The organism is Streptomyces sp. NPDC051963 (genome assembly GCF_044593495.1).
Taxonomy (GTDB): domain Bacteria; phylum Actinomycetota; class Actinomycetes; order Streptomycetales; family Streptomycetaceae; genus Streptomyces.
The window spans coordinates 407,548-465,218 of record NZ_JBIUCC010000002.1; the positions used below are offsets into that span (position 1 = coordinate 407,548).

General features: G+C 69.1%; 33 protein-coding genes and 3 tRNA genes (1 of these 36 running past the window's edge). 19 read left to right on the plus strand and 17 right to left on the minus strand.

Going from position 1 to position 57,671, the window contains the following annotated elements; translation table 11 throughout:
- Positions 1–118: 118 nt before the first annotated feature.
- The 5 genes from ACIHFB_RS08355 (at position 119) to ACIHFB_RS08375 (ending at position 7,184) form a co-directional block, all read left to right on the plus strand.
- On the plus strand, positions 119–1,054 hold the full coding sequence (locus tag ACIHFB_RS08355) for a sirohydrochlorin chelatase (RefSeq protein WP_400125965.1): 936 nt from the start codon (positions 119–121) through the stop codon (positions 1,052–1,054).
- A gap of 61 nt (positions 1,055–1,115) precedes the next feature.
- Positions 1,116–2,369, plus strand: coding sequence for a deoxyguanosinetriphosphate triphosphohydrolase (locus ACIHFB_RS08360; RefSeq protein ID WP_365278706.1), 1,254 nt, complete (start codon positions 1,116–1,118; stop codon positions 2,367–2,369).
- 115 nt (positions 2,370–2,484) lie between these two features.
- The gene (locus ACIHFB_RS08365) at positions 2,485–3,747 is read left to right on the plus strand and encodes an NAD(P)/FAD-dependent oxidoreductase (RefSeq protein WP_400125967.1); all 1,263 of its coding nucleotides are present in this window, start codon (positions 2,485–2,487) and stop codon (positions 3,745–3,747) included.
- 29 nt (positions 3,748–3,776) lie between these two features.
- The gene (gene dnaG / locus ACIHFB_RS08370; RefSeq protein ID WP_400125969.1) at positions 3,777–5,675 is read left to right on the plus strand and encodes a DNA primase; all 1,899 of its coding nucleotides are present in this window, start codon (positions 3,777–3,779) and stop codon (positions 5,673–5,675) included.
- Positions 5,676–5,903: 228 nt separating this feature from the next.
- Positions 5,904–7,184, plus strand: a complete 1,281-nt coding sequence (locus ACIHFB_RS08375; protein ID WP_365278697.1) for an RNA polymerase sigma factor — start codon at positions 5,904–5,906, stop codon at positions 7,182–7,184.
- Between the two features lie 126 nt (positions 7,185–7,310).
- On the opposite strand, the gene ACIHFB_RS08380 is transcribed toward ACIHFB_RS08375, so the two are convergent.
- The 4 genes from ACIHFB_RS08380 to ACIHFB_RS08395 all read right to left on the minus strand — a co-directional run bounded on the left by ACIHFB_RS08380 (position 7,311) and on the right by ACIHFB_RS08395 (position 12,966).
- Entirely contained in the window at positions 7,311–9,239 is a 1,929-nt protein-coding gene (locus ACIHFB_RS08380; protein ID WP_365278694.1) for an ABC transporter ATP-binding protein, read from the minus strand.
- Positions 9,239–10,972, minus strand: a complete 1,734-nt coding sequence (locus ACIHFB_RS08385) for an ABC transporter ATP-binding protein (RefSeq protein ID WP_365278691.1) — start codon at positions 10,970–10,972, stop codon at positions 9,239–9,241. Before ACIHFB_RS08385 ends, ACIHFB_RS08380 begins: the two co-directional genes overlap by 1 nt.
- Before the next feature lie 171 nt (positions 10,973–11,143).
- On the minus strand, positions 11,144–12,598 hold the full coding sequence (locus tag ACIHFB_RS08390; protein WP_365278689.1) for an FGGY family carbohydrate kinase: 1,455 nt from the start codon (positions 12,596–12,598) through the stop codon (positions 11,144–11,146).
- Between the two features lie 74 nt (positions 12,599–12,672).
- Positions 12,673–12,966: a YtxH domain-containing protein gene (locus ACIHFB_RS08395; RefSeq protein ID WP_365278687.1), complete on the minus strand. Its 294-nt coding sequence runs from the start codon at positions 12,964–12,966 to the stop codon at positions 12,673–12,675.
- A 131-nt stretch (positions 12,967–13,097) separates the two neighbouring features.
- Between ACIHFB_RS08395 and ACIHFB_RS08400 the strand changes: the two genes are divergently transcribed.
- The 5 genes from ACIHFB_RS08400 (at position 13,098) to ACIHFB_RS08420 (ending at position 14,462) form a co-directional block, all read left to right on the plus strand.
- A tRNA-Asn gene (locus ACIHFB_RS08400) sits at positions 13,098–13,170 on the plus strand.
- Positions 13,171–13,176: 6 nt separating this feature from the next.
- Positions 13,177–13,249, plus strand: a tRNA-Asn gene (locus ACIHFB_RS08405).
- Positions 13,250–13,416: 167 nt separating this feature from the next.
- Positions 13,417–13,490, plus strand: a tRNA-Ile gene (locus tag ACIHFB_RS08410).
- 334 nt (positions 13,491–13,824) lie between these two features.
- A complete protein-coding gene (locus ACIHFB_RS08415; protein WP_400125973.1) occupies positions 13,825–14,058 on the plus strand; it encodes a type II toxin-antitoxin system VapB family antitoxin in 234 nt (77 codons plus the stop codon).
- The gene (locus ACIHFB_RS08420; RefSeq protein ID WP_400125974.1) at positions 14,055–14,462 is read left to right on the plus strand and encodes a PIN domain nuclease; all 408 of its coding nucleotides are present in this window, start codon (positions 14,055–14,057) and stop codon (positions 14,460–14,462) included. Before ACIHFB_RS08415 ends, ACIHFB_RS08420 begins: the two co-directional genes overlap by 4 nt.
- A 59-nt stretch (positions 14,463–14,521) precedes the next feature.
- Here ACIHFB_RS08420 and ACIHFB_RS08425 read toward each other — a convergent pair whose 3' ends face one another.
- From ACIHFB_RS08425 to pglW, 6 genes are read right to left on the minus strand one after another with little or no spacing between them, the layout of a single operon-like run.
- Positions 14,522–16,654: a DEAD/DEAH box helicase gene (locus ACIHFB_RS08425; RefSeq protein WP_400125976.1), complete on the minus strand. Its 2,133-nt coding sequence runs from the start codon at positions 16,652–16,654 to the stop codon at positions 14,522–14,524.
- Positions 16,651–17,979 (minus strand): BREX system ATP-binding protein BrxD, encoded by a 1,329-nt coding sequence (brxD, locus tag ACIHFB_RS08430; RefSeq protein WP_400125978.1) that lies wholly within the window; start codon positions 17,977–17,979, stop codon positions 16,651–16,653. The genes ACIHFB_RS08425 and brxD overlap by 4 nt, the downstream gene beginning before the upstream one ends.
- Positions 17,976–20,741, minus strand: coding sequence for a BREX-2 system phosphatase PglZ (gene pglZ / locus ACIHFB_RS08435; protein WP_400125980.1), 2,766 nt, complete (start codon positions 20,739–20,741; stop codon positions 17,976–17,978). The genes brxD and pglZ overlap by 4 nt, the downstream gene beginning before the upstream one ends.
- Positions 20,741–24,655, minus strand: a complete 3,915-nt coding sequence (locus tag ACIHFB_RS08440; RefSeq protein ID WP_400125981.1) for a PglY protein — start codon at positions 24,653–24,655, stop codon at positions 20,741–20,743. Before ACIHFB_RS08440 ends, pglZ begins: the two co-directional genes overlap by 1 nt.
- The gene (gene pglX / locus ACIHFB_RS08445) at positions 24,648–28,385 is read right to left on the minus strand and encodes a BREX-2 system adenine-specific DNA-methyltransferase PglX (protein ID WP_400125983.1); all 3,738 of its coding nucleotides are present in this window, start codon (positions 28,383–28,385) and stop codon (positions 24,648–24,650) included. The genes ACIHFB_RS08440 and pglX overlap by 8 nt, the downstream gene beginning before the upstream one ends.
- Before the next feature lie 5 nt (positions 28,386–28,390).
- On the minus strand, positions 28,391–32,836 hold the full coding sequence (gene pglW / locus ACIHFB_RS08450) for a BREX system serine/threonine kinase PglW (protein WP_400125985.1): 4,446 nt from the start codon (positions 32,834–32,836) through the stop codon (positions 28,391–28,393).
- Between the two features lie 244 nt (positions 32,837–33,080).
- Between pglW and ACIHFB_RS08455 the strand changes: the two genes are divergently transcribed.
- The 4 genes from ACIHFB_RS08455 (at position 33,081) to ACIHFB_RS08470 (ending at position 37,853) form a co-directional block, all read left to right on the plus strand.
- Complete coding sequence (locus tag ACIHFB_RS08455) at positions 33,081–34,037, plus strand: hypothetical protein (protein ID WP_400125986.1); 957 nt, start codon at positions 33,081–33,083, stop codon at positions 34,035–34,037.
- A gap of 41 nt (positions 34,038–34,078) precedes the next feature.
- Positions 34,079–34,636 (plus strand): hypothetical protein, encoded by a 558-nt coding sequence (locus ACIHFB_RS08460; protein WP_400125988.1) that lies wholly within the window; start codon positions 34,079–34,081, stop codon positions 34,634–34,636.
- 233 nt (positions 34,637–34,869) lie between these two features.
- Positions 34,870–36,564: a dolichyl-phosphate-mannose--protein mannosyltransferase gene (locus ACIHFB_RS08465; protein WP_400126753.1), complete on the plus strand. Its 1,695-nt coding sequence runs from the start codon at positions 34,870–34,872 to the stop codon at positions 36,562–36,564.
- 161 nt (positions 36,565–36,725) lie between these two features.
- Positions 36,726–37,853 carry a hypothetical protein gene (locus ACIHFB_RS08470; RefSeq protein WP_365278681.1) on the plus strand — a complete coding sequence of 376 codons (1,128 nt, stop codon included), beginning with the start codon at positions 36,726–36,728 and terminating at the stop codon, positions 37,851–37,853.
- A gap of 33 nt (positions 37,854–37,886) precedes the next feature.
- Here ACIHFB_RS08470 and ACIHFB_RS08475 read toward each other — a convergent pair whose 3' ends face one another.
- From ACIHFB_RS08475 to ACIHFB_RS08495, 5 genes are all read right to left on the minus strand, one after another.
- Complete coding sequence (locus ACIHFB_RS08475; RefSeq protein ID WP_400126754.1) at positions 37,887–39,275, minus strand: GAF domain-containing sensor histidine kinase; 1,389 nt, start codon at positions 39,273–39,275, stop codon at positions 37,887–37,889.
- Positions 39,272–40,309: a rod shape-determining protein gene (locus tag ACIHFB_RS08480; RefSeq protein WP_365278676.1), complete on the minus strand. Its 1,038-nt coding sequence runs from the start codon at positions 40,307–40,309 to the stop codon at positions 39,272–39,274. The genes ACIHFB_RS08475 and ACIHFB_RS08480 overlap by 4 nt, the downstream gene beginning before the upstream one ends.
- A gap of 224 nt (positions 40,310–40,533) precedes the next feature.
- Positions 40,534–41,955, minus strand: a complete 1,422-nt coding sequence (locus ACIHFB_RS08485; RefSeq protein ID WP_365278673.1) for a carboxyl transferase domain-containing protein — start codon at positions 41,953–41,955, stop codon at positions 40,534–40,536.
- Positions 41,948–43,405, minus strand: coding sequence for an acyl-CoA synthetase (locus ACIHFB_RS08490; RefSeq protein WP_400125991.1), 1,458 nt, complete (start codon positions 43,403–43,405; stop codon positions 41,948–41,950). The genes ACIHFB_RS08485 and ACIHFB_RS08490 overlap by 8 nt, the downstream gene beginning before the upstream one ends.
- Positions 43,406–43,472: 67 nt before the next feature.
- Positions 43,473–44,852, minus strand: coding sequence for an SLC13 family permease (locus ACIHFB_RS08495; protein WP_400125992.1), 1,380 nt, complete (start codon positions 44,850–44,852; stop codon positions 43,473–43,475).
- Between the two features lie 300 nt (positions 44,853–45,152).
- Here ACIHFB_RS08495 and ACIHFB_RS08500 point away from each other — a divergent pair, with 300 nt between their 5' ends.
- The gene (locus tag ACIHFB_RS08500) at positions 45,153–45,860 is read left to right on the plus strand and encodes a FadR/GntR family transcriptional regulator (protein WP_365278664.1); all 708 of its coding nucleotides are present in this window, start codon (positions 45,153–45,155) and stop codon (positions 45,858–45,860) included.
- A 52-nt stretch (positions 45,861–45,912) separates the two neighbouring features.
- Here the strand turns inward: ACIHFB_RS08500 and ACIHFB_RS08505 are convergent, their stop codons facing one another.
- Complete coding sequence (locus ACIHFB_RS08505; protein ID WP_365278661.1) at positions 45,913–47,154, minus strand: serine hydrolase domain-containing protein; 1,242 nt, start codon at positions 47,152–47,154, stop codon at positions 45,913–45,915.
- A gap of 188 nt (positions 47,155–47,342) precedes the next feature.
- Here ACIHFB_RS08505 and ACIHFB_RS08510 point away from each other — a divergent pair, with 188 nt between their 5' ends.
- The 4 genes from ACIHFB_RS08510 to ACIHFB_RS08525 all read left to right on the plus strand — a co-directional run bounded on the left by ACIHFB_RS08510 (position 47,343) and on the right by ACIHFB_RS08525 (position 53,608).
- A complete protein-coding gene (locus ACIHFB_RS08510; RefSeq protein ID WP_400125995.1) occupies positions 47,343–48,869 on the plus strand; it encodes a serine/threonine-protein kinase in 1,527 nt (508 codons plus the stop codon).
- Positions 48,870–49,039: 170 nt separating this feature from the next.
- Positions 49,040–51,367, plus strand: coding sequence for a glycosyltransferase (locus ACIHFB_RS08515; protein ID WP_400125997.1), 2,328 nt, complete (start codon positions 49,040–49,042; stop codon positions 51,365–51,367).
- Positions 51,364–52,590 (plus strand): acyltransferase family protein, encoded by a 1,227-nt coding sequence (locus tag ACIHFB_RS08520; protein WP_400125999.1) that lies wholly within the window; start codon positions 51,364–51,366, stop codon positions 52,588–52,590. Before ACIHFB_RS08515 ends, ACIHFB_RS08520 begins: the two co-directional genes overlap by 4 nt.
- Before the next feature lie 124 nt (positions 52,591–52,714).
- Entirely contained in the window at positions 52,715–53,608 is an 894-nt protein-coding gene (locus ACIHFB_RS08525) for a RimK family alpha-L-glutamate ligase (protein WP_400126001.1), read from the plus strand.
- Positions 53,609–53,825: 217 nt separating this feature from the next.
- On the opposite strand, the gene ACIHFB_RS08530 is transcribed toward ACIHFB_RS08525, so the two are convergent.
- Positions 53,826–57,671, minus strand: the 3' portion of a protein-coding gene (locus ACIHFB_RS08530; protein WP_400126003.1) for an FG-GAP-like repeat-containing protein. Its footprint extends 855 nt past the window's final position; the window shows 3,846 of its 4,701 coding nt (coding positions 856–4,701); its start codon lies off the right edge, out of view; its stop codon occupies positions 53,826–53,828.

Genomic DNA, 57,671 nt, shown 5'->3' on the forward strand with positions numbered 1-57,671 from the left:
CGACGAAGCCGCAGGTCACGACTGCTCACACACCCCCTGCACCCCACCGTGAACCCCCCGAAAAGACCCGTGATGCCCGTGCAACGGGGCGGCAACGTCCCGCCGCCACCATCGGTTCATGACGGCGTCGAAACCACCTCACGACGAGTCCACGACCCTCGACAGTACGGCGCACATCATGAACCGGATCACCAGCCAGCTCGCAGGCCAGCTCAGCCGCGTCTCGCTCGACGGCAGACGGCGCCCCGAGCCGCCGGCGCCAGGGCCGGTGCCGGAAGTGGCGCCTGCCGGGCGGACGACGCCACCTCCGGCACCGGCCCTGGTCCTCGTGGCCCACGGCAGCCGCGACCCGCGCACGCTGCGCACGGTCACCGCCCTGGTCGAGCGCGTCCGTGAGCTGCGCCCCGGCCTGTCCGTGCACCTGGGCCACATCGAGCTGAACGAGCCCCTGCTCCCCGACGCGCTCGCCTCCCTCGACACCGGCGAAGCGATCCTGGTGCCGCTCCTCCTCAGCCGCGGCTACCACGTCAAGCGCGACATCCCGGACATGGCCGCCGCGGCCCCGGCCCGCACCCGCGTGGCCCCCGCACTGGGTCCGCACCCCCTTCTCGTAGAGGCCCTGTACGACCGCCTGGTGGAGGCGGGCTGGCACAAGGGAGCGGACGAGGACGCGCGAGGAGTGGTCCTGGCCGCGGCAGGCTCCCGGGATCCGGAGTCGGCACTGGACACCAGTCGCACGGCCCGGCTCCTCGCCGACCGTCTGGGCGTACCGGTGATCCCCGCCTATGCCTCGGCCGCGAAGCCCACCGTGCAGGAGGCGGTACGAGCCCTGACCGCGAGAGGCTGCCACCGAGTAGCCGTGGCAAGCTACTTCACGGCCCCGGGCTACTTCGCAACGCAGTGCGCAGAGGCGGCCCCCTGGATAGCCTCGGCCCCTCTCGGCACCCACCCCGCGATAGCTCGCCTACTCCTCCACAGGTACGACCAGGTAGCCCACCCAAGGGGCGCGGGGAACTGCGCGACCAGCCACAAGCAACCCGCACTCGCCACCTGACAGAACCCGGCAGACGCAAAGGCGCACTCCCTTTGTCACCCCCTGCCCGTACTGTCGAGGCATGTCGTACGACCTGCCGTCAACCGAACGCTGGGCAACCGAGCCCGACAAACGCCCCGGCCGCACCGCCTTCCAGCGCGACCGCGCCCGCATCCTCCACTCCTCCGCCCTGCGAAGGCTCGCCGGTAAAACCCAGGTCGTCACCCCGGGCACACGCAGCCAGATCTGGGACGCCAGCCCACGAACGCGCCTCACGCACTCCCTCGAATGCGCCCAAGTCGGCCGCGAACTCGGCGCGGCCCTCGGCTGCGACCCCGATCTCGTGGAAGCCGCCTGTCTCTCCCACGACATGGGCCACCCCCCGTTCGGCCACAACGGCGAACAGGCGCTCAACGAATTCGCGGAGGACTGCGGCGGCTTCGAAGGCAACGCGCAGTCGCTGAGGCTCCTCACCCGCATCGAGCCCAAACGCTTCACGCCGGAGGGCTCCGTCGGCCTCAACCTCACCAGGGCCGCCCTCGACGCGGCCACCAAGTACCCCTGGCCCCGAGGAGGGCACCCCGTCGACCCCAAGTCCCCGAAGTTCGGCGTCTACGAGGACGACCGCCCCGTCTTCGACTGGTTCCGCAAGGAGGCCCCCGGCGCCCGCATCTGCTTCGAGGCCCAGGTCATGGACTGGTCCGACGACGTGGCCTACTCGGTGCACGACGTCGAGGACGGTCTGCACGCCGGCCACATCGACCCCAACTGCCTGCACGCCGAACCGGAACGACAGGCGGTCTTCGCGGTCGCCATCGGCCGCTATGTTCCCGCGGACACCGACCCCGCCGAACTCGCCGAGGCCCTCGACCGTCTCCTGGACGAGGAGTGGTGGCCGCACGGCTATGACGGCACGGCGGTGGCACAGGCCCGCCTCAAGGACGCCACCAGCCAGCTCATCGGCCGCTTCTGCCTCGGCGCCGAGGCCGCCACGCGCGCGGCGTACGGCACCGGCCGCCTCACGAGATACGCCGCCGAACTCGTCGTACCGCGCGAGGTCCGCCTCGAATGTGCCGTGCTCAAGGCGGTCGCCGACCGGTACGTCATGCAGCGCGCCGAACAGGAACGACTCCGCGCCGACCAGCGCATCGTCGTCGCGGAACTCGCCGACGCGCTCACCGTCCGCGCGCCCGACGGCCTCGACCCCCAGTTCCGCGCCCTGTTCGACCGGGCGCCCGACGACCGCGCCCGCAAACGCGTGATCGTCGACCAGATCGCGTCACTCACGGACGCGTCCGCGCGTTCGTTGCACGAGAGGCTCACGGGTCGCCAGTGAGGTGAAACAAGCCCGAATGTGACCCTCCGTGGCCTGATCGGGCCACTCCCTCTTCCCCCATCACGCTGCGTGCGGGACGCTCACATGTGGCGGCACCATTACGAGGAGGCATCAAGTGGTCGACGCGGATCAGACATTCGTCATCGTCGGAGGTGGACTGGCCGGCGCCAAGGCGGCCGAGACACTCCGCGCGGAGGGCTTTCACGGCCGCGTGATACTGATCTGCGACGAACGCGATCACCCGTACGAGCGCCCGCCGCTCTCCAAGGGTTATCTCCTCGGCAAGGAAGAGCGCGACAGCGTCTTCGTGCACGAGCCCGCCTGGTACGCCCGCAATGACATCGAGCTGCACCTCGGCCTCCCCGTCGTCGCCCTCGACCGCAGGTCGAAGACCGTCCGCCTCGGCGACGGCACCGTCGTCCGCTACGACAAGCTGCTCCTCGCGACCGGCGCCGAGCCCCGCCGTCTGGACATCCCCGGCACGGACCTCGTGGGCGTGCACCACCTGCGCCGCCTCGCCCACGCCGAGCGCCTCAAGGGAGTCCTGGCCTCCCTGGGCCGTGACAACGGCCACCTCGTCATCGCCGGCGGTGGCTGGATCGGTCTGGAGGTCGCGGCGGCGGCCCGCGAGTACGGCGCCGAAGTCACCGTCGTGGAGCCGGAACCGACCCCGCTGCACGGCGTCCTCGGCCCCGAACTCGGCAACCTCTTCGCCGAACTGCACCGTGAGCACGGCGTCCGCTTCCACTTCGGCGCCCGGCTGACGGAGATCACCGGCCAGGACGGCATGGTCCTCGCCGCCCGCACCGACGACGGCGAGGAGCACCTGGCGCACGACGTCCTCGCGGCGATCGGCGCGGCCCCCCGCGTCGGCCTCGCCGAGGCGGCCGGCCTGGAGCTCGTCGACCGCGCCCACGGCGGCGGCATCGCGGTGGACGCCCAGCTGCGCACCTCCGACCCCGACATCCACGCCGCCGGCGACGTCGCCGCCTTCCACCACGTCCTCTTCGACACCCGGCTGCGCGTCGAGCACTGGGCCAACGCCCTGAACGGCGGCCCGGCAGCCGCCCGCGCGATGCTCGGACGGGACGTCACCTACGACCGCGTGCCCTATTTCTTCTCCGACCAGTACGACCTGGGCATGGAGTACTCCGGCTGGGCGCCCCCGGGCTCCTACGACGAAGTGGTGATCCGGGGCGACGCCGGGAAGCGTGAATTCATCGCGTTCTGGATGAAGGACGACCGCGTGCTCGCCGGGATGAACGTGAATGTGTGGGACGTCACAGAGCCGATTCAGCGGCTGATCCGGTCCAGGGCCCGGGTAGACACCGAGGCACTGGCGGATCCACACGTTCCACTCGAAAACCTCGTCCCTTGAGTGTCGGCGCACCACCGTAGAATCACCTCGTGGCAGGACGGATCAACGACGAGGACGTAAAGGCGGTACGGGACGCGGTCCCGATCGACGCCGTCGTGTCCGAGTACCTCCAGCTGCGCAACGCCGGCGGCGGAAACCTCAAGGGTCTCTGCCCCTTCCACGACGAGAAGTCACCGTCCTTCCAGGTCAGCCCGAGCAAGGGGCTCTTCCACTGCTTCGGCTGCCAGGAGGGCGGCGACACCATCACGTTCGTGATGAAGGTCGACCACCTCACCTTCTCGGAGTCCGTCGAGCGCCTCGCCGGCCAGGCCGGCATCGCCCTGCGGTACGAGGAGGGTGGGTACAACCCCTCCCACCAGCGCGGCGAGCGCATCCGCCTGGTCGAGGCCCACAAGATCGCCGCCCAGTGGTACATGGAACAACTGGCCACCGGCCCCGAGGCCGACACCGGCCGCAAGTTCCTCGCCGAGCGCGGCTTCGACCAGTCGGCCGCCGAGCACTTCTCCGTCGGCTACAGCCCCCAGGGCTGGGACCACCTCACCCGCTACCTCCGCGGCAAGGGCTTCACCGACAAGGAGCTGCTCCTGTCCGGCCTCTCCCAGGAGGGCCGCCGGGGCCCCATCGACCGCTTCCGCGGCCGTCTGATGTGGCCGATCCGCGACATCGGCGGCGAAGTGGTGGGCTTCGGCGCCCGCAAGCTGTACGAGTCGGACAACGGCCCCAAGTACCTCAACACCCCCGACACGGCGATCTACAGGAAGTCCCAGGTGCTGTACGGCATCGACCTCGCGAAGAAGGACATCGCGAAGTCCAGCCGCGCGGTCGTGGTCGAGGGCTACACCGACGTCATGGCCTGCCACCTCGCCGGAGTCACCACCGCCATCGCCACCTGCGGCACGGCCTTCGGCGGCGACCACATCAAGATCCTGCGCCGGCTGCTGATGGACAACGGAAGCGCCCGCGTGATCTTCACCTTCGACGGCGACGCGGCCGGCCAGAAGGCGGCCCTGCGCGCGTTCGAGGACGACCAGAAGTTCGCCGCCGAGACGTACATCGCCATCGCGCCGGACAACATGGACCCCTGCGAGCTGCGCCTCGCGAAGGGCGACGAGGCGGTCGCGGACCTGGTCGAACCCCGCACCCCGCTCTTCGAGTTCGCGCTCCGCCAGATCGTCGTCCGCTACGACCTCGACACCCCCGCGGGCCGCGCCGCCGCGCTGGACGAGGCGGCCCCGATCGTCGCCCGCATCAAGAACAGCGGCGCCCAGCACGAGGTCGCCGTCCAGCTCGCCGGCATGCTCGGCATCCTCGACACCCAGTTCGTGGTCAAGCGGGTCGCCCAGCTGGCGCGTTGGGCGAGGGACCGCGGCGGCAAGGGCCCGGCACCGAGCCGGCAGCAGCCCATGCAGACGTACGACGCGGTCCGCGCCCCCTCCGGCCCGGCCCTGAACCTCCGCAACCCGGTGTACGCCACCGAGCGCGAGCTGCTGAAACTGGCCCTCCAGCGCCCGGAGTTGGTCTCCCCGGCCTTCGACGCATACGGCGTCGACGAGTTCACCGCCCCGCCGTATGCAGCCGTACGCCAGACCGTCATGGACGCGGGCGGCGCGGAGTACGGCGTATCGGACCCCCAGGAGTACCTGGTCCGCGTCCGAGAGGCGGCTCCGGACGACGGGGTCCGCGCGATGGTGACGGAGCTGGCGGTGGAGGCGATCATGCGCCGCACGGTCGACGAGGTGTACGCCGGCGACCAGCTCGTCATGGTCCGCCGCCGTGCCGTGGACCGCCGCATCCAGGAAATCCAGGGCACCCTCACCCGCCTCACCAGCGGCGGAGACCCGGCCCAACTGGCCGCCGTACAGAACGAGTTGTGGACACTCCAGCAGTACGGCCAGGCGCTGCGGGAGCAGGGGGCGGCGGCGCTCTAGCCCTCCGGGGTGCGCGGGGCCGGTTCGTCGGCGGGCGAACGGGAACCCGAGACAGTGGGCGCCGGGCAGGTCCCCACAGGGAAACCGAACCCGCGGATCGTCCCAGATCAGGGCGCGAACAAGCACCCGAGTTCTCCGTGAGGGTAACCACGCGGTCACGGACCGGACTCAAAAAGTCACCGCACGCCCCTCGTGGCGGCGATGTGTCGTACTCCACACTGGGTTCCGGTGCCTGAGTCCTCGGAGCGCGGCCGATCCGTCCCCAACGGATCCCACACCCCCGCGGTTCCGCTCATCGCGTACGGGACGGACAGTGGCGTGGCCGCCGACTCCGCCCCCGAAGCAGCGCTGCCGCACACCTCAGCAGCGATCATCCTGGAGGTCGCCCCCGTGCAGACCCAGACCCTGACCCAGACCGACATCACCGACGGCACGGAACCGGAAGCGGAGGCCGAGGTGCTCATCGCGGTACCCCCGCAGGGCCGCGCCGTGCACCACCCCGAGACGGCGGAGCCGGACACGCCGGCCGAGCCCGAAGAGCCGCCGGCCGAGGCCCCCGAACCCGTGGAGCTGCCGCGCAGCCGCGCCGACACCGGCGGCCCGTCCTCGGACCTGTTCCGCCAGTACCTCCGCGAGATCGGCCGCATCCCGCTGCTCACCGCGGCCGAGGAGGTCGAACTCGCCCGTCGCGTCGAGGCCGGTCTGTTCGCCGAGGAGAAGCTCGGCAGCGCCTCCGACCTGGACAGCCAGCTCGCCCTCGACCTCGACAAACTCGTCGTCATGGGCCGGATGGCCAAACGCCGGCTCATCGAGGCGAACCTGCGGCTCGTGGTGTCCGTGGCGAAACGGTACGTGGGCCGCGGACTGACCATGCTGGACCTCGTCCAGGAGGGAAACCTCGGACTGATCCGCGCCGTCGAGAAGTTCGACTACGCCCGCGGCTACAAGTTCTCCACGTACGCCACCTGGTGGATCCGCCAGGCCATGTCCCGCGCCCTCGCCGACCAGGCCCGCACGATCCGAGTCCCGGTCCACGTGGTCGAGTTGATCAACCGCGTCGTCCGCGTGCAGCGCCGGATGCTCCAGGAGCGGGGCTACGAACCGACCCCGGAAGAGGTCGCCGCCCACCTCGACCTCGCCCCCGAGCGGGTCAGCGAAGTCCTGCGCCTCGCCCAGGAACCCGTCTCCCTGCACGCCCCCGTCGGCGAGGAGGACGACGTCGCCCTCGGCGATCTCATCGAGGACGGCGATGCCGCCAGCCCCGTCGAATCCGCCGCGTTCCTCCTGCTCAAGGAGCACCTGGAGGCCGTGCTGTCGACGCTCGGCGAGCGGGAGCGGAAGGTCGTACAACTCCGCTACGGCCTGGTGGACGGCCGCCCCCGCACCCTGGAGGAGATAGGCCGCATCTTCGGCGTGACCCGGGAGCGGATCCGCCAGATCGAGTCCAAGACCCTGAACAAACTCCGCGACCACGCCTTCGCCGACCAGCTGAGGGGCTACCTGGACTGACGCAGCGTGGGGGCCGGTCGCGCAGTTCCCCGCGCCCCTTGGGGCGGCACGGGTGGGCGCAGCGGCACCCCGCCACGCCGGGCTGCGCCATGCCCCCCCGCCCCAGCCCCAACGCCGGGCACCGGCTCAGTCCACCTCAGCCACCGCCTGCGCGAACTGCGCCTTGTACAGCCGCGCATACGCACCGTCCGCCGCCAGCAGATCGGTGTGCGCGCCCTGTTCCACGATCGCGCCGTTCTCCATGACCAGAATCGTGTCGGCGTCCCGGATCGTCGACAACCGGTGCGCGATGACGAACGACGTACGCCCGTGCGCCAGTTTCGCCATCGCCTTCTGGATCAGCACCTCCGTACGGGTGTCGACCGAGCTGGTGGCCTCGTCCAGGACCAGGATCACCGGATCGGACAGGAACGCCCGGGCGATGGTGATCAGCTGCTTCTCACCGGCGCTGACCCCGGCCCCCTCGTCGTCGATCACGGTGTCGTACCCGTCCGGCAGCGTACGGACGAAACGGTCCGCGTGCGCCGCCCGGGCCGCCTCCTCGATCTCCCCGCGGGTGACCTCGCGGGAGGCGCCGTACGCGATGTTCTCGGCGATGGTCCCGCCGAACAGCCAGGTGTCCTGGAGCACCATGCCGATCCCGGCGCGCAGCTCGTCCCGTGACATGCGCGCGATGTCGACGCCGTCGAGGGTGATGCGCCCGCCGGAGACGTCGTAGAACCGCATCAGCAGGTTGACCAGCGTGGTCTTGCCCGCACCCGTCGGTCCGACGATCGCGACCGTGTGCCCGGGTTCGACCTTCAGCGAGAGGTCCTCGATGAGCGGCTTCTCGGGGTCGTAGCGGAAGGAGACGTGCTCCAGTGCCACCCGCCCGCGCAGCTCCTCCGGCCGCTCGCCCGGCATCGGATCGGCCTGCTGCTCCTCGGCGTCGAGGAGTTCGAAGATCCGCTCGGCCGAGGCGACCCCGGACTGCACGAGGTTCGCCATCGACGCGACCTGCGTCAGCGGCATCGAGAACTGCCGCGAGTACTGGATGAAGGCCTGCACATCGCCGATGGACAGCGCACCCGAAGCGACCCGCAGGCCACCCACGACGGCGACCAGCACGTAGTTGATGTTCGACACGAACATCATCAGCGGCTGCATGACCCCGCTGTTGAACTGCGCCCTGAACCCGGCCTCGTACAACGCGTCGTTCTGCTCGGCGAACTGCTGCGCCGACTCGTCCTGCCGCCCGAACACCTTCACCAGCGTGTGCCCGGTGTACATCTCCTCGACGTGCGCGTTGAGCTTGCCGGTCGAGCGCCACTGCTGCACGAAGTGCGGCTGCGAGCGCTTGCCGACCCGGGTGGCGACGACGAACGACAGCGGCACGGTCACCAGCGCCACGAGCGCCAGGATCCACGACACCCAGAACATCATCGCGAGCACACCGATGATGGTCAGCACGGAGTTGATGAGCTGGCCCATCGACTGCTGGAGCGTCTGCCCGATGTTGTCGATGTCGTTGGTGGCGCGGCTGAGCACCTCGCCGCGCTGCCGCTTGTCGAAGTACGACAGCGGCAGCCGCGACAGCTTCGTCTGCACGTCCTCGCGCATCCGGAACATCGTCCGGTTCACGGAACGGTTCACCAGCCGCGTCGCCACCAGCATCAGCAGCCCGGCCACCACGAACACGCTCAGCGCGAGCAGCAGCACGGAGCCGACCGCACCGAAGTCGACGCCCTCGCCCGGAGTGAAGTCCGTGCTGCGGAGCATGTCGGCGACCGAACCGTCACCCCGCTCCCGCATCGACGCGAGCACCTGCTCCTTGGTGGACCCGGCCGGGAACTGCCGCCCGACGATGCCCGCGAAGACCAGGTCGGTCGCCTCGCCGAGGATCTTCGGCCCCACCACCGACAGACCCACGCTCACCACCACACAGAGCAGCAGCACATAGATGGTGAGCCGCTCCGGCTTGAACTGGGTGACGAGCCGTTTGCCCGACACCTTGAACTCCATCGAGCGATGCTCGGGGCCGGTCCCGGCCATCATCCGCCCCATAGGCCCGGCCATCAGGCAGCCTCCGCTTCCGTGAGCTGGGAGAGCACGATCTCCCGATAGGTCTCGTTGTCCGCCATCAGCTCGTGGTGCCTGCCGGTGCCGACCACCCGTCCTTCGTCGAGTACGACGATCCGGTCGGCGTCCCGGATGGTCGCCACCCGCTGGGCGACGATCACGACGGTCGCCTCGGCGGTCTCCCGGGCGAGTGCGGCACGCAGCGCCGCGTCGGTCGCGTAGTCGAGCGCGGAGAAGGAGTCGTCGAAGAGATAGATCTCCGGGCGCTGCACCAGCGTGCGGGCGATCGCGAGCCGCTGCCGCTGACCGCCGGAGACATTGGTGCCGCCTTGCGCGATCGGCGATTCGAGTCCGTTCTCGAGCCGCTGCACGAACTCCTTGGCCTGCGCCACCTCCAGCGCCTGCCACAGCTCGTCGTCCGTCGCGTCCGGATTGCCGTACCGCAGATTGGACGCCACCGTGCCCGCGAAGAGATACGGCTTCTGCGGGACGAGCCCGACCGTCCGCGCCAGCAGCTTCGGATCGAGGGACGCCACCTCGACACCGTCCACGAGCACCTCCCCGTCGGTCGCGTCGAACAGCCGCGGCACCAGCCCGAGCAGCGTGGACTTGCCGCTGCCGGTCGAGCCGATGACGGCGGTCACCTCGCCGGGCCGGGCCACCAGGTCGACGGTCTTCAGCACCGGCTCCTCGGCACCCGGGTAGCGGAAGCCGGCCCCGCGGAGCTCCAGATGCCCGTGCCGGAGCAGCTTGACCACGGGCGCGGTCGGCGGAACCACGCTGGAGGAGGTGTCCAGCACCTCCTCGATCCGCTCGGCGCAGACCTCCGCGCGCGGCACCATCATGAACATGAAGGTGGCCATCATCACGGACATGACGATCTGCATCAGATAGGCGAGGAACGCCGTCAGATCGCCGATCTGCATCTGACCGCTGTCGATGCGGTGCGCGCCGAACCACACCACCGCGATCGACGACAGGTTCACCACCGTCATCACCATCGGGAACATCAGCGCGAGCAGCCTGCCGGTGCCCAGCGACATCTCGGTGAGCTCGGCGTTCGCCTGCCGGAAGCGCTGCTGTTCGTACTCGTCGCGGACGAAGGCGCGGATCACCCGGTTGCCGGTGATCTGCTCGCGCAGCACGCGGTTCACGGTGTCCAGCCGCACCTGCATGGTCCGGAACAGCGGCCGCAGCCGCCGCACGATGAACGTCACACAGATGCCCAGCACCGGCACCACCGCGACCAGCACCCCGGACAGCGGAACGTCCAGGCCGAGCGCCAGCACGATGCCGCCCACGCACATGATCGGGGCCGACACCATCAGCGTGAACGTCATCAGGGCCAGCATCTGCACCTGCTGGACGTCGTTCGTCGTACGGGTGATCAGCGAGGGCGCGCCGAAGTGACCGACCTCACGGGCGGAGAACGACTGCACCCGGTCGAAGACGGCGGCCCGGACGTCCCGGCCGAGCGCCGCCGCCGTACGGGCGCCGTAGTACACGGCACCGATGTTGCAGACGACCTGCACCAGCGAGATGCCGATCATCAGGGCGCCGTAGCTGAGGATGTAGCCGGTGTCTCCGTTCACGACACCGTTGTCGATGATGTCGGCGTTCAGCGTGGGCAGGTAGAGGGTGGCGCAGGTCTGGAGGAACTGAAGCAGCACCAGCAGAGCGATGGGTTTCCTGTAGGGCCTGAGATAGGTCCGCAGAAGTCGTATGAGCACGCTACGTCTCTCGGAGTCGGCGGTAGGGACGGTGGTTGCCCCTGGCCCCTATCGTCGAACACTCCACCCGTGTTACCTCAACCGATTAAGCCGTCAGCAGTGCTTCGTACGGCCTTCTGGGTGCGGATCGCGCCGACTCCTACCGGTCTCTTACCTTCCGCAACGCTGATCTCACGCCCGGAACGCCCCGGGATGGGTCTGTTCCCGCACCGACACGAACTGCTGCCGCACCGCCTGTCCCACCGCCAGATCCTCGCCGGGCTCCAGAACCTGCGCGGCGGGCCCCTGCCAGGCCGGCGGGGTGCGCGGGTCGAGGGTGCCCTGCGAGGTGCCGAGCGCCCACGCCGCCTGCCGGGCGGCCCCGATCGCGCCGTAGTCCGCGGGCTGCGGTACGACGACCTGCGCCCCGAACAGCGCGGGCGCCGCCGCCTGTACGGCGGGCAGTTCCGCGGCGGCCCCGAGCAGGAAGACCCGCCGCACCTCGACCCCGCGCCCCCGCAGCACGTCCAGCGCGTCCGCGAGCCCGCACAGCATCCCCTCGAACGCCGCCCGCGCCAGATGCTCCGCCCTCATCGACTCCCGCCGCAGCCCGGCGAGGGTCCCGGCGGTGTGCGGCAGATTCGGCGTCCGCTCACCCTCCAAATAGGGGAGGAGTACGAGACCGTGGGCGCCCGGCGTCGACTTCATCGCCAGGTCGGACAGGCTCTCCAGGTCGGGCAGCCCGAGCAGTTCGGCGGTCCCGCGCAGGGTGCGCACCGCGTTCAGGGTGGTGACGACCGGCAGATGCATACCGGTCGCGTCGGCGAGCGAGGTGATCATCCCGGTCTGGTCGACGAGCGCCTCGGGGTGCACGGCCATCACCGACCCGGAGGCGCCCAGCGACACGACGGCGTCCCCGAGCCCGATCCCGAGCCCGAAGGCGGCGGCCATGGTCGCGCCGGTCCCGGCGGAGATCAGCAGCCCCTCCGGCGTCGTACCGGCCGCTTCGGAGGGCCCGATCACCTCGGGCAGCATCGCCTGATGCCCGAGCGCCAGCTCGACGAGATCACCCCGGTAGGTGCCGGTGGCCGCGGACCAGTACCCCGTACCGGAAGCCCCGCCGCGATCGGTCGTCCTGCGCACCGGCCGCCCGAGCAACTGCCACACCAGCCAGTCGTGCGCCTGCATGAGCACGGCGGCCCGTACGGCGTTCTCGGGTTCGGTCTTCGCCAGCCAGCGCAGCTTGGTCACGGGCTGAGCGGCCTGCGGTACACATCCCACCGCCTGCGCCCACGCCTCACGTCCGCCGAGCGCGTCGATCAGATCGGCCGCCGCGACCTGCGCCCGCTTGTCACCGCCGACCATCGCCGGCCGCACGGTGTTGCCCTGTGTGTCCAGCGGGATCACGGCGTTCTGCTGGGCCGACACGCCGATGGCCTGCACACCTTCGAGGAGCCCGCCGCCGGCCGCCTCGCCGAGGGACAGCAGCCAGGCCTGCGGATCGACGTCGGAGGGCCGCGAGCCGCCTTCGGCACCTTCGATCGGATGCGGGGCGTACCCCTGCCTGAGCACGGCTCCGGAGTCCGCGTCGCAGACGACGATGCGAGTGAAATCGGGCGCACTGTCCAACCCGGCGACTATCCCCATGGCCAAAATTCTATGGGGCGTGCGCCGTGGGGGTGTCTCTGGTCGTGTGGCTGAGGGTTCACCGGTGCCGGCGTTCAGGTGTTACTGGTTCCCCAGTCGTCCTCCGTTGCGCCGTTGCCGTTGCGTTCGCGCAGGGAGCGGACGCGTTGGGCCACGGAGTCGGGGACCTTTTCACTGACCGTGTGGTACGCCTTGCCGGCGAACTGGCGGCCCTGGTGGGCGGCCGACTCGGCGGTGTTGCGGACGGCGGGGTTCTGGGAGATCTGACGGGCGGACTTCTTCATCTGCTCGTAGCGCTCGCGCCCGGCCTTCGTGCCCAGCACGTAACCCAGAGCGAGTCCGGCGACGAACGTGAGCCGGTAGCGCATGGCGGCCACCTTCCTTGACGACGGGGAACCGATTGGCGGAGCACCCCCCTGCTTGCGCTAATGTATGTGTCGCAGCGAGCGCGCGCCCCCTGGCGAATACCCAGGGAGGTACGTTCGATGCAGCGAGGCAATCCTCCGTAGCTCAATTGGCAGAGCAGCCGGCTGTTAACCGGCAGGTTACTGGTTCGAGTCCAGTCGGGGGAGCTTCGATCTTCCGTAGCTCAATTGGCAGAGCAGCCGGCTGTTAACCGGCAGGTTACTGGTTCGAGTCCAGTCGGGAGAGCACTTAGAAGAGGACCCCGTTGGGGTCCTTTTTCATGCCTGGTGGAACCGCCCGGGGCAGGCCGAAGTCCTCATGGGCGTGCGAAGTCGACCATCCGAGGCAGGAGATCGTATGAGCGGCTATGCTGCGGCAGACGGCGCGCACAAATGTGCGCGACACGCCGCTATGGGGCGGTAGCTCAGCCGGTTAGAGCAGCGGACTCATAATCCGTCGGCCGTGGGTTCGAGTCCCACCCGCCCCACTTCGCGCTACGCGAGCAGAATCGATCTGACCAGCAACTTAGCTGGAGGGTCGGGCGAGTTGAGGGTCGTGGCGACCCTGTCGCGATCATGATTTCATGATCGTCTGGACAGACTCTGGACGTCGATTCCGGTCAAGTCGGGCATGGTGTCTATGTGGTATTTCGTGTCGACGTCGAGCAGGTCTCGCCGCCTCGCCCCGTGGCGGGAAGCGACCCATGGGAACGCCCCGACATTCGGCGCACTTCCCTCGCGTGGTCTGTTTGTGATCGATGGCCGCACTCAATGTTGGTGATGTATCTTGGGTGCATACATCGTGGATGTTGGAGGTGTCCGATGTCCGTCACACAGATTGATCTCGACGACGAGGCGCTGGCCGAGGCCATGCGGCTGATGGGTGTTACGACGAAGAAGGAGACCGTCAACGCGGCCCTTCGGGACTACGTGGCGCGGATCAAGCGGCTTGAGGCTGCGGAGAAGTTGGTCGCGCGGGGTGCGCGTGGTGAGTTCGAGCAAGCCGCGGCGGCGCATGACGCGGAGAAGCGTGCGCGACGCGAGGCCTTCGAGTGATCACGTATCTGGTGGATACCTCGGCTCTGTGGCACTTGTTCCGTACTCCGGGTGCGTTGCACCCTTGGGAGGGACACATCGCCGCCGGGGTGTTCCACATCTGCGAGCCGACACGTGCCGAATTTCTCTACTCGGCAACCAGCCCGTCCCATCGGGATGAGCTCGCAGAGGAACTGGACGCGCTCTGCTTGCTCTCTCCGGTTCCGAAGAACGCCTGGCGTTGGGTCGACACCGCCCAGTACAAACTGACCCAGCGGGGCCAGCATCGGGCGGCTGGAGCGATCGATCTGTTGGTGTGTGCGACAGCCGTACACCATGGGCATACCGTTCTCCACGTGGACAACGACTTCGTGACAGTGGCCGGAGTGCTCAAGGAAGTTCAGCAGCGGGACGTACGAGCCTGATCTTCTGGAGCCGGTTCACTTTGTCGGTCTGTTGGCCCCATCGATGATCGATGCCCAAGTCACTGCCCCAGAGCAGTGAACCTGGTCGGTCCTCTGAGCGCGGCCGTCGCACCGTCCAGATTCGCGAGCCGTGCGGCAAGGGTGGCCTCCGCGAGCCGGGTCGGCAGTGCCGCGCTGAACTTGAGGCCATTCAGCGCACGCGCGTCCACTGCGGGAAGGCACAGTTGATCGGCTGCCTCCGAAACGGCCTTCCTCCATTCTGCGGGCGTCACGTCCTCGCGAAGCCGGATGCAGGCGTCCGTCGGCCGCTGGAGGGGATCGGCGATCATAGTGAGTGTGGCGGCCAGGGTGGCGTTGGCCCGGTAACCGGCCCAGGTCCACCAGCGCACGTTGGTGTCACGTCCGCCCCTTACGACCACCGTCCCGTCTGGGTGGACCAGTTCCGAGCTGCTCTCCCGTGCTTGGGCGAGCGCGGTCCTGGCGCGCCCGGTGAGGGTGACCGGCGGGTCGGCGCCGAGGAGTACTTCCCGTGCCGCGCGAGTCAGTTCGTACGAGGCGGTCCGGCCGGCACCCGTTCCTCCCCAGCGCGCCTTGCCGCCGCCGTCGACCGGTTCGACGAAGCATCGCCGCCGGGACCAGTCGATGTACGTCACCTGCCAGCTCTGTCCGGCGAGGAGGAGGCGCCGAGGACCCGTCACCTCCTCGGTCAGCAGCGCGGGATTGGTCGTGCCGATCTCTGTACGGCCCGCGAGCACCGTGAATTCGGGAGCCGCGGTGAACACCGCGGTGAGGTCCATGAAGTGCCGGTAGCCGAAGCGGCGTTCCGCCTCGGGGCCGATGAAGAGCATCCCTCCGTCCTGGTCCAGGAATCCCTCCTCGACCAGGTGGCGCACGATAGGTTCGGCCGAGGCTCCGAAGGGACCGAGCCCTCCCCACCATTCCTGCCACAGCCGGTCCCCGACTCGGTGCTCCTGCAGACAGAGGGCCAGCACTTGTTGGGCGACGATGTGCCGGGGTTCCGGTGGGGCCACCACCGGCTCCACCCAGCCGCGCGACCACAGCAGCAGCAGGGCTGCCGCGCCGATCAGTCCGTCCTCGTCGACGGTGAGGAACAGGCAGTTGCGGGTGGAACCCGGCCGTCGACCCGTACGGCCAAGGCGCTGGAGGAAGGAAGCCACGGTGGCGGGTGCGTCGATCTGGATGACGCGGTCCAAGTCTCCTACGTCGATGCCGAGTTCGAGGGTGCTGGTAGAGACGATCACGCAGTCGCGTGCTTCGGCGAAGGCTTCTTCTGCCCGCCGCCGTTCATCCACCGACAGGGACGCGTGGGACAGGAACGTGGTCACGCCCTTGGTGCGCAGGCTCTCTCCAAGCTTCTCGACCTGGCGACGCGACTCGCAAAACACCAGTCGCTTCTCGCCGCGGTGCAGGGCAGCGATCACAGTGGCCGCGTTCTCCAGGGAACCCACATAGTCGACCTGGATGTCGCCGGGCGGTGGCAGCGCAGGAGATTTCTCGCGCTGGCGCGGGGCGACGACTCGCGCCGGTCGGTGCTCGCTCCCTGAACCCTGCAGCCAGGTGAGCAGGTGATCCGGGTTGCCCACCGTCGCGGAAAGCCCGATGCGTTGTACCGGTCGTCCCACGACCCGTTGCAGGCGCTCGAGCACGGCCAGCAGGTGCCATCCCCGGTCGTCCCCCGCGAAGGCGTGCACCTCGTCGACGACGATGGCCTGCAGTCCGGAGAAGAACGCCCGGTGATCGACATTGGTGCTGACCAGCATCGCTTCCAGCGATTCCGGTGTGGTCAGCAGTACGTCCGGCCGGTCCCGCAGGATCTTCTTGCGGCGCGGCTGCGACACGTCTCCGTGCCACAGTGCGGCGGTCCGCCCCAGCCAGGAGGTGTACGTCTCCAGGCGCGGCAGAAGGTTGTTCAGCAGCGCCTTCAGTGGACAGACATACAGCACCGAGGTGCCGGTCCAGTTCTCCTGCGCCATCTTCGAAAGCAGCGGGAAGGAGGCGGCCTCGGTCTTCCCGCCGGCGGTCGGGGCCAGAAGGACAGCGTCCGAGCCCTCGAGCAGCGGCTCGATGGCCTCCTCCTGGAGAAGGCGGAGCTCGGGCCATCCCAGGGTGTTGACGATGTGATGGACCAGTCCGGGATGTAACCGGTCGAGTGGTTCGGGGGCGCCGGTCATGGCAGCTCCAGCTCGATCTCGTCGGCGCTGCCTGCTGCCGCGTTGCGCTCGACCTCGCTCAACTCAGTGGCGTTCACTGTCAGCGCGTAGTGCTTGCGTGGGTCGAAGTCGTCGAATTCGTCGACCCGGTCCAGTACGTCCGCGACCAGCTTGCGCAGGAACAGCCGTGGGGCTATCCCGGCCCGCCCGCCGAGCTTGCCTGTCATGGCGGTGGCCAGCTCGGCGACATACGCGTCATCGACCCGTGCCGCGATGCGCTCAGGGTGCTTGGCCGCGCCCGCGTACAAGTTCCTTACAGAGCAGCCGAGTTCGCCGAGTCGTACGAGATCGAAGCCGGTCAGTCGCAGCTGGACCGCCCGCGGTGAGTCGAAGCGCGGATCGGTCGAGAAGTCGGTCGTCAGCCGCTGGGCGAGCGGCGGGAGCCGTTGTATGCCCTGCTGTCCGTCGTAGAAGGCGGGGGTTCCGGTGATCACCAGGAAGAGTCCGGGAAAACGGCCCGCGTCGATTTCGTCGAGAAGCTGACGCAGTGCGTTCAGCCCCTTCTCACGTACGTCGCCCCGGACCCGCTGCAAGGTCTCGATCTCGTCCAGGACCACCAAGAGCCCGGGATGCCCACAGTCCTTCAGTACGGTGAGCAGACCCTGGAGGAAGCCGAGCGCCGCGAAATGGTCCAGGTCTCCGCGTACTCCTGCGGTTCGTCGTGCGGAGGCGGCCACCGACTTCTGGCCGCCGAGCCAGGCGATCACAGCCTCGGCGGTCGCCGAATCCCCGGCAAGCGTGGCCTTGCGGTAACCGCGCAGAGCTGCTGAGAACGCCGGCGTGGTCCGGGCGACCGCGCGCAGTCGTGTCTCCAGCAGGTCCTCGACCGCCTCCTCCAACGCCTCGTTGTCCTCGGCGAGTTCGGGATGCGCCTCGTCCACCTCTTGCTCAAGGGTGTAGAACCATCCGTCGACCACCGAGCGCAGCGCACTGGCCGGTTCGGTCGCGGTGGTCAGCCGCTCGGTGAGCCGACGGTAGACGGTCTCCAGTTTGTGCAGCGGGGTTTCCGTCTCAGAGATCTGGATCTCGGCGGTGGCGAGCCCGGACCGCTTGGCCCGTTCGGCGAGCCAGCGTGCGAAGAAGGTCTTGCCGGACCCGTACTCTCCGCGAATCGCGTGGAAGGACGCGCCGCCCGATGCGATCGTGGAGATCCGCTCGTCCAGCGCGGGCGCGAAACGCTCCAGGCCGACCGCGAACAGGTCGAGCCCCGACTGCGGCACCGTCCCGCGCCGTAGCGCGTCGATGACCTCGCGGCGGCGGGCCGCACTGACCGGTGCGGCGCTCACACGCTCTCCTCGGACAGCTCGAACTGCTCGCGCAGCGTCTCGCGGTTGAGCCGGACCCTGGTCCGGGAGTCGATCAGACTGATGACCTCGTAGCCCTCGATGTTCAACAGCCGGGTCAGCACGGTCACAAGGCCCTCGGTTCGGGTGTTCGTACGGCCACCCGAACCGAGGGCCGCCGCGGCGACCGCCGCGAGCGAGAGCGTGCCGCCCGCGTGGTCGAGCGCGTCGATGACGGCGGCCACCACCTTGTGCTCCGGCGGCTTGCGGACGAACTTGCGCTGATGCTTGTAGACCGTGGTGTCGAGGATCTGCTGACCGAGCGTGAGCACGGCCTGTTCCGCCGGTGGGGTGGCGGCGGGCACCTCGACCGCGTCGTCGGCAAAGAGCTCACCTTCCTGTGGCCGTGGCTTCGGCCTGACCTTCGCTGCCCTCTTCGCCGGCTTGACAGGGATAGGCACCGGTAGGGATGTGGCTTCCGCCCCCCACCACGACGGCTGTACGGTTTCGCGTGGCAGCTCGCTCCACTCCGCGGGTGCCAGCTCTACGGACGGCGCCAGGACCAGGACCGGCACCGTCATCTCGGCGAGCGCGGCACCGCCGTAGTACCCGGCCCTGCGCGGGGTGTAGCGGATCTCCTCCGACCAGGGCACGGTGATCCGGCCGTCGTTCTCCAGCACTCGGGGTCCGGAAAGCGAGATCTCACCTTCACCGACCTCCGGCCCCGTACGCCAGCGGGCCGACTCCACGCCTTCGGCGGCGGACGGCTCGGCCTCTGTCCGGTCCAGCACATGCCCGTGATCGGAGACGAGGACCACCGGACGGCCTTGCCCACGCGCGGAGTTGAGTAGTTCGGTGAGGTATTTCACCCGGCTCACGGACCAGTCGGCGGATGCGTTCCACTGCCCGTGATCGAGACTCTCGCCGATCGTGTCCAGTACGACACCGATGATGTCGTCCGAAGCGATCGCCGCCACCAACCGCGGGTCGAGCAGTTGCCCGGCCGGTCCGGGGATCTCGGTCCGGTGGAAGAGAACCGCCGTGTGCCGGTGCTGTTTCCAGAAGGCGGCGAACCCTTCCTTCTCCTCATCCGGGCCTCCCGACACCGGCCGTCCGCACAACAACGTCGCCCGGCTGATCACCGTCACCGAAGGGATCATCGCGACGGCGGCGGCCCGCCGTCCGTCGCCGGACAGTTCGCTCCACCGCCCTGCCCCGGTCAGCTCTTCGCCGAGCTGGGCCGCGACCGCGCTGCTCATCCCGTCCAGGACGAGTACCAGCGGCGGCCGCACCTTCGCCAGCGGCAGCGCGATCGTCCGCAGTACGTCCTCGATGGGTAGCGCTCCATCGGGTTGCGCGGAGGAGGCGTGCTGGACCCATGGACCGAGCTGAGCCGCGAAAGCCTCGTCGACCAAGGCCCGCCGCCGTCGCACAGCGTCGTGCACCGAGCGATACGCCTGTGCCAGCGCGGGCTCGGCCTCGCTGTCACCCTCCCGCAACCGTGCCAGCGCCCGGTCCACCCACCCCCAGTCCGCGACATGCGCACACACTGCCTGACCGACCGAGGAGACGGCCGGTTCCGGTGCGTTCAGCCAGCGAAGCAGCCGTACTGCCATGCGTGCGAGCTCGACCCGCTTCGGGTAGAGGACGGCGGCGAGTTGATGCTCCGCCACATGTTCCCAGGCGGCCTGAGCGGCCTGCGGTCCTTCGGACAGGGCGTCGGCCAGTCCGCGCAGCCGTGTCTGGAAGCCGGAAGGAAGAAACGGGTTGCCGGCCAGCGCGGCGGTCAGATGGGCGTCGCCTGCCAGCCGGTCGGCTTGGTACAGCACATCGACGACCCGCTGCCGGGCCTCCTCGCTCTGCGGCCCACGGCCTGACGCCTCGCCGATCCAGCGGGTCAGGGTGCCTTCCACCGCTCGCGCGTAGGCGCGCAGTTCGGAGGGCCGGGATCCCAACCCGAAGACCGAGCCGAGTGCCACGGCAGCATCGGCCGACGCTGTCTCCCCGGTCATGACGGACGCCAGTACACCCAGCGCGGTGGCCTCGGCTCCCCGTCCCTGGAGCGCGAGCCGCAGCAGCACCGGCGCGGCCTCGCCCGCGCTCTGTGCCAGCCATTCGGCGATGCCCCGGCGTTCGGCCTCCGACAGTGTGGCGAGGCGCTCGGGATGGCCCGGTGTGCGGGACCAGGCCAGCAGAGCGTCGACGTCCACCGACGCTCCGCCCTCGAAGAGGCCCTCGAGCCCGAGCCGCACCCCGACCAACGCGCGCATCGCCGCGTCCAGGGTGAGCACGGTGCCGTGCTGAGGCCAGCCGCCCTGGGCCGCGTCGGGTTCTGCGTCGATCAGCGCGGACGGCAGCCACAGCCACGGATCGCGTCGCATCCGCGGGTCGAGATCGGCGGCGCCGAAGAGTTGTTTGACGATGTCGGCCTCGTTGACGGTGACGATCTGCGGGCGCACCATCTCGCCCAGCAGATCGTGGCTGATGCGTTCCTCCGGCACATCCGTGGTGACCACCAGCAAGTCCGCGTCCTCGGCGGCCAGATGGGCCTGCCAGGCGTCGGTGAGCCCGAGCACGCAGGTGGCGTGGGTGACCCGGACCTTGCGCCGTGTCCCGTCACCGACCGGCACGCTGAACTCTTCGGGCCCTTTCGCCGCGTACTTCCCGTGCACCAGCAGCAATCGCCGGCCCTTGGTGCGAGCCAGCCGGGTGGTGAGCAGCCCGGCGATGACCCGCTGGTCGAGTTCGGGCACGAGGGCTCCCATCAGAGATCACCTTCCGGCAGGCTCAAGCCATCACCTTCACCGGCCTGCGCCACCTCCCAATTGATCTTGACCTCTACGTCCGGGTGCGCGGCGGCATAGTCGCGAATCTCGTCCTGTACGTCGGTGAGAGCGCGGTTGAGCAGGTGCTCCTGCACGCGCCCACCCTCCGAGGCCTTCACCCGCCGCGAGCGACGAGGGACCGCCGACGCGCTGGTGGGCGGGGAGGGCAGTGGTGGCTGGTCGTCGACGGTGGGGCTTGCACCGCTGTGACCTGTGCCGGCACTGGGGGAGTTCACTTCGGGTCTGACGGCCGGCGGGGGAGGGAGCGGCACAGGCGCGACAGTGCTCAGCCGAGCCGCCTCGTTGATCAGAGCCACGGCCTGGCCTCGTGCCCCGTTGAGGACCGGCTTCAGGCTGGTGTCGGGCTCTTTCCTCGACGCGGCGTCCGCGATCTCCGCGAGCAGCCGCCCGGACCGGTCGGCGAGACCGTCCCCGCGGCCGGTGTACTTCCGTACGCTGTCGATCAGTTCCCAGTCGGTGTCCTCCAGCGCGTCGAGCACGTCCTGGGCCGAGGAGATCACCTTGCCCAGTTCGAAGTACGAGGTCACATACGTCGCCGCCGCCAGGTCACGGGCGAGTGGCGTCGCCTCCGGAGTCTGCTTGATCCGCGCGAGGAGGTCGGCCGCGTCCCGCACCGACTGCTCGCGTGAGGTCGGTGCCTCGCCGGTGATGCCGAGGGCGGAGCGGTAGCGGACCAGAGCCCGTCGTAGTCCACTGACGGCGTTTTCGCGCGCCTCCGCCTTGGTACGGACATCCGCCGCGAGGGCGTTGACGTTTCGGGTGTTCAGCATCGTCGGCACACTCGTGCCGAACAGAGCAGCGGCCCGCTCGTGCGCCCTGGTGTACTCCTCCTCGCTCGGCCTCTCCTGCGCCCGCAGCGCCCAGCCGGGGCCTATCTGGTCAAGGGAGGGAGCCTTCTCCGCCTTGCCGTTGTAGACCCAGGAGCGGTCCGCGAGCAGGGCATACGTCGCGAGCACCAGGCTGGAGACCAGTCGGTCCAGCCCCGTCCAGCCCAACTCGGCGATCCAGGTGCGGATTTCCTCGACTCCGAAGTCGCCCTTCGCACCGTGTTTGCCCGCCTGCTGGTCGATGTGCCGGCGCCAGTCCGTGGACACGTTCAGCGGCCCGTCGTGCACCTCGCCCAGCTCCAGCGGATGAACGATGCGTGCCACATCGCCCAGGTCTCGGCTGTCGACGACGACCCGGCGTGAACTGTCGTCCATGGCCTTGACGATCCAGCCATACGCCATCTTGAACTTCGCGGCGGTGACCGGCTTGCGGCTCTCCTGACGGTCGAAGTTCGGGTGCTTGGGATACATGGCGTCCAGCAGCCCGTCGGCGAGCTTCAGCAGGTTGTACTCGAACGCCCCGCCGCCCTGGAGCTGGGGACTGTGCCCGGCATACAGCGCGTGGACGTGCTTGCCTTCAGTGACCTGTGCGCCCAGGTCGCTCTCGTTGGCCTTGGCGATCCCGTACGCCTGCTGCAACACCTGACCCAACTGCGCGACGAGTGTTTCGCGCTGCGCCTCCAACTGATGGCGGACCCGCACCTGGTCGTCCGAACCCAGATGGGTCGCGAAGTCCTTCAAACGATCGCGGTCCAGCAGGTAGTTGGTTTTCAGCAGGCGGCCGAGTTGGGTACCCCGTTGGCCGGAGACGAAGGACGGCAGCCAGATGACGGTCGCCGCGTCTGGCTTCTCCCGCTGTAGGCGGTAGACCCGGATCTCGCCCGCGCTGGGTCCGACCTTGTCGTCCTCGTCGAAGGGATAGTCGATGACGAAGCGGATCCGGTCAGGGGTGGACGGCTCGAACTGCGCGTCGGGCAGGATCTGGGGGTCGCGTACGTTCTCGAAGACGAATTCGGCGATCCGGCGCGTTCCGTGCCAGACGATCTCACGGTCGGCGACGAGTGTGCCGTTGTCGGCGATCCTCAATTCCCGCCACAACCACTCCTGCACCCACCGCTTGCGTGCCCCGAGAGTGTCCTTCTCACCGACACTGTCCAGGATCGGCTCCACGTCCAGATCGGACAGATGCAGCGTGAACACCGGGTCCAGATCATGACCGTCGCTGCGCAGCTCTCCGGGGAACTCCGCCTGAAGCTCCTGCATCCGCCTGACCACGATCCGGTCCTCCTGACCGGTACGCGAGCGGATCGACCCGTGGTTCAGCGCGTTCAGCCGCGGTCCGGTCAGCCGGGCAAGAGCCGGCACCTCGGGTGCGAGATAGGCGAGCAGCATCGTCTTGACGAAGCGTTCGTCGGCCTTGTACTTGGTGTCCTCGGCGGACCCGTACTTCTGTAACAGGTGGTTCTTCACCTTGCCGTGGAAGCGTGTCGCCGCCTCGGCCTCGCTGCGCAGCCGGTCGGTGAACGCCTCACCCATCCCCTCGGCCAGCACGTCCCACAGGTCGCCCAGTGGGATCAGCTCGCCGACCTTCATGTCCTCGCGCCGTTGATAGAGCATCTGTTGGAGCAGCTTGAGACCCGTGCGTTCGCGCTGGAGTGCGCCGGAGAGGGCCACCAGGACGTTGAGGAGGACGGGTGAGACGGGGTAGAGCGCTTTGAAGTCCTTCCAGTCGGCGTGGGTGACGCCATTGGCGTCGAGGAGTACGTCACGTACCGACTGGTTCGAGGTCTCGATCCGGGCGAACGCCGCTTCGAGGGCGGCTTTCGCCGCATCGTCCTTGGGCTTGAGGACGCGCTCCTTGATGATCTCGGGAAGGTTGCGGTCCTCCAGACTGATCGGGTCGATGCGCCCTGCCAGGTACTTGACCTGCTGTTCGAGGTTCTTCGCCTCGGCGCCGACCGCGTCCGACCCGATCAGCTCGGACAGGTCGCGCTGGCGGGAGATGAAGGAGACGACAGGCAGCGCCCGTCCGCCCGTACCCGACTCGATCAGCTTGACCAGCTTGTTGACCTCGTCGTTGACGAAGGTCCGCTCGCGCAGGTGAGCCTGGAGCCAGAGGATCAGCTCGTCGAGGAACAGGATCAGACCGTCGTAGCCAAGGGATTTGGCGTGCCGGCTGATGATGTCCAGACCGTTCTCCAGCGGCAGGAAGGCGTTCTTCGCGCCCAGAGCGCCACGGGAGTACGAGGAGTACGGACCGGACAGCAGCGCGGACGCCAGCCATTCGCGGACCTTGGGTTCAGGGGAGACGGCCAGGGCCTGGTCGAGGAGAGCCGGTGTCCAGACCGCCGGGGCCTCCTTGACGTCGAGGTCGACCAGGTCGTCCTCGTCGTCGGCTGCCGGAGTCTGTTGTGCGGGCGCCGTCTCCTCTTTCGGCAGCGCGGGGTTGCCGAGCCAGCGGACGAACTGCTCGTCGTCGGCGAAGAACTCCCGCTGGCGCCGGGCATCGTCGAACATCGCGTCAGCCCGGTAGACCGGCGGCACCGGTGCGTCCGGGTGCAGTTGGCGGACTGTGCGGACATAGCCGCCGAGGATCGCTGAATCGAGATCGGTCGCGCCGACCAGGTGGAACGGCACCATCAGGAACTTCCGGTCCCGCAGCCACGCGTCATGATCCGCGATGATCGGCTGGAGCGTCGGTTTGGCGCGGGCGGCCGGGTCGTTCGAGAGGATCGCGTGCAGCACGGTCATGAAGTGGCTCTTGCCGGAGCCGAAGGAGCCGTGCAGATAGGCGGCGTCGGACGACCCTGCCCGGACGGACGCCTCGACGATCTTCAGCGCGCGGCGCAGCGCCTGTTCCAACTGAGGGGTGACTACGTACTCGTTGACACGCTTGGCGGTCTCGTCGAAACCGCCCGACAGCTCGATCTTGAACGACCCGGCACGGACCACCTCGGACAGGTCCAGTACGTCGCGGAGATAGAGTTCGCCGCTGCCGCTACTCATCGTCTTCCACCGTCTCCGTCGTGACCGTTGTCGTCTTCGCTGGTGTGGCTGCCGCCTTGCGCGCCCGGGTCTTCTTCACCGGGCGCCAGTCGCCGAGCGCGGCCGGGGTGAGCTGTGCGCTCGCCAACTCCCCGTCCAGGAAGCTCTGGAACTCCTCGGCGGCCGACTCCTCACCCCACTCCTCGTCGACCTCTCCGAACCACTGGCGCAGCCAGGGCATGAGCTCCGCGATCCCGGCGAGCAGCGGTACGAGCCGTTCGGTCGGCCAGTCCTGCTGCTTGCGACGCTCGCTGACGATGTTCAGCAGAGCGCTCGCCTGATCACGCTGGTCCCAGCCCGCCCAGCCGAGGAGGAGGGTCGGGTCGGAGTCGGGGTTCGCGTCCGGGTAGGAGACGAAACGCTCCTTGGGTACGTCGAGTTTTCCGCGGTTCGACCAGAAGGACTGCTTGGTGAAGTCGGCGGAGGTGTACTTCGGCGGCACGGGGATGTTGAGCCGCTCCCCGGTACGGTCCTCCTCACGCTGCCGCTCCCAGACGTCCTCCCACTGCGCCCGCTTGCGCAGGCCGGTGTCCTTGTACCGGTACGCGGCGAGGTACGGGACGTGCTCGGCGTCCACCACGTCGGTCAGGACCTGGGCGAGGGAGAGATTCGGTTTGCCGAGGTGGAGGGCGTAGAGGTGGGCCGTGTTCAGGATGGCTTTCGCATCGGGCAACTTTTCGAGTTCGTCGGCGAGTTGAGCGATCGTGAGGGTGCGGGGCTGCTCGAAGTCGTTGAGGACGTGGAACCAGAGTGACTTGTCCTCACAGCGGTCGAGCAACCAGGTGCGGAGCGCGGCCTTTTCGCGTTTTTCCCAGGGGTCGGTGGCCCAGCGTCGCTTGCACTCGGGGCGCTCGATGAGGGCGAGGTCGCGGCGGGTGGAGATGGTATCTATTCGGGCCTGGACTATGGCCTGGTACCAGTCTGGCCAGTGGGCTGGAATCTCGGTGACGGGGGTGGATCGGTGCCGCTCGAACCAGGCGGTCTTCAACTCTCCGGCGGCCTGCTTGCGCGCGAGGACGATCTCGAACGCGCGCTCCCCGAGCTTGACTTGGGGGATGGTGGTGGAGGGGGCGGTGAGGCGGGCCTTCTCGACGTGGGTGAGGAGGCCGTAGGAGTGGTAGACCTCCCAGTCGAGCTCCTCTTGGAACGCGATCATGCGCTGTCGGGTAAGGGTCCAGGCGTCGTGGGCGGCGTCGAGACGGGCGCGGGTGGGCGGCTCGTCGGCGGCGCAGATGGCGGAGGGGGCGTAGGTGGCGAGCTCCTGGGCGAGGGCGTCGAGGGAGCGGCCGAGCTCAGCAGGCAGCACCGGCGGGAGGGGGAGTCTCTCAACTTTCCCAGCGGTAAATTGATACCGTTCCTCCCACGGCTCATCCTGAATCCCTCTTCCTATGCCTCCCCCTGCTTTCGGCTGACTCACTTTCTTGAGCCAGAAACACGCGGTAGAGCTATTCAAAATCCCAAGAAGCGGGAAGTGCTTTTCAATGTCGGCGGATTTTAGTTTAATCACAGGCGCCGACCGATTGAATAGCTTACCCCCTCTGTCTAGAGCGCAATGGAAATGTGTAGAAATGTCGGAGAAGGTGAGTGACAGTGGAGATTTCAACTTACTTGAGTAATTCTCCATGTGTTCATACCAGGGGCGCCCCTTGTCTGATAAGGTTTTCCCGAAGGTTGTCCTGCCCTTAAGTCTAGTTCTATATATCCAGAGGGGTCTGGTTGGCAGCCAATGCCCCTTGTTAACTGGTGTCTTTTGTGCACTATCGGCGTATGGGACCCTGATCAAGGTCGGCGAGATTGCTAGGAAATCGCGAACAAACTCTCCGGTTACGAGCGTCTTTACGTACTGCTGCTCGCCTAGTCGTTGAGCTGTCTGCGGGTCGGGCAGGATCCATGCAGCTTCTTCCCCTGCATCCGTTGTGCGGCCAATTGCGTCGGTTTGAATCTTTAGATCTTCCTTTATCGTGTTTAATCGTGCGACGAGATCGGCGGCGCCGCCGCCAGCCAATGACCAGGGATGGTCAGCCAGGCGCGACCGGGGGAAGTCCTCTACGCTGATCCACGGGGACTCGCTGCTGAGGTCGCCAATCTGCGCCTTGATGGCACTCCAGACGAAACCTTCGGCCGCATCGTCAGGTTGGCCCGGCTCATCTTGAATCCCGAGAGCTACTCGTGTCGAGTCCCCCTGGTGCGCAATTCGATTGCGACCGATTAGAATAACTGTTGGTGTTCCGTGTCCAGGGATATGGGCACCTGCAGTGTCGATCACATGGGTCAAGTCGACAGTCTGGTGGAACCAAGGGATCAGTTTCTTTCCGAAGTCACGCTTCATGAATCCATTTGCAGTGATCTGCCCGGTGAATCCAGCGTGTCGATCTGATCCGCTTGATCGAGTTGCCAATTGAAAAATTCGCTGGGCGAATGGCACGGAGAGGTGGTAGCTGCCGGAACATGTTTCGTAGGCAGCGCGGTAGTTTTCGTTTTCCTGCTCATCTTCGACGGGGATGTACGGCGGGTTACCGACAACCACGTGGTACGTGTCCCGAGTCAGCAGGTCGCATCGTTGCGCGTAGTCCTCGATGTCCTCGGTCCGGTAGTGGAAGACCTCCTGGGAGGAGAACAGGTCCTCGCTCTCCCGCTTCGGTGCCCCGCGACCGTGCAGTAGCGAGTCCCCTACCGCGATGTTGATCGGGAACTCTCGCAGTGCATCCAGCAGCCGCCTTTCCGGCGCTTCTTCCGCTGCCTTCAGCACCGCCACCAGCAGCCGGAACCGTGCGATCGCCACCGCGAACGGGTTCTTGTCGCAGCCGTGGACCGAAGCCAGCGCGCGCCGGATCAGCGTCCACTCGTCCGCTATCTTGTCCGCGTCCCGCCACTTCTCCAGTAGCCGCTCGAACATCCCCAGCAGGAAGTGCCCCGACCCGCACGCCGGGTCGATCGTCCGCAGCCCCGCCGGGAGTTCGCGTATCTCGCCGTGCCCGTCGCGTATCTCGACGACCGGCACAAGTCCGAACTCCGCCACCGCCGGTTCCAGCGTCAGATCGAGGATGAACTCCTCCACGAACACCGGGGTTTGGAGGAGCGCATACGTCTTGCGGGCGTGTTCGCTCAAGTCCTGATACAGGTCGCCCAGGAAACGAGTGTCCAAGTCCTCATCCACGAACTTGTGGACGATCTCACCGTCCGCCCCGACCCGCCGCCAGAACTTCAACAGCCCCGTCGCCGCCTCGTACGACGGCTCGATCTCCCACATCGGGTTGTGCGCCCGGTCGAAGAGGCCCGCGACCGTCGGGTTGGTCCCGGCCAGGTGGTCGAAGGCCGCGGTGATCCAGTCGCGGTCGTTCTTCTCTGGGTTCGCGGCGAAGAACGCTGCGTCGTGGTCCTCCGCGTCCTTGAGACGTTCGCCGATGCCTGCTAACCAAGGCCGGGCGATGAGGCCGTTGTCCTCGCAGAAGCGTACGAAGACGCAGCCGAGTACCCACGCCGCCGCGACCTGCGTGACCCGCTCGTCCCGCCACGCCTCGTACGTCGCCGCCGTACGCCCTGCGCCGTACGCCCTCCCGTACTCGGCGCCCAACTGCTCCCGGTACTCCTCCACCGACTCGCTGCGTGCCCGTAAGTCGTCCTCCAGGACCGCGACCTGCTTGCGGAGGTCCTTCAGTAATCCGTCCTTGCCACTGCCGCGTGCACCCACTGTGCTTATCCCCCTTGATATGCAGCCAAGTTCTTCAGGAAGTCCTCGGTCAGCACCACGCGTTCCGCGTCGCCGCCGGTCACCTCCACCGTGCGTCCGTCCAACTCCGGTGCGCCGTGCGCGTTTTGCGTGGGGGTGAGCAGCCACAGTCCGTGGGGTCGGCCGCCCGGTTTGCGGGCCTCCCGTTGGAGGCCCACCAGTAGTTCGTGGCCGCCGGCGGAGTAGTAGTGACTGAGCAGTCCGGACGTATGGATGAACACAATCGTCCCCGGCTCTCGCCCAGCCGCTTCCTCCAGCCGCTCCGCGACCCTGGGCCATACCCGCACCACGAACGACCGCAGTCCGCCCGGCAGTTCACCGCTCCTCGTGTACCGGGTGTCCGCGCCCAGCACCTTGGACCAGTCCGTACCGTGCTCGCCGGCCAGCGCCCGGAACTCCTTCAGGAAGACCCGCGCCAGATTCACCGAAAGCACCGGGAACGCACTCGCGATCGCCTCTGACACCGATCCGTTCTCGCTCCGCATCCGCTTGACCGCGACGTTCAGAGCGAGGAAACCGCCCTCCCGCACTGCGGAGTTGAGCTTCTCCGCGAGCAGAACCCCCGGCTCCCGTCCCGCCCCCGCCCTCGCAGCCTGAGCCCGGGCGGTCGCCGTCACCGTTCCTGTGGAGGACGAGTACAGCCAGCTGCTGCCGCTGCCCACCGGCGCGACCGGAATCGGCGGCTTGAAACGCTGCTCGGCCGTCTCGTACGCCAGCGGGAAGCCGGCCTTCTGCAGCGCGTCCTCGACCTCGACATACGTGGGCTTGCCCAGAGCCATCTCGGGGAAGCGCGAACGCAGCCGGGCCAGCAGCCCGTCCAGGCTGATGCCGACCTCGCGGCGTACTCCGGCCGCGGCCTGCGAGATCTGCAAGGCCCGCCACAGCTCCAGTGACCTGGGGTACACCTCAAGGCGCGGTGAGGCGGCCGCCTCCGCCGACGTCGCCGCCGCGAGGGTGACCAGCCGAGCGTCGGGCAGCGGGTCCATGCCCTCGGGTGTACTCACGGCACGCAGGTCACGCAGGGCCGCACTCCGGTCGGGAAGGGGATCGGTGGCGACGATCCTCGCGGCCGCGTCGCCCAACGCCATGGCGTACGCGGCGAGTTCATCCGACGTCGGGTCGTCGGAGCCGTCCAGCGACTCCAGGGCCACCATCAGCCGCCCGCGGCGCCGAAACTGTGCGAGTCGGGGCTCGTGCTCCTCGTCGCGGCCGGTGAGCAGCGTCTCGGCGGTGACCGCCGCCCGTACGACGGCGAGCGCGGCGGCCTCCGTACCCTCGTTCGTCTCGCTCTCCGAACCGTGGCCGGCGGCGAGCACCCGGGCCAACTCGCGGGCGGTCATCACACGCCCGGCGTCTCGAACCGCGTCGACCAGTTCACCGCACAGGATGTCCATCCAGCCAGCCCCGGCCCAGTCACCGATGGCTGAGCCGAGGTGCCTGGAGACCGTGTACTCGGAGGCTTTGACCGTTGCCGCGACCTGTCGGTTGGTCGGCCAGGCACCGATTTCCGAGTTGCCGTCGAGCCCGAGCCAGGCAGCGACGACTTGCGGCCGCTTGTTGTCCTTGCGGCCTGCCGGGTCCGGATTGAGGAGGGCCGCGAGCCGCTCCACGTTCTGCCGGGCCTCGTGCTGCGCGCTGAGCTTGTCGTCGGTGACCGGCCCGACAGCCTCGACCGGCTTTACCGGGACGGCAAGCGTGGCCTTGGGCTTCTTCGGGCGGAGCGCCATCGTCCACTGTCGGTGGCGCCGGTTGAGCTCCTTCTTCACGACCGCGCCGATTCCGCGCTTGTTACGGAATCGGGGCAGCGGTACGTCGAGCAGCTCGCCGACCGTCACCGCGCCGAGTTCCTCGGCCACCGCCGCCGCCCGCTCGGTCAGTCCCGCGTCCCTGAGCGTGGTGGAGAGCTTCGCCTTGTCCGCGTACACGTCGCGGATGTCGTCCTCGGACAACCCGTCAGGCAGCCCGCCGACGCCGAGGAGCGTCACCGTGTCCGTCGTCGGAGGAGGCTGGGTCCGATCGGCGGCGGTGAAGATCGCCCGCCAGGCGTCCCGCATCTGCCGCAGGGTCTCGAATCGGCGGTTGACGTCCCGGTGCAGGGCCCGCTCGAAGAACGTCTCGAGTCCCGGACGCAGTACGACTATGAAGGTGTCGGAGGCGAGAAGCGGCGTTTCGTCCTTCATGGCGGTCAGTGGATCGTCGGTGCCATTGCCCCAGGTCGGACGCTCGGCGGCGGCCATTTCATGGAGCACGACGGCGGCTGCGTACCGCTCCGCGTAGTCGTCGTACCCAGGTCGCCGTGCGTCACCCAGGAACGGGTCGAGGTAGCCGCGGGTGCCCGCCTTGATGTCCCGGTCGGAGACGGCAGCCAGAGAGAAGTCGAACAGCATCAGTTGCTGCTCGCCGTCGTCCCTGACCTTGATCCCGAGGTTGTCGGGCTTCAAGTCGCGGTGGCGCATGCCTCTGGCTGCCAAGTCGTCCAGCGCCGTGAAGAAGTCCTCGCCGAAGGACGCCAACTCCTCGTAGCCCAGCGGTCCGTGGCTGCGCAGCCGTCGGCCCAGCGTCTCGGGGCCCGCGTACTCCAGGGCCAGTACGCTCCGGCCGGCGAGGGTGCGCGGACCCTCGTACAGTTTGACGATGCGGCCGCTGCTGACCTGCTTCAGGGCTGACGCCTCGGAGTCCAGACGCTCGTTCTTCTCCGCGTCCAGCGCGACTTTGAGGACCCGTTCCTCGTCCTTCCTGCGCCCGCGTTCGTCTTCGCTGACACGGGTCACATAGAGGGCGCGAGCGGTCGCGCCCGTGCCGAGCACCCGCTCCACCGTCCAGTTGCCGTCGACGGCCTGCCCGGGGGTGGCGTCGAGAGGATCGGCCTCTACGGCGATGGCCTGGGCGGCATTGGTCTGCTCGGCTTCGTCGAGCCGGGAGAGGAAGGCGTCGGCGGAGTCAAGGCGGTCGTCGACCGATGCTCGGGTGGCGGCGTACACCAGCTCGTCGAGACCGGAGTCGACGGCGTCACTGACCGCGTACATGTGTAGTCCGCCGTCCGCCTGAAGTCGTTCCTTCAGGGCGGTACGGGTTTCCGCGGGCGGCATCCCCGTCAGGATGTGGTGGGCGACGGCTCCGAGGCCGAAGACGTCCAGGTCCACCGGGTCGGGGAAGTCGGCGTCGGTCTCGGGCGCGAGGTAGCACTGGGCCGCGTCCTCGATGTGCTCTCCGGTGAAGGAGGACTCGCCGAGCGAGCGCAACGAGGTGGTGTCGAAGTCGCGGGCGGAGGCCTGCCAGTCGATGATCCGCAGGACCGGGTTGCTGCCGTTGTCCCGCGCGCTGACGTAGATCGAGCGGGCGGCCAGAGCGCGGTGGTAGAGCGATCGGCGGTGGGCGTAGCGGACGGCTTCGGCGAGTTGGCGGACCATGTCGCGGCGTATCGCGTCGGTCAGCTTCGGGCCGTGCACGGCAAGGTAGTTGTCCAGGCGCAGATCGCTCTCGCGGTGCCGGAAGAGGATGGCCGGACCGCCCTGGTGCTGGCGGAGGGCGACGGCCTGGGCTATGCCGCGGTGGGTGATGCCCTGGAGTACCTGGTACTCGCGTTCCGCGGCTCGGGAAGCGGAACGACGCTGATCCTCGCTGGCTAACTGTTCGACGAGATAGACCCGGACCCGGCCCTCCTCGTGGATCATCTCCTTGCGCTCCGCGAGCCGGTCCTCCCAGGTGGGGCCCGCGTCCAGAGGGCGGGAGGAGAGCTTCCAGCCGTCTCCGAAGTCGAGGTGGGCGGTGGAGGCCCGTACGCCGATCTTCTTCATCAGGGCGGGCAGGTGGCGGGCGAAGTTCTCGGTGATCCGCCAGTTCTCCCGTTCCGGCGGGAGGCTCAGGAAGTCGTCCCAGATGCCGGGCAGTCCCGTCGTGGAGCCATCGCGCCCGTACACGTGAGTGCGCTGCACCGTGTCCAGCTCGCTGTCGAGCAGGGGATCGGAGAGGAAGACGGCCGGATCGATGCGCGGAATCCGTTCCCCCGGGCAGATCTCGCGGGCGGCTTCCTGGAGGCGGGACTTGAGTTCCTTGGACTTCAGGTCGGTGAGGTGCAGCGGATTGCGGATCGTGCGGATCCGGCCGTCGGGTGCGTGGAAGCTCCAGGTGTCACCGCTGTTGACGACACGGCCCGGATGCCCCTTCAGCTCGACCAGGTACAGGCCGCGGGGTACGGCGATGAAGAGATCGCACTCGTTGATACGGCCGCTCATGGCGGTGAAGGAGAAGGTCGCACAGCCGTAGTGCGGGGCCGTGACGGGCATCCGCTGCTTGATGTGATCGAGGGCCGTCTGCTCCCAGGGGAACGGTGACGGCTGCGTCTGATACCAGCGTTTCACCTGAGGTGGACCGGGCCTGGGAGTCGCCTGGCCGACTGATGCCGCCGCCACCGTTCACCGCACCTTTCATCTGCCCGATCCACGCGTCTGTCGATGTGATCCGTGGGGAGCATGATGAGATGCGGTGAATCGCGGCCTGGTCATATCGTCAGACAAGCGAATGGGTCATTTTGTCAGGTGGGCGGCGCCGTGCGGTCTAGTGATTCGGCCATTCTGTGGCTGGTATGCCATACGTGATGGCGTATCCATCTACGATCAAGTGGCTTTTGAATAGGTGTAGTTGGGGGAGATGGGCATGGCTGGGACGGCGCGGCGACGAACTGTGTTCTTCTTCGAGATCGTAGAAGCCAAGGACGGCCAGCCCCGCATGGAGCCCCAACCATGGAGAGAGTTCCTCGACCGCGTCGCTGTCTCGGAGCCGCACGAGCGGATCGTGCGCAGCGCGGACGATCAGTTGGTCGGCATCGTGGACCCTGCCACCGTGGCTGACCATTTACAGCTCGCCAAGATCACCGGTGAGGTGCCGCACCAACTCGACCACAACAACGGCACCATCGAAGCCCTGCAACTCGCGGCCGGCACGGACGTCGTCCACGTAACCACCCTGTGCTTCCTGCCGTTCGGGAACATCATCGGGGCCCTGCACGGCGGTTTCTCCGCCCCACGGGTGAGCGCGATCACCAAGTGGCTGAACGGGATCGGACTTCCGTGCGGCGAGGTCGTACTCAAGCCGGTCATTCACGCGCGGGCTCGTGAGAAGCTCAACCGCATCGAGGCGGTGTCGGAGTTCACAGTGCAGCTCGAAGGTGCCCCGGCGGACACGGTCAGTGCCTTGAGCGCGCGAGGTGACCTCGCGGACTCGTTGCGGAGCTTCGGGCAGCGTCATCCCGACACCTCCATCACGCTCTCGCTGAAGGTTCCCAGGCGCGGGGGACGGCTGAGCAAACTCCGCAGGAACCGTGCCGCCACCCAACTGCGCAGCGATGTACTGCAGTTCATTCCCGACCTCGATGAGTGGATGGACGAGTCGGGTGTGGTGCGCTCGGTCAGCGGCCAGGTCGCCATCCGGGACCCACACCGACAATCCCTGGAGTACGAGTCGCTCGACTTCCTGGCACACCGCATCACGGCGCAGTGCGATGTGCCGATCGCGTTCACCGACGGCAGGTCTGTCGATCTGCACTACGCCGTCGACGCGATCTTCGCCGCGGCCCGTACGCATGAACGTGCGCTCCAGGAAGCCTGTCAGTAGGGCCGCTAACCTGAGCAGCAGCGCAGGAGTTGGGGGCTGACGTGCTGGATTGGCTGTGGCGGCGATGGGTGGGGCGGCCGACGGTGGACTGGGTCCTCGTGCTGTCGGTCACCGGCGTGCATGCAGCGGTTGTGCAGATCGCGGGTGGCGGGGATGTGCTGGCCTGGCCCGACAGGGAACAGAGGATCGCTGCCTACACCGCGACGGCGACCGTCGCCGCCGTCGTCGGCAGCTTCATCACCGCGGCCGTCACCCTGTACGCCGCATCCACCGGGCAACGTATGCGCACGCTGCGCACGCATCCGGTACAGGGGCCGCAGTTCCGCCGGAACTGGATGAGCATCCTCAGTGCGACGCTGGTGATCTCAGGGCTGTGCCTGCTGGCCATCATCCTCGACACGACGCAGCGGGACCCGGGCGGGGCACACTGGTTGGCCGAAGTGGCCATAGCCCTGGGGGTGGCGCGGGCGACCCGACTGGTGTGGCTGTTCGGCAGAGTCATCGCGGGGGGCGATATCGATCTCGCGGATGTCACGCTCACTCCGTCGGGGCCGGCCCCGACATCGCCGCCGGTGTCGGTGCGGCGGCCGGGAGTGTGAGAGGTGTAGGGGCGGAGCCTCTGCGCATCCGGAAGGGGAATCCGCTGTGTACCGCTTTGGAGCCGGTCTCCTAGTTCTGACCTGGGAACACTGCCAAGATGAGCATGGATCGACAAGGGCCGCCAAGATCCTCAAAGGACTCATAATCCGTCGGCCGTGGGTTCGAGTCCCACCCGCCCCACCACGCACTCTTCGTGCAGAAACGATGCGACCTGCTGGGGGGCGGCCGCTTCATGGACCTCGACGATGAACGCTTCCGTCGTGTGCCGGGCTCAAGTGCAGGGGATACACGGACGGTTCACCGGACCGAGGACGCGCCTTCGAGATGGCCGGTGCGGCTGCGTCGCTTCGGCTATGTGTCGCCCCTGTGGACCAGTGCGCGGGAGCGTCTTGTACCGCCGTTCCCGGGGCCGCCGGTCCAGCTGTGGCGGCTGATCGGACTGCCGCCCGCTGTCGCGGAACGTCTCGCCGGGGCGACCGGCTGGCTGGGGCCGCTGCTGGTGGCCGCCTTCGCCGGGGTGATCCGCTTCTGGCGGCTCGGCCGGCCGCATGCCCTGCTCTTCGACGAGACGTACTACGCCAAGGACGCCTGGTCGCAGCTGCGGCTCGGCTACGAAGGGGTGTGGCCCGACCGCAAGATCGCCGACCCGCAGGTGCTGGCCGATCCACAGGTCATCCCGCTGTCGGAGACGGGCGCGTTCGTCGCCCATCCGCCGATGGGCAAGTGGGTCATCGCGGCCGGTGAATGGGCATTCGGCCTCGACCCGTTCGGCTGGCGCTTCGCCACGGCCGTGCTCGGCACGCTGTCGGTGCTGATGCTGTGCCGGATCGGCCGACGCCTGTTCCGCTCCACCTACTTGGGGTGCCTGGCCGGGCTGCTGATGGCGGTGGACGGACTGCACTACGTCCTCAGCCGTACCGCGCTGCTCGACCTCATCGTGATGTTCTTCGTGCTGGCCGCCTTCGGCTGTCTGCTGCTCGACCGGGACCGGGCACGCGCCCGGCTGGCCGACCGGGGAAGCATGGGGTGGCGGCCCTGGCGCTGGGCGGCGGGGGGCTGTCTGGGGCTTGCGGCGGCGACCAAATGGAACGGCTGGTACTTCCTGGTCGCCTTCACGGCGCTGGCCCTGCTCTGGGACGTCGGCTCCCGCCGCGTCGCCGGAGCCCGGCACCCCGTCCGGGCGGTGCTGCGCAAGGACCTGGCCCCCTCGCTGGCATCCCTCGTACCGGCCGCTCTGGCCGCCTATCTCCTCACCTGGACCGGATGGTTCGCCTCCGACCAGGGGTACGGTCGTCACTGGGCGGACGGCCGCGGCGGCCCGTGGGCGTGGATCCCCGCACCCCTGCGCAGCTTCTGGCACTACCAACACCAGGTCTACGAGTTCAACGTCGGCCTGGACGCCTGGCACCGGTACAAGTCGAACCCGTGGAGCTGGCCGGTCCTCGGACGCCCCGTGCCCGTGGACTTCCACTCCTCGGCGCAGGGCCAGGACGGCTGCCGGGCGGCCGCCGGCTGTGCCCGGGAGATCATCGCGCTGGGGACGCCGCTGCTGTGGTGGACGGCCTGTTGCGCCCTCGTCTATGTGCTGTACCGGTGGGCGCTACGACGGGACTGGCGGGCCGGCGCGATCCTGTGCGCGGTGGCGGCGGGATGGCTGCCCTGGTTCCTCTACCAGGACCGCACCACCTTCTCCTTCTACGCGATCGTCTTCCTGCCCTACCTGTGCCTGGCCGTGGCCATGATGGCGGGCGCCATGGCCGGACCGCCCGGGGCCGGCCGACGACGCCGTGTCCGGGGCGCGGTGAGCGTCGGCGCACTCACCCTGCTGATCGTGTGGAACTTCATCTACTTCTTCGCCATTTACGCCGGCGTGAGCATTCCCTACGACTCGTGGCAGGCCCGTATGTGGCTCGGCTCGTGGGTGTAGAGCACCGGACGCAGGCTCCGTCGTCGGCCATGTCCATGGCACATTTACACTTGCGCCTGCGCGTCGGTCCCGTCCCTGCGGGAGGGCGACGCGGTCTCTGGGGGGACCGGCGGGAGTGATCCCGATGTGGTCCGGTGGTGAGCGTGAGGGGGAGTATCAGCATGGCCAGACAGCCGTCCGACGAGTCGCCCATATCTGACGACGAGTGGGAAAAGTTCCTCAAGGATGCGGAGCGGGAGACCCCGGACGCGGCGCCCAAGGAGCCGTCCGCCCGGGCGCGTATGGTCACCGCGCGGCTGCGGGAGCAGGAGGCGCGGGGAGAGGCGCCCGCAGGGTGGCGCACCGGGCCCGCCCGGCCGGAGGTGCGTACCGCTCGGCGCCGGCGGATGTGGGCGGTCATCGGAGTCCCTGTCGCGGTCGTGGTCGCGCTGGTCGCGGTGAGGCCGTCGCTGCTGCCCGGGAACCCCTTCGGATCCGGCGCCCCGGCCGACTCCGCCGCCTCCCCGCTGCCCGCCGAAACCGGCCGCCCTACCGCGGCGCCCTCCGCCATGGCCCCGGACACCCCCACCCTCGCCGACCCGTTCGCCGGCTCACCGGCCAAGCAGTACGCCGACGGCGCGGCCGGGATCCTTGCGCCAAGGGCCACCGCGGTCGGCAAGTTCTCGAAGGACCAGGTCGCGCAAGCCCTCCAGCAGACACGGGAGTTGCTGGTCGACGCCAACCTCGACCCGGCCACGCTGCGCGGCGGGCGTCCCGAGACCGCGCTCGGTGTGCTCGACACCCGGCAGCCGGAGCTGGTCGAGCTGCTGAACACCTCGCTGCGCAAGCCCGACAAGAACCACGACCCGCTGACGATGTTCAGCCGCTTCGACCCCACCGAGGTACGGCTGGTCGGTGACGTGGTCAAAACCCGCGGGCGGATGACCTTCGCGGGCGGCAAGGAGGGCTCGGTGGTCGTGCACGCCGACTACACCTTCGTCTACCCGCTGGTGAAGGCGGCGGACGGCGCGACCGAGGTGGCCCGTACCGTCGTACGACGCCTGCTCGACGTCCAGCTCCTCGACCCGAGCCGCTATCAGGTCACCCCGGGGAAGCTCAGCGTGCAGAGCTACGACCAGGAGATCGGCAACTCCGCCTGCGACCTCTACGACGGCTTCCTCCACCCCGACTTCGACTCGGACGCCCCCGTGGGCCCCTCGCCCTCCGGATCGGCCGTCGACCCCTACGACCGCAGCCGCACCCCGGACCCGAACCGCGAGGAGTCCTGCGGAACCGTCACCCGCACCTGAGCACCTTCGCGAGGGGCGCGGCGGGCGGCGCGATCACAGCGGCGCCTGCCACGTCACCGTCGTTCCCGTGCCGTCGCCGTTGTCCGTCGTGCCGTCGTCGTACACCGTCAGCCGCACGCCGGGGCGGTTGCCCTCGGGGAGGGTGGTTGTGGCGTCGATGGTGATGTCGATGCGGGAGACGTGGGGGCGGTGGGAGGCGGTGGTGAGGGCTCGGCGGAGGGCGGTGAGGAGGTGGGTGGCCGTGTTGTTCGGGATGAGGTTGTCCACGGGGCCGGTGAAGTGGGTGGACGGCTGGAATCCGAGCAGGGCGGCGGCGCCCGCCGCTTCGCGAAGTACCTTGCCGCGGAAGGTGGTTGGCGCCTCGGCGGGCGGCTGCTGGAGCGCGAAGATCGTCGTACGGACCTCCTGGATCGTCGACTGGAGTTCGTCGACCGCCCGGCCGAGGGTCTCCTGGACGTCCTCCGCCCCGCCGCGGCGCCGGGTGGACTCCAGCATCAGGCCGGTGGCGAACAGCCGTTGGACGACGAGGTCGTGCAGGTCGCGGGCGATGCGGTCGCGGTCCTCGTAGACCGCGAGGCGTTCGCGGCGGTGCCGGGTGTCGGCGAGGACGAGGGCGAGGGCGGCCTGGGAGGCGAACTGCGTGGCGAGGAGCCGCTCGACGGCCGTGTACGGGCGGTCGCCGCGGCGGCGGGGCAGGGCGAGGGTGCCGATCAGACGGCCGTCGGCCTGGAGCGGCAGCATCATGCTGGGGCCGAACCGGTGCCGTACATGCGTCGTCATGCGCGGGTCGGACGCCGAGTCCTCGACGAACACCGGCTCCCCGCCCAGGAGTTGTTCCAGGACCGGGCTGCCGGGCTCGATGGTCGTGCCGACGATGTCGCCGGGATCCTCGTACGTCGACGCCGTCACGATCTCCATGCCGCCCTCTGCGGTCGGCTGGAGGATGACGCCCGCTACGGCGTCGGCGAGGAGACGGGCCCGTTCGGCGACCGTCATCAGCGCGTCGGCGGCGGTCTCCCCGCTGAGCAGCGCGGTCGTGACGGCGCCGGCGCCGTCGATCCAGCGCTCGCGCTGCCGTGCCGTCTCGTACAGCCGGGCGTTGCCGATCGCGATACCGGCCTGCACGGCGAGGACCCGCAGCAGCTGCTCGTCCTCGCGGGTGAACGGGTTGCCGTCGCGCTTCTGGGCGAGGTGGAGGTTCCCGAACTCCTCGTCCTGCACACGGACCGGCACCCTGACCGTGTCGGACGGATGGGGACCGTCGCCCCCGTCCTGCACGGGCACCAGTGCCGCGAACCGGGCGCCGGTGAGTTCGGCGGCACAGTCCACTATGTGCTGGAGCGTGGTGCGCAGTTCGAGGTCGGTGCCGACACCGAGGACGGCTTCGAGGAGCGCCGGCAGGGAGTCCTCGGGCACGGTCAGTTCGTCGACGTGTCGAGCGCCAGCGGCTCGATCTTGCCCTCCAGCATGTAGCCGAGACCCTGTACGGCACATACGTCGGGCCGTTCCGCGATGTGCACCGGCATACCGGTGAACTGCCGCAGCATCTGGTCGAGTCCGGGCAGCAGCGCGCTTCCGCCGACCATCGTGATCCCGCGGTCGGCGAGGTCGGCCACCAGGTCGGGCGGGCAGTCCCGCAGCACCTTGCCGATGCCGTCGAGCACGGCCGTCAGCGGGGTCGTGATGCATTCGCGTACGGCGGCGGTGTCGACCTGTACAGAACGGGCCAGACCGGTGGCGACGTCACGTCCGTGGATCTCGGTGGAGGTGGGCCCGTGGGGCGTGAGCCCGTTGCCGGAGAGGGCGAGTTGCAGCGGCCGTACGGACTGGCTCGGCAGCATCAGTTCGTGCTCGTGCCGCAGGTGCTGCACGATTGCGTGGTCGACCGCCTCGCCGCCCACGGAGATCCGCTCGGCGGTCACGATCGAACCCAGCGAGAGTACGGCGATCTGCGTGGCCGCCGCCCCGCACACCAGCACCATCGTGGCCTCCGGCTGCTCGACGGGCAGCCCGCAGCCGACGGCCGCGGCGATCAGCGTGTCCACCAGCTCGACCCGCCGGGCACCCAGCCCGACCAGCGTCTCGATCGTCGCCCGCTGGGCCAGCGGGTCCGCGTCGTGCGGAGTGCAGGCGGCGGCACGCAGTATCGGCTTGCGGCGCAGCGAACGGCGGATCTTGTCACCGAGCAGATGCCGCAGCATCCGCTGCGCCATCTCGATGTCGACGACGCTGCCGCCTGACACGGGTCGCACGACCCGGATGTAGTGCGGCGTACGGCCCGTCATCTTCTCCGCGAACTCCCCGACCGCGATCAGCGCCCCGGTCTTGGTGTTCACGGCCGCCGCCGACGGCTGGTCGACGACGAGCCCGGCGCCCTTCACATAGACCCGGGTCCGTGCCGCCCCCAGGTCGACGGCGAGATGGCAGCGGCGCAACTGCCCCAGACTTTCGGTCACGGCAGATCCTCCCGAGTGCAGACCGTGGCGGCCGCCGGGTGGGGTGGCCGGGCCTCGTTTCGCGGGCCGCCGGACGGCGAACCTCTCCCTGGCATCGTGCGGGGGCGGAGGTGGGGGGCGCCTGTTGTGGGGGGCCGGGCGGGGTGCGGCTGGACGGGTGATTTCTGACGGTTGTGCGGCGCGTCGCCTCCCTCGGACGGGAAGCGGCGCCATCATCCGGGCCTTCAGGAACGCCCGGTGTCCGTAACACCTCGGATCACGCCCAGCTCTACCAAGTCCTGAGGCCGGATCCGGAGTTGGTCCGCCGTCGCCTCGACCTCGGCCGGCGGGCGCTTCAGGATCGCCGCCGCGAGCTCCGGTGCGATCACCGAGAAGTAACTGTCCGGCGTGGCCCAGGTGTTGCCGGGCGCCGCCAGCGCCAGCGCGCCGCCCGAGCCGCCCTCGCCGATGAGGAGGCTGGTGATCGGCGTCCGTGCGGCCGCCACCGCGGCGAACAGATCCGCGACGGCGCCGCCCACGCCCTGCCGCTCCGCCTCCGCGTCGTTCGCCGCACCGGGGGTGTCGACGAGGGTCAGCACGGGGATGCCGAGCCGGTCGGCGAGACGGATCAGCCGGGCGGCCGTACGGTAACCGGCCGGCCGCGTCGCCGTCCCGGCCTGCGCCGCATACGCGACCGTACGCCCGTCATGCTCGCCGAACCCGCAGAGCATCCCCGCGTCGGTGCCACCGCAACGGTCGCCGGCGAGGGCGACTCGGTGGGTGAAATAGGCGTCCAAGTAGGCCTTGGCGCGGGGGCGTTGAGGGGAACGGGCGCGCTGGACGGCGTTCCAGCCCGTGGGCGGGAGGGGTGGGGTGTCGGTGAGGGAGGGGGGTTGTGGGGTGCGGCTGGTGTGGGGGGTTTGGTGTGTGCTGCCGTCCGTGGCCCCGACCTCCGCCGCGCCCGGTGCCCGTGGCACCGGCGCCGCCTGTGTCGACGATCCCGTCAGCAGCCTCAGCCATCGTCCCAGTGTCTTCCGCAGTTCCTCCGGTCGTACGACCGTGTCCGCCGCGCCCGCTGCCACCTGCGCCTCTGCCGTGTACGCGGCGGGGTCGGCGTTCGGTGGGCGGACGCGGGAGCCGGCGAAGCCGACCTGGGCGCCGGGCAGGGCGAGGATGATGTCGGCGCCCGCGCCGAGGGTGGCCCAGCCGCCGCCGGTCGTCGGGTCGCGGAGCACGGCGATCTGGGGCAGGCCCGCCTCGCGGGTGAGGACGGACTGCCGGGCCACGCGCTGGAGTTGGGTGAGTGCGAGCATGCCCTCCTGCATCCGGCTGCCGCCGGTGGCGACGAGCGGGACGACCGGGAGGCGGTGGGCGCGGGCGTGTGCGTACGCCGCCTCCAGCCGGTCGCCGGTGCGCTCGCCCAACGAGCCGCCCAGGAAGCCGAACTCGAAGGCGAGCAGGGCCGCGCGCGTGCCCTCGACGTGTGCCGTGCCGCAGACGACGGACTCCTGCTCGCCGGTGCGTTCGGCGGCGCGGGCGCGCGAGGCGTCGTAGCCGTGCCAGGAGAGCGGGCCGTCGGGCCCGGACTCCCTTGCAGGGGGCGGGAGTTCGGTGAAGTCGTCGGTGACGAGGGCGATCGTCTCGCGTGCGGAGAGACCGTCAGCCACGAGGCAGCGCCCGCTTCATGATCTTCCCCATGTCGTTGCGGGGGAGGGCGTCGAGGTGGTGGACGACGCGCGGCCGCTTGTGCGGGGCGAGGCGGCGGGCCACGTGGTCGGCCAACTCCTCGATGGCGGGCGGGGATTGGGGGTCCGCCGGAACGATCCAGGCGACGATCCGCTCGCCGAGGTCGGCGTCGGGCTCACCGGTGACCGCGGCCTCCCGCACGCCGTGGTGCTCCAGCAGTGCGTTCTCGATCTCGCCCGCCCCGATCTTGTAACCCCCGCTCTTGATCAGGTCGGTGGCCTTGCGGCCGACGATCCGGACATAGCCGTCGGGGTCCCGCACCGCCATGTCGCCGGTGCGGAACCAGCCGTCGGCCGTGAAGGCGGCGGCCGTCGCGTCCGGCCGGTTGAGGTACTCGGTGAACAGGTTCGGCCCGCGCACCTGGATCTCGCCCACCGTCTCGCCGTCGTACGACGTGATCGGCGCCCCGTCCTCCTCGACGAGCCGCAGCTCGACACCGGGCAGCGGTACGCCCACCGTCCCCGCCCGCGGCTCCCCGTCGGCCCGCACGCTGGTGTTCATCAGCGTCTCCGTCATGCCGTACCGCTCGATCACCCGGCGTCCCGTCGCCGCCGCGATCCGCTCGTGGTCGTGCACGGGCAGCGCGGCCGACCCGGAGACGAGCAGCCGGGCACGGGCGAGGGCCTTCGCCAACTCCGGGTCGTCGGGGAGGGTTTGGGCGATGCGGTGGTACATCGTCGGTACGCCGAACAGCATGGTCGCGCCGTCGTTCAGCTCGCGTGTCACACCGTCCGTGGTGAAGCGGCCGAGATGGCGCACGGATCCGCCGCGGCGCAGCGGGCCGAGGATGCCCAGGACGAGACCGTGCACGTGGAACAGGGGGAGACCGTGGACCAGTACGTCGTCGCCGGTCCACTGCCAGGCGTCGGCGAGCGCGTCCAGGGTGGTGGCGATCGCGCGGCGCGGGAGGACGGCGCCCTTGGGCGGGCCGGTGGTGCCGGAGGTGTAGACGACGAGGGCCGCGTCCTCCGGGGAGACCGAGGGGGCGGGGGTGGGGGCGGGGGTGCCGGTGGCTTGCGTCGCCTGTACGTCGATGCGCGGCAAGTCGCCCAGCGGGGAGGGGAGTTCGGTGCCCGGGGCGGTCAGTACGGCCGACGGGGCGCTGTCGGCCAGGATGTGCCCGAGCTCCTTCTCGCCCGACTTCGGGTTCAGTGGTACGACGGCCACCCCGGCCTCCAGCGCCGCCACCACGGCGACGGCCGTCTCCAGCGCCGGGGTAGCCCACACGGCCACCCGTCCCGCGCCCCGGATTCTCCCGGCCGTCACGCCCGCCGCGGCGGCGAGCTGCCCGTAGGTCAGGGAGCGGTCGCCGAACCGCAGCGCGGGCCGGTCGGTCGGGCCCTCGGTCAGAGCGGAGAAGAGAGAGGACACGCGTCGTACTCCTGTCTGTTGTGTCACTGAGCCGGCGGGTACGGGACCTACCGGGACCTATCGGGACCTACCCCCAGCCGGGCACGACCAGCACCAGCCACACCACCGCCGGTACCGTCGCCACCACGATCCCTCCGTACACCATCAGCTGCCTAAAGAATCGCTCGCGGTCCACGTCGGGCGCGGCGGCCAGCACCAGCGCGCCGTTCGTCGAGAACGGGCTGACGTCCACGACCGTCGCCGACACCGCGAACGCCGCCACCATCCCGACCGCCCCGATCTCCCCCTCCGCCAGGAACGGCACCGCGAGCGGAATCAGCGCGCCCATGATCCCCACGGACGAGGCGAACGCCGAGACGATCGCGCCGATGTAGCACAGCAGCACGGCGGACAGCAGCGGGACGCCGATGTCGCTGACGCCCTCGCCGGCCCAGGTGATCGTGCCCATCTCCTGGAGCACGCCGACGTAGGTGAGGACACCGCAGATCACCAGGACCGTGGGCCAAGCGATCTGCCCGACCGCCTTCTTGCTGTCCTCCGGCCAGGCGGCGCTGAGGACCACGGCGAGGGTGATCGCGGTCAGACCCGCGTCGAGATCGAAGGCGAGCACGGCGACGACGAGGGCGACCAGGGCGACGAGGGTGGTGATCCGGGCGGGGGTGAGGCGGACGTCGTCGGGGGCGTCGGGGCGGGTGACCACGGCGGTTGTGGTGGGGGCGGGGGAGGTGCCCGTACCTTCGGGCGCCGGGCCCTGCTTCCCCGTACCGCTGCTGCTGCTGCCGGTGCCGCTGCCCTCGGGGCCATCCGCATCGGCCCCGGTCTCCAACGGCACCGCGCCCTGCGCCCACAGCTTCAGCCCGCCGAAGAGGACGAACACCACGGCCGCGATGGCGAGGTTGACGAAGAGCGAGGCGAGGAAGAGGGCGAGTTCGTTGCCGGGGAGCTTCTCGCGCTCCACGATCCCGTTGACGATAGAACCGTAGATGCTGATCGGCGAGAAGCCGCCGGCCTGGGCGCCGTGCACCACCATCGCGCCCATCAGCAGTGGGCTGATCCCGTAGCGGGAGGCGAAGCTCAGCGCGATGGGCGCGACGATCGCGACCGCGGCCGGACTGACCGCGCCGATCGCGGTGAGCGCCCCGGTGATCGCGAACATCACCCAGGGGATCAGCGCCACCCGCCCCCGTACGAGCCGGATGGCCGCATGCACCAGCCAGTCGGTGGTGCCGTTGGCCCGCGCGATCGCGAACAGATACGTCACGCCGACGAGGACGACGAACAGGTCCCCGGGGAAGCCGGCGAAGATGCCGTCCGCGTCGAGGTCGGCGACGAGCTCGCCCACCACGAAGGCGGCGGCGAAGGCGAGCGCGCCCATGTTGATGGAACGCGTGGTGGCGATGACGAACACCACGACGAGCACGAGGATCGAGATGAGCTCGGAGGACATACGGGCTCCCGTCTTTGGGTCCCGGAGCGGTGGGGGTGGGGCTGGTTGGGGTGAGTGGTGGGGCTGATTGGGGGAGTGGTGGGGCTGGGCTGGGACGAGTGGTCGGCCTGGCCGGGATGAGTGGTCGAGTGGCTGAGCCACTTGGCCTCTGTTGGCTCGATAGCGTGGGCCCGGTCGCCGGGCGCGTCAAGGGGTCTCGCGTAAATTGGCTGAGCCACTCTTCCACTCGACCATTGATCCACTGGGCCACTGATCCACTCGACCACCCGGTGTTACTCTCCCCAAGAGAGGGGGGACCCCGTGACCGATGCCCTGCGCCCCATGACCAAGCAGCGCCTCTACGAGCAGGTACTCGACCGCCTCCGTGACTACGTGACCGAGGGCGGCCTCAAGGCCGGCGACCGTCTCCCGCCCGAGCGCGACCTCGCCCAACGCCTGGGCGTCAGCCGGGCCTCGGTCAAGCAGGCCATCGTGGTCCTGGAGGTACAGGGCCTGGTGGAGGCGCGGCACGGGGGCGGCACGTACCTCGTCCGGGACAGCCTCGACGTCGAGCCCGTGGAGAAGCTGGTCGAGCGCCGACAGCGCCTCCCCGATGTCCTCGACGCCCGCGAGGCCCTGGAGACCAAACTCGCCGAACTGGCCGCAGAGCGCCGCACGGAGGAGGACCTGACGGCGATGCGTCAGGCGCTCGCCCACATGGCCGAGGAGATCGAGCAGGGCCGGCACGGCGTCGACGGCGACCGCCTGTTCCACGCGGCGGTCACCGCGGCCGCGCACAGCAGCATCCTCGCCGAGTTCATGCGCTCCATCTCCGACCAGATCGCCGAGAGCCGCACCGAGTCCCTCCGCCAGCCCGGCCGCCCCACCCGCTCGTACGCCCAGCACGAGGCCATCCTCGACGCGATCACCGACCGCCGCGCGGGAGCGGCCGCCGCGGCGATGCGGCGGCATGTCCGGACAGTGGCGAAGGTGCGGTTGCTGGACTGGGATCCGGGCGAGGGGGAGTAGCCGCGAGGCTCCAGCCCAGGCCGACTCGGCCCGCTGATCCCCCTACGCCCGACTAACGGCGCTCTCCGCACACAGCGTTCTCGATCATGGCGTACGTCGCCTTGTCCTGCTCCGCGGAGCGCTCCTGGTCGCCGAAGCGGGTGGTGAAGACGGCAGCGGCGGCGGAGACGTCGCCGTCCGGGGTGACGGCGGCCTCGGAGATGGTGCCGAAGGAGGTGCCGCCGTGGTACCAGACGCCCGCGTCGCAGCCCGCGACCGGCCGCCAGGCGATGCCGAGTCCGTAGCGGGCCTTGTCGCCGCCGGAGAAGTCGGGTGCGGGCACGGTGGTGCGCATCTGCTCCAGCTGCTCGGCCGGCAGCAACCTGCCGTCCATCAGGGCCCGGAGGAAGGTGTTCATGTCGGTGGTGGTGCTGACGATGCCGCCGTCCGCACCGCCGTCCACCTGGAGCGTGGTGTCGGTGAGGTCGTCGCGTCCGGGGAACTGGAGGTAGGCGGTGGCGGTGGGCAGTGGGATGTAGGCGGAGGTGCCCATGGTCAGGGTGTGGCGCAGACCGAGCGGCTCGATGATCCCCTCGTGGACCGCCTGCTCCCAGGGGCGTCCGGTGGCCCGCTCGACGATCATGCCGATCAGCACGTAGTTGGTGTTGGAGTACGCCCACCGGGTCTCGGACCCGGGATCCCCGGCGTCCGGCAGCCAGCCGGGAGCGCGCGTCATGGCCAACGCGACCTGTTCGGCGGGGGTGCGCGCCGTGAACCGTTTCGCGCGGTAGTTCTCGGGCGTCAGTTCCGCGGGGTCGCTGAACAGCACGTCCGTGTAGTTCGGCAGGCCGCTGGTGTGCTGGAGCAGATTGCGGACGGTGACACGGCTCCCGTCGTTGCCGTTGCCGGTCACCACCCCGGGCAGCCACTTCTCGACGGTGTCGTCGAGGCTCAACTCGCCCTCGGCCACCAGCTGGAGAGCGACCACGGCCACGAAGGTCTTGGTGTCGCTGCCGATCCGGTAGTACGCGTCGAACGGGACCCTCCCACCCTGTTCCAGATCCCGCACACCCGCCCTCGCCTCACGGTTCCGCCCGCCGGCGTCCCGCGCCTGCACGATCAGACCGGAGGCGCCGGTGTCCCGCACCGCAGCGGCATCCCGCTGCAACCGGCCGTCGATCGCCGGGCCGGCGTCGCCGCCCAGCGCCCAGGCCGCCGAGCCGAGCACGGCGGTGATTCCGACTGCTACGACACCGGCCACGGCCAGTGCCACCCTCGGCCGGGCCAGCCGGCCCAACTGTTTCCGCACGGTCATCAACACACCTGGGACGCTACGCAGCGCCAATCCGCAGGCCCATCCGGCAGCCCCGAACCTCGAAGCTGGGGGTAGCCCCACCCACCGCCCGGTCGACCGGCTGCCCTGTCCGTGAACCCGAATGGGTTATCGTGCGTCCTCGACCTCGACTGTTCGCGAACGGGAAGCAGAGAAGGGTGACTGTCTCGGTGTCCGATCTTGGACGGCTCGTCGCCGGCCGGTACCTGCTGGTGGAGCGGGTGGGCAGTGGCGGCATGGGCACCGTGTGGCGGGCCGAGGACAAGCTGCTCGGCCGCCATGTCGCCGTGAAGAAGCTGCACATTCCGCCGCACCTGCATGACGACGAGGTCCACACGCTCCACGAGCGCACCCGCCGTGAGGCCCGCAGCGCCGCCCGGATCACCCACCCCAACGTGATCGTGGTGCACGACGTCGTCGACGACGAGGGCCTGCCGTGCATCGTCATGGAGTACGTCCCTTCGGTCACGTTGAGTGACGTCATGAAGCGGATGGGCGCGCTGCCGCCCGAAGAAGCGGCCCGGATCGGGCTGGCCATGGCCGCGGCCCTGCGTGCCGCCCACGACGCCGGGGTCCTGCACCGGGACGTCAAACCCGCCAACGTGCTGCTCGGCAACGGCGGGCGGATCGTCCTCACCGACTTCGGGATCGCCATGGAGTCGGGAACGTCCTCACTGACCAAGCCCGGCGAGCTGATCGGCTCCATCCGCTATCTCTCGCCCGAACGTCTCCGGGGCGCCGAGCCCGGCCCCGCCAGTGACCTGTGGGCGCTGGGGGCGACGCTGTACCAGGCGGTCGAGGGGCGGCACCCGTTCGGCCGCGACACCCCGATCGAGACCGCGTACGCCATCGCAACGGATCCGTACGAGTCACCGCGCAACGCCCGGGACCTGGCCCCGGTGATCGAGGGTCTGCTCGTCAAGGAACCCGAGCAGCGCATGGACGTTCACGAGGTCGAACGCCGCCTGGGCGAGGTGACCGGCACACGCACCGCCCACCTCGATCCGCCCACGCGGTCGGACCGTGCCGGCACCCCCTCCGCTCCCGCCTCCCCTCCCGCACGAACGGGCAGCGCCAACCCTCGGCGCGCGGTGGTGCGGTCGGTCGTGGCCGTGGCCCTCGCCGCCGCCGTGACGGGCGGCGCGCTGTGGTGGGTCAAGGGCGGTGCCGATGAGCCGAGTTCCCGCCCGTCCGGGTCCAGTGCCTCCGCCTCCGCTTCTCCCGGCGCCGGCTCCACCCCGCCGCCCGTGCCCGCCGGATATCACCTCGAGAAGGCGGGCGACGGCTTCTCCGTGCCCGTACGGGACGGCTGGACCCGGCAGACGCTGGCCGGCGGCGAAGTCGTCTACATCGACCCGTCCGGCCTGGTGGGGCTCAGGGTCAACGTCGTCGAGTTCGCAGGCACCGATCCGCTGCGGCACTGGCGCGAGACGGAAGAGGAGCAGACCGCCCGCGACAACCCCGGCTATGAACGGGTGCGGATGGCCGAGACGACCTTCCGCGGACGACCCGCCGGGTACTGGGAGTTCACCTTCGACGGCAGAGCGCGGAAGTACCGGGCGGCGGAGTTGGCGTTCTCCAGCACCGAGGGCACCCAGTACGTGGTCTACCTCTCCGCGCCGAACGCGCAATGGCACAAGTACCGACCGGTCTTCGACACCGCCGCCAACGGAGTTCGCGTCAGCGACAACGGCTGACGGCACCGTCCCGCCTCCGCAATTTGGGCATGAACACGACATAAAAGTGTTACGCCGCTGAAGGGGCAGTGTCACAGCGGTCACCGAGGCTGGTGCATCGCACAACAATCGCACCACGCACAACACATCAGGTCCTCCCCCCACATCCGAACAGGATTGGACCCACATACATGCACACCCAACTGAGGCGCGCACCCGCGCCCCGGGACGCTGTGGCCTGCCCTCCGACGGAGGCGGCCGGACGTGTTCTCACGGTCGGTACCCCCGGCCCGAGGCGCGAACGGCTCACCCGCACCCTCGAATCGACCGGCTACGAAGTCGTCCACGCCCTGCCCGGTGACGTGAACCGGCAGGTCCGCCAGGCCCCGCCGGACGCGATCGTCGCGCTCGACGAGTACGCCCGGGGCGTCGACGTCGTCCGGGAGATCCGTACCGCCCCCGAGGGACAGACCGTCCCGCTGCTCATGGTCACCGACGGTAGCCGACCGGCCGCCGTGGCCGACCTGTTGACCCACGGCGCCGACGACTGCGTACCGGACGCCTCCGACCCGTTGGAACTGTCCGCGCGCATCACCGCCAAGCTCAACCGAGTCCCGGTACCCGTCGAACGGCTGGCCCTGGACCCGCGTACGGGCCTGTACTCCGCGCCCCACTTCCGCGCCGAACTCGACCGTGAACTCCGCCGCCCGGTCACCGGCCGGCGCGCCGGGGTCCTCGCCGTCGTCCAGGTCGCCGAAATGGCCACGCTGGAGGAGCGGTTCGGGCCGCGGGTCCGGCAGGAGGTGGCCGAGCGGCTCGCGCAGGTCGTCGAGCGGCTCGGCGGCGGCTGCGACCGGCTCGGCCGGGACGAGGACGGGCGGCTGCTGGTCCTGATGCCGGCCCTCGACGAGGAGACGGCCCGGCGCCGGCTGCACCAGTTCGCGACCACCGCGGCGGGCACCCGGTTCGTCGTGGCCGACGAGAACGTACGGCTGACCCCGGCCGTCGGCTGGGTCCCACTGGCCGATCAGGACGGCGAGGCAGGCCACGTCACGGCCCAGTCCGTCGCCGCGGTCGCCGAGGCGCTGCGCCACCGGGACCTGCGGCCCGTCCGCTACGAACCGTGGATGCGGGCCAGCACCCCGCACCGCCGTCGACGCCGCCCTCGTATACGGCCGTTGCTGCTCGCGACGTCCCCGCTGCTGGCCCTGCTGGTCGGCATCGGCGCCCCTTTCCTGCTCTACGAGCAGACGTACGACGTGCTCGGCTGGGACCTCGCCGGAGTCGTGTACTGGGTGGTGGTGGCCGGGCTGCTGCTGTCGGCGGCGCTGATCATCCTGGAGTGCCTCTTCTCGCTCGACGCGCCCGGACGGCCCGCCGAGCCCGGGCAGCCGTATCCGCCCGCGAGTGCCGTCATCGCCGCGTATCTGCCGAACGAGGCGGCGACGATCGTCGACACCGTCGGGTCGTTCCTGAGCCTCGACTACCCCGGCGACCTGGAGATCGTCCTCGCGTACAACACGCCGCATCCGCTGCCGGTCGAGGACACCCTGCGGGCCGTCGCCGCCCGTGACCCGCGCCTGGTCCTGCTCCAGGTGCCGGGCAGCACCTCCAAGGCGCAGAACATCAACGCCGCCGTCACCCACGTACGCGGCGAGTTCGTCGGGATCTTCGACGCCGACCACCATCCCGCGCCGGACGCCTTCCGGCACGCCTGGGACTGGCTGTCCAACGGCCACGACGTCGTGCAGGGCCACTGTGTGATCCGCAACGGCGACGGCTCCTGGGTGGCGCGGCAGGTGGCCGCCGAGTTCGAGGCGATCTACGCGGTCAGCCATCCCGGCCGGGCCCGGATGTACGGCTTCGGCATCTTCGGCGGCTCCAACGGCTTCTGGCGCACCGACGTCCTCGCCCGTACCCGCATGCACGGCTCGATGCTGACCGAGGACATCGATTCGACGCTACGCGCGTTGACCCAGGGCGCGCGGATCGCCGTGGACCGGACGCTGATCTCCCGGGAGTTGGCGCCGACGACCCTGCGTCCGCTGTGGAACCAGCGCTCGCGCTGGGCGCAGGGCTGGCTCCAGGTGTCGCTGCGCCACCTGTGGCGGGCGCTGCGCTCGGACGCCTTCACCGCCCGCCAGAAAACAGGCCTGTTCGTGCTGCTCGGCTGGCGCGAGGTGCAGCCCTGGCTGACCCTCCAGATCCCCGCGATCCTGCTGCACTCCGTGTGGCGTGCGGGCGGCGTGGACCGGATCGACTGGGCGGTACCCACCTGCCTGCTCGCCGCCGCGTTCACCATCTCGGCCGGCGCGGTGCAGGCGGCGTTCGCGTGGCGGCTCGCCGTGCCCGAACTGCACCGCCGCCGCGGCTGGTTCTGGCGCTACCTGCTGGTGTCCACCGTCTTCTACACCCACTTCAAGAACATGGTGGCCCGCGAGTCACACCTCAAGGAGCTGCTGGGCGACCGCCGTTGGCGGGTCACGCCGCGTGCGGTGGCGAAGGCGGTGGCGCGATGACGGTGACAGAAGCTCCGCCCGAGACACGACCCGTACCCACCCGAACCCGCAAGCGCACCCGCACCCAGGAACTCCAGGGCGTCCGGGGCCTCGCCGCCCTCAGCACCGTCGCCTTCCATGTCTGGCAGCAGTACTACGTCTACGACGCGGCAGGCGGCCATCCCCCTGTCGACAACCCCCACTTGGCCGCGCTGCTCTCCCTTGAGGTCATCGACCTCTTCTTCGTGATGTCGGCGTACCTGCTCACGCTCCCGTACGCACGCGCCGCGATCGACGGCGAGGGCAGCGTCCGCACGGGCCGGGACTTCCTGTTCCGGCGGGCGATCCGGATCCTGCCGGTGTACGTGACGGCGGTGCTGGTCGTCTGGGCGAGCCGCAATCCGACCCTACCCGGCGACTGGCGCGACCTGCTCGAACACCTCACGTTCACGCACATCTTCGACCGCGAGCGGATCTTCTACACCCTGGGCCCGACCTGGTCCCTGTCCCTGGAGATCAGCTTCTACCTGGTCCTGATCGCCGTAGGCCCGCTCGCGATCCGCGCCTGCCACCGCCTGACCACCCGCCGGGCCCGCATCACGGCCTGCGCGGCGGGCTGCGCTGCCCTGTACACCTTCCCGTTGGTGTGGATCTCCCTGGCCCACTACGTCCTCGGCATCCCGCACACCGACTGGCCCGTCTACTTCGGCCCGCAGGCCCGCTTCGGCGGCTTCGCGGCCGGCATGGGCCTCGCGGTGCTGCTGGTCGCCGCGGAGGACCGCGGACGGCTGGGCGTGCGCACGGCGACGGCACTGACGGCGACCGCGGCAACCGGCCTGTACGCCCTGTCGTACATCGCCCACGCCACCGGCCCCGAGGGCTTCTGGCGCACGTACTACCACCCGCTGGCGGCCCTGCTCTGGTTCGCGCTGCTGTACGCCATCCTCCACAACAGCGTGCAACCACGCTGGCAGGGCGCCCTACGGGCCCGCTGGCTCACCGCCGTCGGGCTGATCAGCTACAGCCTGTACATCTGGCACGAGCCGGTCATGCTCTTCCTCTACGACACCGGCCTGCTCCCCTCCGAACACTCGAAGTCGGGCTTCCCCCTGGCCGTCGTGATCGTCACGATCATGGCCTTGCTCACGGCGACGGTGAGCTACTGGGCGGTGGAGTACCCGGGCAGCTTGCTGGCCAGGGCACGGGACCGGCGGGGGCGCTCGCGGGACTTCTACGGCTCCTGAACCGGAATCGCTGACCGCTGACCGCTCCGCGACCGGGATCACGTCCGTGAAATGGATTGTCCCGGCCGCGGGGCGCGAGGTTAGCCTGCGGGCGAGCCGAGCCGCAGAGAATTGGAGTCCCGCCGTGCCCCGAGTCGCCCTCGTCACCTACGACCCCCGACCGGAGCCCAGCAAGGACGCCGACCTCCCCGTACTGCTGCGGGCGCTGCGCGAGGCAGGGGCAGAGGCGGACGCCGTGCACTGGGACGACCCCGACGCCGACTGGGCCGCCTACGACCTCGCCGTCCTCCGCTCGACCTGGGACTACAGCTGGCGGGCGGACGAATTCCTGGCGTGGGCGCAGAAGTGCGCGGCCCTCACGCGGCTGGCGAATCCGGTCGAGATCGTGCGGTGGAACACCGACAAGCGGTACCTAGGGGACCTCGCGGCGGCCGGAGTGCCCGTCGTGCCGACGAGGTATCTCGCCCCCGGAGACACGGCCGACCTCCCGACCGACCACGAGTACGTCATCAAGCCCACCTCCGGCGCGGGCGCCCGCTACGCCGCCCGTTACACGCCCGACGACCACGACACGGCCCTACGTCACCTTGCGCGGATGCACGCCGAGGACCTCACGGCGATGGTGCAGCCGTACCTGACCGGCATAGACGTCAGCGGCGAGCGCGCCCTCCAGTTCTTCGGCGGCCACTTCCTCCACGCCAGCCGCAAGGGCGCGGTCCTGTCCCCCGGCACCGCGTACGACTCCACCAAGGTCGCCCACCCCGACCTCGAGCCCTGGACCCCGACCCCGACCGAACTCTCCGTCGCCGAACGAGCGTTGACCGCCGTACCGGAGCCGGCCGAGTTGCTGTACGCACGCGTGGACCTGGTCGACGGCCCCGACGGCGAACCATGCGTGATGGAACTGGAGCTGGTCGAGCCGAATCTGTTCCTGTTCCTGCATCCGGGGTCGGTGGCGGGTGTGGTCGAGGCGGTTCTGGCTGCGGCCGCTGGAAGCGGCCCTTCTGCTCGCGAGTGAGTCGTCCCGCGTGACCTCCACTGAGGTCCACCTGTGGACCGTCTCCGCAGGTGACAGACACGGCAACCCGAGGTCGAGCACCGACCCAAGGGAGATGTCGTTGTGCCGGGCGAACTGGATCAGCCGGGTGCCGTCCACGAACCAGCGCAGACGGAGAAGCGCCGCTGGACGCCTGCATTCCTGTCCAGCGGCACCTCTCGTACAGTCGCCCGCGGCCCTACCAGGTACCGGGTTCTGCGTACCAGGAACCTCGCGGACCGTCGGATCCGCCGTCCTCCCGGCTGCGGAAGAAGATCGCCCTCGTCGAGCCGTTCGCATAGTTGTACATGACGGCGATATCCTCCCGCCCATCGCCATCAGTTTCTCCGGACAGCGGCTGGCCGGAATTGCCGAGGTGCCAACTGCCCGCACTGCTACGCCAACTGCTCAGCGGGTCTCCGAACCCGCCGTCCGCCTTGGCCGGGAACGTGCGCAGGCCGGTGACACCCCCGTCCTCGCCGTACATCGCGGTGGCGTCAGCGCGACCGTCGCCGTTGTAGTCACCGCTGGTCAGCTCCACACGCTCGAACGCCCAGTTGCCCGGCTCAACGTTCCACGACCTGAACGGGTTGCCAATCGCACCGTCCGTCGTCGCGAGGAACGTCATGAGGGCGACGGCTCCGGTGCTGTAGCCGTAGAAGCCGATCAGATCGTCCTTGCCGTCTCCGTTGGTGTCACCGATCGCGTACTTGGCGCTCCCGTAGTGCCAGGAGCCGGCGTTGCTCGTCCACACATTCACCGGAGCGTTGAACGTGCCATCGGCCTTGGAAAGGAACCTGTGCGCGCTCGTCGTACCGTTTCCTTCGTCGTAGAAGGCGATGAGGTCGGCCCGCTTGTCGCCGTTGATGTCGCCGGCGAGCAGGGTCGTCTTGTCCCAGTCCCAGCTTCCTTTGGGGATCGTCAGCGCCTTGGTCTCCATGAAGGTGCCTTCGGCCGTGGCGAGGAAGGACCACACAGTGATGCTTCCGTCGGCGTTGCCGTAAAAGCCCGCCACATCCGCGCGGCCGTCACCATTGAAGTCACCCGCGGCCCACTTGCTGCGGGTGTAGTCGTATCCGGCCCGGGTGCTTGCCCACGCCGGTTCCTCGTCCGGAGCATTGAATCCGCCGGCCGCGGTGCCGGTCAGGACGTGTATCCGGGTGGACGCGTTCTCGTAGTTGTAGACCGTGATGAGGTCGGTGCGGCCGTCGCCGTTGACATCACCGGACAGGTCGGTGCGCAGGTGTGCGGTCCGGTCGTCAGCCTTGTGCCCGCCTGCGACTCCGCTTGTGCGGTTCCACCGGATGTAGCCGCCTTCGAAGTCCGTGCGGACCCCACCGGCCACCTCGTACTCGACCGAGGTGGGGAAGCCCAGCCAGCCGTCCTCCGCTCGGAGTTCCTCCCACTTCTTCTGAACGGAGCCGAGTACCGGCCAGGCGCCGGTGGCGCTGCTGTAGAACATGGACGCCGTGTAGTCGTCCTCACCGGGTTCGCGGAACCGCTGGTAGGCACCGGCCTTCGGGGATGTCGTCTTCTGGTCCGTCATAGGGAAGCCCATGAATACCGGGCCGCCGAGCTCCCGGTACTTGGCGTAGATGCGGCCAGTGATCGCGAAGGCTCCGATATCGGGCTCCCAGTAGACGGCTCCGGCCTTGCCCGCTTTGCGGAAGGTGGTGACGCGACCGGAACCATTGCCGGCGCGACGCATGTCCGAGGTCGGATAGCCCAGGTAGCCCGCCTCGCGCTCCAGCTCACCCCACTTGGTCCAGATGGCGCCGCTCACCGACCACGCGCCCGTGTCCGGGCTCCAGTAGATGGACCGGTTGATGGCCGTGGCCCCGGGGCTACGGAAGTGGACGTACCGCCCGGTCTTGTCGGGTGGCGTCATGATGTCGGTGTCGGGGTAACCGAAGTCCGACGGCCCTCCAAGCGCCTTGTACTTCGCGAGAATCGGGCCGCACAGCGTGTGCTCGCCGGTGGCCGAGGACTTGAAGTTCTGGCACTCGGCCCAAGGGGTGCCGCCGGTGACGAGGGGACGGGCCGCGCCGAAGGCGGAGCCGTCGGAGAGCGCCCTGCCTGGGAACTCGACGGAACTGCCCTGGCCGTCCCGTGCCCATAGGTCGACGAAGCCGTCGCCCTCGAAGTCACCGTTGGTCGACAGGTGCGGGTACGTGGCGGCGGTGAAGCCGATCCCGATCGACGTCTCGCGAGGGCCGGGCTCGCCGTAGACGGTGAGATCGGCGGCAGTGGTGTCACCTGCGACCGGGTTGGGACGGCTGGTGTACTGATGGATCTTGCCGGTCTTGGTGTCCCGAGCCCAGAGCTCCGGCAGGCCGTCCTTGTTGAGGTCGCCGGGGGCCATCAGGGTCAAGTTCTGCCAGTCGGCGTTGCCGAGAGAGACCGGTGGAACGTCGTCCAGGAACCCCGCCGCCTCTCTGCTCCCGAAGTACAGCCACAGTTCCCCTGCGGACTTCACCAGGAGGTCGGGAGCGTCCGAGCCAGTGATCTTGCCGTCCGGGTCGTCGTCATTGAAGCTGCCGACGGCGACGATCTGGTCCGCATTGCGCCAGTGGTTGGCGTCATCCACGATGACCGTCAATTCGCGTTGGGCGTCGTCCTCGCCGCCCAACTGACCGTTGCCACGGTTCTCGTAGACCCAGAGTTCTTTGAGGGTGGGATCCTCCATGCCTGGCCGTAGAGCGACGAGGTCCTCGTAGGCGTCCTCGTCCCAACTGCCCCAGTGCGTCGTGACAGCCTCGCCGAACGACGTGTCGTCCGCCTGCTGGCCGACGCCGAACTTGCCGTTGGCCTGCCCCGGGTGCATCCAGAGAGCACCGTCCCCCGGGTCGACCGACCACATGTCTGTCGTGTCGTCACCGTTGAGGTCACGCGGCTTGTCCCGCTCGGCCTTGCCTACCGGGTAGAAGAGGTACTCCCTGAGATCCGACCGGTTCGAGGCGGCATCAAGGCTCCGCACGTACATGTACTGCGGTCCGGCACTGAGCGGCTTGTGGATCACGGGCTCCGAAGGTCCGCCGGGCTTGGTGGCCTTGACGGTCCTGACCTTGGTGTCCGAGTCCGTCCACCATTCGTAGCTGATGACGTCGGCGACACCACGGGCAGTGAATATGAACGTGCCATTGGTGCGGGCGAGATTGCCGTTCTCCTCCTCCGGGAACTCCTTCGAGGACACCCCGGGCAGCTTGGACGGACGCGTCTTGTCATATGTGAACTTGCAGGTACCGGCCCAGTCACTGCTGCTTGGGGTGCTGTCGGTTCCCCTGACCCGCCATACGTAGTCCCCGGTGGACAGGGACTGTCCATCGATCCGCACGCCGGCGACCGACCCGCGGCTTGCCTTCTTCTTGAGCGGGATCCACCTTTCCGCGCCCTGCTTCTTGTACTGGAACTCGGCCGTCAGGCTGTTGTCCTCGGCGTCGTTCACCTTCGCTCGCAGCGTTACGTAGTCCGTGGTGCCGAACGTGCCACCTGTGCACGGCACGGACGGGTCGGTCGACCGGCCGGTGGGCGTGTTGGGCTTGGTGTTGTAGCGCGTCGACACCCGGACGGAGGCCGGATCGAACTTCCGGTACGAGACATCGATGGAGTTGCTCTTCGAGGACAGGACAAAGGCCCAGTTGCCCCAGTGGCTCTTGGCGGCCTTGCTGATGGCCGAGGTGACGTCGAACTCCACCAGTCCGGCGCTGTCCGCCGGGCAGTTGCGGCCGCCGAACGACTCGCCGGAGGAGTCGACGAGGTCGCCCCACGACGGCTGATTGTTCCAACTGATGTTGGTGGGGAGGGATTTGCCGATCGTACGTACCTGAATGTCACCGGACTTGCAGGACCAGGAACCGGCGTATGTCTGCTTGATCCGCAGTGTCGACTCAAGGATCTGCTTGTTCCAGACCCTGGACGTGGGGATCCGGAAGTAGGTGTTGGCGCGGATCGTGCCGCCCCTCAGGTCGTCGTTCGCATAGCCGACGCGGGCATCGTCCGACAGCGTCCCACCGTTCCAGTACACGGTGTTCTCCGAGCCGGGATA

Excerpts from the sequence above, each read along its gene's own strand:
- ACIHFB_RS08355 (WP_400125965.1), top strand. The coding sequence starts at position 119 with ATGACGGCGTCGAAACCACCTCACGACGAGTCCACGACCCTCGACAGT.
- ACIHFB_RS08360 (WP_365278706.1), top strand. The coding sequence starts at position 1,116 with ATGTCGTACGACCTGCCGTCAACCGAACGCTGGGCAACCGAGCCCGAC.
- ACIHFB_RS08380 (WP_365278694.1), bottom strand. The coding sequence starts at position 9,239 with ATGGCCGGGCCTATGGGGCGGATGATGGCCGGGACCGGCCCCGAGCAT.
- ACIHFB_RS08390 (WP_365278689.1), bottom strand. The coding sequence starts at position 12,598 with ATGGGGATAGTCGCCGGGTTGGACAGTGCGCCCGATTTCACTCGCATC.
- ACIHFB_RS08395 (WP_365278687.1), bottom strand. The coding sequence starts at position 12,966 with ATGCGCTACCGGCTCACGTTCGTCGCCGGACTCGCTCTGGGTTACGTG.
- ACIHFB_RS08415 (WP_400125973.1), top strand. The coding sequence starts at position 13,825 with ATGTCCGTCACACAGATTGATCTCGACGACGAGGCGCTGGCCGAGGCC.
- ACIHFB_RS08425 (WP_400125976.1), bottom strand. The coding sequence starts at position 16,654 with ATGACCGGCGCCCCCGAACCACTCGACCGGTTACATCCCGGACTGGTC.
- pglZ (WP_400125980.1), bottom strand. The coding sequence starts at position 20,741 with ATGGGAGCCCTCGTGCCCGAACTCGACCAGCGGGTCATCGCCGGGCTG.
- ACIHFB_RS08440 (WP_400125981.1), bottom strand. The coding sequence starts at position 24,655 with ATGAGTAGCGGCAGCGGCGAACTCTATCTCCGCGACGTACTGGACCTG.
- ACIHFB_RS08455 (WP_400125986.1), top strand. The coding sequence starts at position 33,081 with ATGGCTGGGACGGCGCGGCGACGAACTGTGTTCTTCTTCGAGATCGTA.
- ACIHFB_RS08465 (WP_400126753.1), top strand. The coding sequence starts at position 34,870 with ATGGACCTCGACGATGAACGCTTCCGTCGTGTGCCGGGCTCAAGTGCA.
- ACIHFB_RS08470 (WP_365278681.1), top strand. The coding sequence starts at position 36,726 with ATGGCCAGACAGCCGTCCGACGAGTCGCCCATATCTGACGACGAGTGG.
- ACIHFB_RS08495 (WP_400125992.1), bottom strand. The coding sequence starts at position 44,852 with ATGTCCTCCGAGCTCATCTCGATCCTCGTGCTCGTCGTGGTGTTCGTC.
- ACIHFB_RS08505 (WP_365278661.1), bottom strand. The coding sequence starts at position 47,154 with ATGACCGTGCGGAAACAGTTGGGCCGGCTGGCCCGGCCGAGGGTGGCA.
- ACIHFB_RS08515 (WP_400125997.1), top strand. The coding sequence starts at position 49,040 with ATGCACACCCAACTGAGGCGCGCACCCGCGCCCCGGGACGCTGTGGCC.
- ACIHFB_RS08520 (WP_400125999.1), top strand. The coding sequence starts at position 51,364 with ATGACGGTGACAGAAGCTCCGCCCGAGACACGACCCGTACCCACCCGA.